Genomic DNA, 52,526 nt, shown 5'->3' on the forward strand with positions numbered 1-52,526 from the left:
CGGACGCTTCCTTTGTACTCACCCTCAGTAACACTTACTGGGGCTTTCCTCCGGGCTTTCGTTCTGTGTTCTTGCGTTTCCGACTCTATCAGAGTCAGTCCCGCTTGCTTTCCAGGTTCTTCGCTTTCGCGTTTTCCCTTTCCGGCGGTTCCAACCTTACCAGATCATTTCCGCGCCGTTTCTGGCTTGGATTTGAATTCGGTGGCCGATTGGAGGGCCTTTCCCTTTCGGGTGGATCAGACTTTATCAGGTCTCCCTGGGTCCTCATTCCCACCCTCTCGCAAGACCCGTCCGGGCACACGTGTGTGCCGGGGTGCCGTGCGAGGTGGAGACGCAAACGTACTGGAGCGGGGCCCCCGGATGCAAATCCGGTTGCCCCGCTCCAGTGACGTCGCTACGGCGAGGCTCAGACCTCGACGACGACCGGGAGGATCATCGGGCGGCGGCGGTAGCCGTCCGAGACCCACTTGCCCATCGTCCGGCGGATAAGCTGCTGGATCTGGTGCGGCTCCGCGACGCCGTCGGCGGCGGCGCGGGCGATGGCTTCCTTGATCTTCGGGATGACCGAGCCGAAGGCCGAGTCCTCGATGCCGGAGCCGCGGGCCTGGATGTTCGGGCCGGTGACCACCTTGCCCGTGGTGCTGTCCACCACGACGTACACCGAGATGATGCCCTCCTCGCCGAGGATCCGGCGGTCCTTCAGGTGGACCTCGGTGACGTCGCCGACCGAGAGGCCGTCCACGTACACGTAGCCGGCCTGGACCTTGCCGGAGATCCGGGCCTTGCCGTCGATCAGGTCGACGACCACGCCGTCCTCGGCGATGACGATGCGGTCCTTCGGGACGCCCGTCAGGGCACCGAGCTCGGCGTTGGCACGCAGGTGGCGCCATTCGCCGTGGACCGGCATCAGGTTCCGCGGCTTGCAGATGTTGTAGAAGTACAGCAGCTCGCCCGCGGAGGCGTGGCCGGAAACGTGCACCTTGGCGTTGCCCTTGTGCACGACGTTGGCGCCCCAGCGGGTCAGGCCGTTGATCACGCGGTAGACCGCGTTCTCGTTGCCCGGGATCAGGGACGACGCCAGGATCACGGTGTCGCCCGGGACGATCCGGATCTGGTGGTCCCGGTTCGCCATGCGGGACAGGGCCGCCATCGGCTCGCCCTGGGAGCCCGTGCAGACGAGGACGACCTCGTGGGCCGGCAGGTCGTCGAGGGTCTTGACGTCCACGACGAGGCCTGCGGGGACCCTCAGGTAGCCCAGGTCACGGGCGATGCCCATGTTGCGGACCATCGAGCGGCCGACGAAGGCGACCCTGCGGCCGTACTCGTGGGCGGCGTCGAGGATCTGCTGGATGCGGTGCACGTGGCTGGCGAAGCTGGCCACGATGATCCGGCTGTGGGCGTTGGCGAACACCGTGCGCAGGACGTTCGAGATCTCGCGCTCGGGCGGTACGAAGCCCGGGACCTCGGCGTTCGTCGAGTCGGAGAGGAGGAGGTCGATGCCCTCCTCGCTCAGACGCGCGAAGGCGTGCAGGTCGGTGAGGCGGTTGTCCAGCGGCAGCTGGTCCATCTTGAAGTCGCCGGTGGCCACGACCAGGCCGGCGGGGGTCCGGATGGCCACGGCCAGGGCGTCCGGGATGGAGTGGTTGACGGCGATGAACTCGCAGTCGAAGGGGCCGAGGTTCTCGCGCTCGCCTTCCTTCACCTCAAGGGTGTAGGGGCGAATACGGTGCTCCTGGAGCTTCGCCTCGATGAGGGCCAGCGTCAGCTTGGAGCCGATCAGCGGGATGTCCGGCTTCTCGCGGAGGAGGTACGGGACGGCGCCGATGTGGTCCTCGTGGCCGTGCGTGAGGACGATGCCCTCGATGTCGTCGAGCCGGTCCCTGATGGACGTGAAGTCCGGCAGGATCAGGTCGATGCCCGGCTGCTCCTCCTCGGGGAAGAGAACGCCGCAGTCGACGATCAGCAGGCGGCCGTCGAACTCGAAGACGGTCATGTTGCGGCCGATCTCGCCGAGACCACCCAGGGGGGTGACCCGGAGGCCGCCCTTGGGGAGCTTCGGCGGCGGGCCGAGTTCAGGATGCGGATGGCTCAAAAGTGTCTCCTCACCACGCACGCCACGTACCCCTAAGGCACGTGGCGCGCATGTCATTCGTGCACTTGCTTTTGTCTGTTCTGTTCTTATTTTCGTGCTTATTCGGTTGTGAAGTCTGTTGTCAGAGCTGTACCCCGCCTGCCGCAAGATCGATCTTGAGCTGCGCCGCCTCTTCGGCGGTCAGCTCGATCAGCGGGAGCCGGAGCGGGCCCGCGGGCAGGCCCTGAAGGTTCAGGGCGCCCTTGGTGGTGATCACGCCCTGCGTGCGGAACATGCCGGTGAAGACGGGGAGAAGCTTCTGGTGGATCTCGGTGGCCTTCTGGACGTCGCCGCCCAGGTGCGCCTCGAGCATCGCCCGGAGCTCGGGGGTGACCAGGTGGCCGACCACGGAGACGAAGCCGACCGCGCCGACCGAGAGGAGCGGCAGGTTCAGCATGTCGTCGCCGGAGTACCAGGCCAGGCCGCTCCGCGCGATGGCCCAGCTGGCGCGGCCGAGGTCGCCCTTGGCGTCCTTGTTGGCCACGATACGGGGATGCTCGGCCAGGCGTACCAGGGTTTCGGTGTTGATCGGGACACCACTGCGGCCGGGGATGTCGTAGAGCATGACCGGCAGCTCGGTGGCGTCGGCGATGGCCGTGAAGTGCCGGTAGAGGCCTTCCTGCGGCGGCTTGCTGTAGTACGGGGTCACCGCGAGCAGGCCGTGGGCGCCGGTGCGCTCCGCCTGGCGGGCGAGTTCGAGGGTGTGGCGGGTGTCGTTGGTGCCGATGCCGGCGACCACGTGGGCGCGGTCCCCGACCGCTTCGAGTACGGCTCGTACGAGGTCGTTTTTCTCCGCGTCGGTGGTGGTCGGCGACTCACCGGTGGTGCCGTTGATGATCAGGCCGTCGTTGCCTGCGTCCACCAAGTGGACGGCGAGCTGCTGCGCGCCGTCGAGGTCGAGTGCGCCATCCGCCGTAAACGGCGTGATCATGGCGGTGAGGACCCGCCCGAAGGGGGTCTGCGGAGTCGAGATCGGAGCCATGGGTAACACGCTACTCGCTGCCACGCTCGCAGTGTCCCCTCGGGGGGACGTCTGGGGGGGTACCTCCCAGCGGTAGCTGGGGGGAGAGTGTTGGATCCCGGCACTGCCTGCTCGGGGGTTCAAGCAGTGCCGGGTCCGTTTGATCAGCCTAGATGAACTTTACGAAACGCCGCAATACGGACACTTGGGACTTACTTCAGTACATGTGTACGCCGCAGGTGTATCGAGCCCTACGGGGCAACGCGGCCGTTGCCGTTGAAGGCGGCGTAGGTCAGCGGCATGAGCCGCGCCCAGTGCTGCTCCATCTTCTCGCCGACCATCTCGATCTCCCGCTGCGGGAAGGACGGCACCGCCGCGAGCTCGTGCTGCGTACGCAGGCCCAGGAAGTGCATCAGCGAGCGCGCGTTGCAGGTGGCGTACATCGAGGAGAAAAGGCCGACCGGCAGGACCGAACGGGCAACCTCGCGGGCCACGCCTGCCGCCAGCATCTCCTGGTAGGCCTCGTAGGCCTGACGGTACGAGTCCTCCATGACCCGGCCCGTCAGTTCCTGCTGCGCCGCGGTGCCCTCGACGAAGACGTACTTGCCCGGGCGGCCCTCCTGGACGAGCTTGCGCTCGGCGTCCGGGACGTAGAAGACCGGCTCGAGCTCCCTGTAGCGGCCGGATTCCTCGTTGTAGGACCAGCCGACACGGTGCCGCATGAACTCGCGGAACACGAAGATCGGGGCGCTGATGAAGAACGTCATCGAGTTGTGCTCGAAGGGGCTGCCGTGGCGGTCCCGCATCAGGTAGTTGATGAGTCCCTTGGAGCGCTCCGGGTCCTTCTGCAGCTCCTCCAGGGACTGCTCGCCCGCCGTGGAGACGCGGGCGGCCCACAGCACGTCGGAGTCGGCGGCGGAGTGCTTCACCAGCTCCACCGTGACATCACTGCGGAAGCTGGGTTTCAGGGCTGAAGCGGCGGTCTCGCTCACCGGGGTCCTTCCAAACGTGCTTGAGATGGCGCGCCCACTCTACGACGCCGTGCCCGGGCCGCCTCGCAAGCGCAAGCGGCCGCTCTGTCACCCGGACAGCTGACACTCCGCCATAAATTTGGTTAATGTCCCGAAATCCGGCACCGATGGGGCAGTTCATACGTCCTTACCCATGCAACCCATGGCCCCGATCGTGAGGAGAGTCGCCCCCATGTTCCGCCGGCGCGAACCCGTCCCGTTTGCCTTCGTCGCCGAGGCCGACCGCTTCCGCAGCAATGTCACTCCGCCGCCGCGCGAGAGTCTGGGCAAGACCCAGATCGCCGCCCGTAGTCTGGTCGGGCTGACCGTGGCCACCGGGCTGGTCGGATCACTGCTCTTCGGTATGCCCGCACTTCAGCCCAGCCACGCGCCGCAGAAGTCCGAGGCGGCCGTGGCGCGGTAGCCTCACGGGCACAGCCCAACCGAACGTGCATGTGAGTGAGGTCCAGCCGTGCCCCTGCCCTTCCTGACGGCCGACGGCGTATTCGAAGCGCATGAAGACGATGCCCTCGCACACGTCGACCACGACCACTGGCGGCGGCCCTACCGGCCGGGCCCCTGGCGAGTGGCCGGTGCCGCGCTGCTGCTCCTGCTGGCCGCCTTCATGCTGCTCTCCACGATGATCGTCGCGTTCGCGGGCGCCTGGGCCGGGGCCGGCTTCTGCCTGGCCGCCGCGCTCGCCGTGATCGGGTCGGCGGTGCGCCTGCTGCTCGTCGGCGTCTGGGTGAGCCGGACGGGGCTGCGCCGGGTGGCGTTCTTCGGGACGCGCTCGATCGCCTGGAGCGAGATCGACCAGGTTCGCACGGTGCAGCAGCCGGTGCGCTGGCTCGGGCTGCCGAGGACCGTGCAGGGCCAGGCGCTGACGGTCGCCGGGCGCGACGGCGCGGAGCTGCCGGTGCTGCTGACCGACCACAACGCCGATTTCCTGTCGCGGACCGAGGCGTTCGACCGGGCCGCCGGCGCGGTCGAGGCCTGGGCCGACGAGTACCGGGCCGTGCCCGCCTGACAAACGTGCCCGCCTGACAGACGTATCGAGCACGGGAAGCCCGTACGGGGATCAGACCTGTACGGGCTTTCCGTCGTGCAGGGCGATCGCCCGCTGCATGGCCTTGCGGGCCCGCGGAGTGTCGCGGGCGTCGTGGTAGGCGACGGCGAGGCGGAACCAGCTGCGCCAGTCCCCCGGGGCGTCCTCGGTCTCGGCCTTGCGGCGCGCGAAGACCTCGTCGGCGGAGTCCCGCAGGATCCGTCCGTACTGGTCCCGTTCCAGCTCGTCCACGGGCAGTGCGCCCTCGGCCTCCAGCTCGGTCGCCAGCTGGTTGGCCCTGTTGACGAACTGGGTGTTCTTCCAGAGGAACCAGACGCCGATGACCGGCAGGATCAGCACGGCCACCCCGAAGGTGACGGTGAGCCAGGTGCCGTGCCGGATCAGCATCAGGCCCCGGCTGCCGACCAGGACGAAGTAGACCACCAGGACGGCGGCCGTGAGGAAGTACGTGATCTTCGCGCGCATGGGTACTACTGCCTGCTCATCAGCCGAGGTCGAGGAAGTGTTCCAGGCCGAAGGTGAGGCCCGGGGTCCGCACCACGCGGCGCGCGCCGAGCAGGATGCCCGGCATGAAGCTGCTGTGGTGCAGGGAGTCGTGACGGATGGTCAGGGTCTCGCCCTCGCCGCCGAGCAGTACCTCCTGGTGGGCCAGCAGGCCGCGCAGGCGGATGGCGTGCACCGGGACGCCGTCGACATTGGCGCCGCGGGCGCCGTCGAGGGCGGTGACGGTGGCGTCGGGCTGCGGGGCGCAGCCGGCCTCGGCGCGGGCGGCCGCGATGAGCTGCGCCGTACGGGTCGCCGTGCCGGAGGGGGCGTCGACCTTGTGGGGGTGGTGCAGCTCGACGACCTCGACGGAGTCGAAGTAGCGGGCGGCCTGGGCGGCGAACTTCATGGTGAGGACGGCGCCGATGGAGAAGTTCGGGGCGATGAGCACACCGGTTTCCGGGGAGCCGGCGAGCCAGGTGTTCAGCTGCGCGAGGCGGTCCTCGGTCCAGCCGGTGGTGCCGACCACTGCGTGGATGCCGTGGCGGATGAGGAAGTCCAGGTTCCCCATCACCGAGGCGGGGGTGGTCAGCTCGATCGCGACCTGGGCGCCGGCCTCGGCCAGCGTCTCCAGCTTGTCACCGCGGCCGAGGGCCGCCACCAGCTCCATGTCTTCGGCGGCCTCGATGGCCTTGACCGCCTCGGAGCCGATGCGGCCCTGGGCTCCGAGGACCGCCACGCGCAGCTTGCTCATGTTTACGTCCTTAAATGCGTACAGACTTGACGGCGTACGGGATCAGGCGACCACTTCGTCGAGGCGGGCGGCCTGCTTCTCCTTCAGCGGGCCGATCACCGCGAGCGACGGCCGGTGTGCCAGTACATCCTGGGCGACCGCGCGGACGTCGTCCGGGGTCACGGCGGCGATTCGGGCCAGCATGTCGTCGACCGACATCTGGTCGCCCCAGCACAGCTCGCTCTTGCCGATGCGGTTCATGATCGCGCCGGTGTCTTCGAGGCCGAGGACGGTGGAGCCGGAGAGCTGGCCGACGGCCCGCCTGATCTCCTCGTCGGTGAGCCCGTCGGAGGCGACCTTGTCGAGCTCGTCGCGGCAGATCCGGAGCACGTCGTGGACCTGGCTGGGGCGGCAGCCGGCGTAGACGCCGAAGAGGCCGGTGTCGGCGAAGCCCGAGGTGTACGAGTACACGCTGTAGGCCAGGCCGCGCTTCTCCCGGACCTCCTGGAACAGGCGGGAGGACATGCCGCCGCCGAGGGCGGTGTTCAGTACGCCGAGCGCCCAGCGGCGCTCGTCGGTACGGGCCAGGCCGGGCATGCCGAGGACCACGTGGGCCTGCTCGGTCTTGCGGTTGACCAGGTCGACCTTGCCGGCGGTGCGCAGGCGCTTGGTGCCGGTGCGCGGGCCGATCGGCTCGGCGTCGGTGCGCCCGAGGGCTCCGGCCTTCTCGAAGGCGGCGCGGACCTGGCGTACGACCTTGTTGTGGTCGACGTTGCCCGCGGCGGCCACGACGAGGTGGGTCGGGTCGTAGTGCTTCTTGTAGAAGCGGCGGATCCGGTCGGCGCCGAGGGCGTTGATCGTGTCGACGGTGCCGAGGACGGGACGGCCCAGGGGGCTGTCACCGAACATGGTCTGCGCGAACAGGTCGTGCACGCAGTCGCCCGGGTCGTCCTCGGTCATCGCGATCTCTTCGAGGATGACGCCGCGCTCGGCGTCGACGTCCTCCTGGCGGATCAGCGAGCCGGTGAGCATGTCGCAGACCACGTCGATGGCCAGCGGCAGGTCGGTGTCGAGCACGCGCGCGTAGTAGCAGGTGTACTCCTTCGCCGTGAAGGCGTTCATCTCGCCGCCGACCGCGTCGATGGCGGAGGAGATGTCGAGGGCACTGCGCTTGTCGGTGCCCTTGAAGAGGAGGTGCTCCAGGTAGTGCGTGGCGCCGTTCAGCGTGGGCGTCTCGTCGCGGGAGCCCACGTTCGCCCAGATGCCGAAGGTGGCGGAGCGGACGGAGGGCAGCGTCTCGGTGACGACGCGCAGTCCGCCGGGGAGGACCGTGCGCCGGACGGTGCCGATGCCGTTCTGCCCCTTGAGGAGGGTTTGGGTACGGGCGACGGCCCGCCCCTCCGAAGAGGGGCGGGCCGTCACACGGGAACTACGCGACGTCACTTGTCGGAGTCGTCCTTGTCAGCGTCGGCGTCGGCCGTCTCGCCCTCGATCACGGGGATCAGGGAGAGCTTGCCGCGGGAGTCGATCTCGCCGATCTCGACCTGCACCTTGGTGCCGACCGCGAGCACGTCCTCGACGTTCTCCACGCGCTTGCCACCGGCGAGCTTGCGGATCTGCGAGATGTGCAGCAGGCCGTCCTTGCCGGGCATGAGGGAGACGAAGGCACCGAAGGTGGTGGTCTTGACGACCGTACCCAGGTAGCGCTCGCCGACCTCCGGCATGGTCGGGTTGGCGATCTGGTTGATCGTGGTGCGGGCGGCCTCGGCGGCCGGGCCGTCGGAGGCACCGATGTAGATGGTGCCGTCGTCCTCGATCGTGATCTCGGCGCCGGTGTCCTCCTGGATCTGGTTGATCATCTTGCCCTTGGGGCCGATGACCTCACCGATCTTGTCCACCGGGATCTTGACGGTGATGATCCGCGGGGCGAACGGGGACATGGCGTCCGGCGTGTCGATCGCTTCCATCATCACGTCGAGGATGTGGAGGCGGGCGTCGCGGGCCTGCTTGAGGGCCGCGGCCAGGACGGAGGCCGGGATGCCGTCGAGCTTGGTGTCCAGCTGGAGCGCGGTGACGAACTCCTTGGTGCCGGCGACCTTGAAGTCCATGTCGCCGAAGGCGTCCTCCGCACCGAGGATGTCGGTGAGGGCGACGTAGTGGGTCTTGCCGTCGATCTCCTGGGAGATCAGGCCCATGGCGATACCGGCGACGGGGGCCTTGAGGGGCACACCGGCGTTCAGCAGCGACATGGTGGAGGCGCAGACCGAGCCCATCGACGTCGAACCGTTGGAGCCGAGGGCCTCGGACACCTGGCGGATCGCGTAGGGGAACTCCTCGCGGGTCGGGAGGACCGGCACGATCGCGCGCTCGGCGAGCGCGCCGTGGCCGATCTCGCGGCGCTTCGGCGAACCGACGCGGCCGGTCTCGCCGACGGAGTACGGCGGGAAGTTGTAGTTGTGCATGTAGCGCTTGCGGGTCACCGGGGAGAGGGTGTCCAGCTGCTGCTCCATACGGAGCATGTTCAGGGTGGTGACGCCCAGGATCTGGGTCTCGCCACGCTCGAACAGCGCCGAGCCGTGCACGCGCGGGATGGCCTCGACCTCGGCGGCGAGGGTACGGATGTCCGTGATCCCGCGGCCGTCGATGCGGACCTTGTCCTTGATGACGCGCTCGCGCACCAGGGCCTTGGTCAGGCTGCGGTAGGCGGCGGAGATCTCCTTCTCGCGGCCTTCGAAGGCCGGGAGGAGCTTCTCGGCGGCGATCTCCTTGACGCGGTCCAGCTCGGCCTCGCGGTCCTGCTTGCCCGCGATGGTCAGCGCCTGGGTGAGGTCGCCCTTGACGGCGGCCGCGAGGGCCTCGTACACGTCGTCCTGGTAGTCCAGGAAGACCGGGAACTCGCCCTCGGGCTTGGCGGCCTTGGCGGCCAGGTCGGCCTGGGCCTTGCAGAGGGCCTTGATGAACGGCTTCGAGGCGTCAAGACCCGCGGCGACGATCTCCTCGGTCGGCGCCTCGGCGCCGTCCTTGACGAGGGCGATGGTCTTCTCGGTGGCCTCGGCCTCGACCATCATGATCGCGACGTCGCCGTCCTCCAGGACGCGGCCCGCGACGACCATGTCGAAGACGGCGTCCTCGAGCTCGGTGTGCGTCGGGAAGGCGACCCACTGGCCGCGGATCAGCGCGACGCGGACGCCGCCGATCGGGCCGGAGAAGGGCAGACCGGCCAGCTGGGTGGACGCGGACGCGGCGTTGATCGCGACGACGTCGTACAGGTGGTCGGGGTTGAGCGCCATGATCGTGGCGACGACCTGGATCTCGTTGCGCAGGCCCTTCTTGAACGACGGGCGCAGCGGGCGGTCGATCAGGCGGCAGGTGAGGACCGCGTCCTCGGAGGGCCGGCCCTCGCGGCGGAAGAAGGAGCCGGGGATCTTGCCGGCCGCGTACTGCCGCTCCTCGACATCCACCGTCAGGGGGAAGAAGTCGAGCTGGTCCTTGGGCTTCTTCGACGCGGTGGTGGCGGACAGCACCATCGTGTCGTCGTCCAGGTAGGCAACGGCGGAGCCGGCGGCCTGGCGGGCCAGGCGGCCCGTCTCGAAGCGGATGGTGCGGGTACCGAAGGAACCGTTGTCAATGACGGCCTCGGCGTAGTGGGTCTCGTTCTCCACTAGCGTTTTCTCCATTTTCGTCGTCTCCGTCCGCCACCCGTGTGGTGATGGACGGTTTTGGAGAAGCGCTCCTGGCGTGCGGGCCGGTCTTCGATCGAAGCACCCGGTTCGTGGCCCGTGCGGGGCCTTCCGGATGCCACTACCGAGGACCGGCGGCGTGGGAGGGCGCTCCTCCTCTTCAGTTGTGCGCTGTACTCAGACTACAAAGCGTCCGGTACGTCGCGCACGTACAGCAAAGGGAGCGGCCCCCTCAGTGTGGGAACCGCTCCCTTCACAGCGTCTTTACTTGGCGCCGGCCGCACCGCGGCGGATGCCGAGGCGCTCGACCAGCGTACGGAAGCGCTGGATGTCCTTCTTGGCCAGGTACTGCAGCAGGCGGCGACGCTGGCCGACCAGGATCAGCAGACCACGACGGGAGTGGTGGTCGTGCTTGTGGGTCTTGAGGTGCTCGGTCAGGTCCGAGATGCGGCGGGACAGCATCGCGACCTGGACCTCGGGGGAGCCGGTGTCGCCCTCCTTGGCACCAAACTCTGCGATGAGCTGCTTCTTCGTTGCGGCGTCGAGCGGCACGCGTACTCCTCGTAATAGGTCTTCGTAGCCACCGAGTGCCCCAGGTCGAATTCTCTGGGGATCTTCCGTAACTCGGGAGGCGGGGTCCGCTGAGCGCAGCCTCCAGAGGATCTCCGGGGGCGCGTACACAAACGGCCGTCACACAGCGTACCAGGCTGCCGCTCCGCCCCCGTCTCAGCTGGTGAGAGCGCGGGCCCTGGAGTAGACGTCGAGCACGGCCAGCGCCAGCGGGACCAGGCTGAGCAGTACCGCGGCCTCGGTGAGGTCGAGGAGCCTTCCCCAGAAGGGTGACAGGCCCTTGCGGGGGATGACAAGCGCAATACCGGTGAGGAGGGCCGCGCCGGCGGCGACCGCGGCCGACAGCCAGATGGTACGGAGGTCCAGGCCGCCGCGGTCGTGGTAGCGCATGAGCTCGAAGACCAGATCGGCCGGCGGGTGCAGGGCCAGGCCCAGGATCAGCAGGGAAATCGCGGCGAGGCCCGCGACCAGGGTGCACACCACCTGCGAGGTGTAGCGGAAGAGCCGGGCGCGCAGCAGCATGGCCAGGCCGGTGGTGAGGGCGAGCAGCCGGCCCCACGTGTTGTCGGAGAAGCCGAGGACGGCGGCGGAGCCGACGGCGACCGCGGCGCAGCCGCCCACCAGGCCGAGCAGCATCTCGTGGCCGCGGCGGGCCTGGGCGGCGATCAGCTCGGCGTCGAGGGGGGCGGCCGGGTCGTGCTGCTCGGAGCCGGAGGACGCCTCGCCGTACGGCTCGGTCTCGTAGCGGTCCGGGGTCTCGTAGTCCTCGGTGGAGCTGCGCGGGGCGGCGTAGCCGATGGGGAGCCGGGCGAAGCGGGCCGAGAGACCGGGGAGGAAGGCGACGAGTCCGATCGCGACGGGGGCGCAGACGGCGGCGGTGGCGGTCGCTGAGGCCTCGGTGGCGATGGCGGTGAAGGTGGCGAGGGTGCCGGTGGCCGCGAGGAAGGTGGCGGCGACGAAGGGGGCGTCGCCGCTGGGGGTGAGGGCGACCAGGGCGACGGAGGCGACCAGGACGCAGACGCAGCCGAGCAGGAACTGGAGCCGGCCGGGTCCGTGGCCGGCGGCCGGGGCGATGATTCCGGAGCCGGCGATGAGCAGGTGCGGCAGGGCGCCGAGGCCGAGGGCGACGGCGGACCCGCGGTCGCGGTAGACCCGGGCGCGGACGCCGGCGGCGGCGGTGAGGAGCACCCCGGCGGCCCCGGCGATGATGCCGGGCAGGCCGTGCATGTCGTGGCGGACCGGGTCGGCGTACCAGAGGACGAAGCCCAGCAGGACGAGCAGGACGGCGGCGCCGGCCAGGCCCGCGCCGCGCAGCATGTCGTCGCTCCAGCGGTGCCGGTCGCGGACGACGGCGGAGGCGACGGCGTCGGAGACGTCGTCGAACACGGCCGGCGGCAGGGACTCGGCGAAGGGGCGCAGGCTGAGCACCTCGCCGTCGAGGACCTGCTGGGCGGCGAGGCTGCGGGCGCCGTCGAGGACGGTGCCGGAGCGGCGGACCAGGTGGAAGCCGGTGGGGGCGCCCACGGGCATGGTCTGGCCGGTGAGGCGCAGCAGCTCGGGATAGACGTCGGCGACGGCGATGTCCTCGGGGAGGGCGACGTCGATCCGGCTGTCGGGGGCCACGACGGTGACCCTGCAGAAGCCCGTCGTTGCGGCCGTACTCACCTGTGTGACCCCCTGGTTGGCGACTGACTGGCGTGCCCGGTGCGGTGGTTCACGGCGCCGGATTCGCGGATGCGCATGCTGCGCGCGTCACCCTACCGGGAGTATGAGTGACAGTCGGCAAGTAGGATCACCACCCCCAGCTACCGCTGGGCGGTGCCCCCAGCGTAGGAGACCCCCTTCGCGCCCGGGACTTGGGGGCTCCGGTTGCCGTGTCCCGTCCGTGTCAAAGGGATTGATGCTCCGGTGAGCCAGATCGTCGTCAAACGCCCGCCGCGGTCCCTGCCGCCCGAAGTGCCTTCGGACGAGGTGAGGCTGGAGGCTCCGCCGGAACTGCCCCGGGGGCAGCAGGAGGGCATGCTGATGCAGCTCCTGCCGATGCTCGGCATGGGTTCGTCGGTCGTCTTCTTCTTCATGCCGGGTGCGGCGCCGTTCATGCGCATCATGGGTGTGCTGATGCTGGCCTCGACGGTGGGCATGGTGATCGCCCAGCTGGTGCGCTTCCGGCGCGGTACACAGGGGCAAATGGCCGATGTGCGCCGGGATTACCTCAAATACCTCGCGCAGACGCGCCGTCAGGTACGCCGGACCGGGCGCGCGCAGCGCGACGCGCAGCTGTATCTGCACCCGGCGCCGGAGCAGTTGTGGTCGGTGGTGGCCGAGGGCTCGCGGCTGTGGGAGCGGCGGGTCGGCGACGGTGACTTCGGGCAGGCCCGGGTGGGGCTGGGCGCTCAGCGGCTGGCGACGCCGCTGGTGGCGCCGGACACCGCGCCGGTGGACGAGCTGGAGCCGCTGACGGCGGGCGCGATGCAGCGGTTCCTGAAGGTGCATTCCTCGCTGGACGGGCTGCCGGTGGCGCTGTCGATCCGGGCGTTCTACCACGTGACGGTGTCCGGGGAGCCGGAGTCCGCGCGCGGGACGGCCCGGGCGCTCGTGGCGCAGCTGGCGACGCTCCACTCCCCCGAGGACCTGATGGTGGGCGTGGTGGCCGCGCCGGGCGCGGTGCCGTCGTGGGACTGGACGAAGTGGCTGCCGCACACGCAGGTCCCGGGTCAGGTGGACGGGGCCGGCACGAAGCGGCTGTTCGGCGATGACCTGGGCGAGCTGGAGGGGCTGCTGGCGTCCCGGCTGGAGGGGCGGCCGCGGTTCAGCCGCGAGGTGTCCCCGGTGCTGGACCAGCCGCACCTGGTCGTCGTACTGGACGGCGGGATGGTGCCCCCGGACTCGGTGTTCGCGGCGGCCGAGGGGCTGCAGGGCGTGACCATCGTCGAGGTGGTCGCGGGCGAGCTGGACGAGCCGCGCGGCGGGCTGTCGGTCGTGGTGCGGCCGGGCCGGCTGCGGCTGGAGTCGGGCGCAGGTGTCGCGTACGAGGGCGTACCGGACACGCTGTCGCTGCCGGCGGCGGAGGCGCTGGCCAGGCAGCTGGCGCCGCTGCGCACGGGCGGCGGCGACGATGACGAGCCGCTGCTGGCGAACCTGGACTTCACTGATCTGCTGAACCTGGGCGACGCGGCCTCGATCGACGTGGCCCGGACCTGGCGGCCGCGGTCGGCCGGCGAGCGGCTGCGCGTGCCGATCGGTGTCGGCGAGGACGGCTCCCCGGTCATGCTGGACCTCAAGGAGGCCGCGCAGGAGGGCATGGGACCGCACGGGCTGTGCGTGGGCGCGACGGGTTCCGGCAAGTCGGAGCTGCTGCGCACGCTGGTGCTGGGGCTGGCGGTCACGCACACCTCGGAGACGCTGAACTTCGTCCTCGCGGACTTCAAGGGCGGTGCGACCTTCACGGGCATGGGGCAGATGCCGCATGTCGCGGCCGTCATCACCAACCTGGCGGACGACCTCACACTCGTGGACCGCATGGGCGACTCGATCCGCGGTGAGCTCCAGCGACGGCAGGAGCTGCTGCGCTCGGCGGGCAACTACGCGAACATCCACGACTACGAGAAGGCGCGCGCGGCGGGTGCCCCGCTGGAGCCGCTGGCCTCGCTGGTGCTGGTCATCGACGAGTTCTCCGAGCTGCTGACCGCGAAGCCCGACTTCATCGACATGTTCATCCAGATCGGCCGCATCGGCCGGTCGCTGGGTGTGCATCTGCTGCTGGCCTCGCAGCGGCTGGAGGAGGGCAAGCTGCGCGGGCTGGACACGTATCTCTCGTACCGGATCGGTCTGCGGACCTTCTCGGCGGCGGAGTCGCGGACGGCGATCGGTGTGCCGGACGCCTACCACCTGCCGTCGGTGCCGGGTTCGGGCTATCTGAAGTTCGGCACCGACGAGATGACCCGCTTCAAGGCGGCGTACGTCTCGGGTACGTACCGCTCGGGCGGCCCGGATCTGTCGGTGGGCCTGTTCCCGGTGGAGCGGCGGCCCGCGCTGTTCACCGCTTCGCCGGTGCCGGTGGTGTACGCGGCTCCGGACCCGGCGTACCTGGCGGCGTCGCAGTCGCGGGAGGACGACGCGCTGGCCGACACGGTGCTGGACGTGATCGTGGGCCGGCTGGAGGGCCAGGGTGTGCCGGCGCACCAGGTGTGGCTGCCGCCGCTCGACCAGGCGCCTCCGCTGGACCAGTTGCTTCCGGCGCTGGCGCCTTCGGCGGAGCGCGGGCTGCACGCGGAGGGGTACACGCGGCCAGGCGGGCTGGTCGTACCGCTCGGCCTCATCGACAAGCCGTTCGAGCAGCGGCGCGAGGTGCTGTACCGGGACTTCGGGGGTGCGGCGGGCCACATGATGGTGGTCGGCGGTCCGCAGTCGGGCAAGTCGACGCTGATGCGGACGCTGATCTCCTCGTTCGCGCTGACGCACACCCCGCGCGAGGTGCAGTTCTACGGGCTGGACTTCGGCGGCGGCAGCCTGTCGTCGGTCGCCGAGCTCCCGCACGTGGGCGGGATCGCCTCGCGGCTGGACCCGGAGCGGGTGCGGCGCACGGTCGCGGAGGTGGGGGGCATCCTCAACCGGCGCGAGGAGTTCTTCCGCTCCAACAACATCGACTCCATCGGTACGTACCGGCGGCTGCGGGCGGCCGGTGAGCTGCCCGGTGAGCCGTGGGGCGACGTGTTCCTGGTGGTGGACGGCTGGGGCGGCTTCCGGGGCGAGTACGAGGGCCTGGAGCAGGTGGTCACGGACATCGCGGCCCGCGGGCTGGGCTACGGCATCCACGTGGTGATCACGGCGGCCCGGTACATGGAGGTGCGGGCCGCGCTCAAGGACCAGATGCTCAGCCGGCTGGAGCTGCGGCTCGGCGATGTCATGGACTCCGAGTTCGACCGCAAGGTCGCGGCGAACGTGCCGACCGGGATGCCGGGCCGCGGGCAGGTCGCGGAGAAGCTGCACTTCCTGGGTGCGCTCCCGCGGATCGACGGCTCGCACGAGGCTGCGGACCTGTCGCAGGCCACGGCCGCGTTCGTGGCGGCGGTGAAGTCGAACTGGGCGGGGGCCGCGGCTCCCGGGGTACGGCTGCTGCCGCGGCTGCTGCACGCCGACCAGCTGCCCAAGGGCGGGGAGTTCCCCGGCCGCGGGATCTCGATCGGCATCGACGAGACCGACCTGGAGCCGGTGTTCCTCGACTTCGAGACGGATCCGTTCCTGCTCGTCTTCGGCGAGAGCGAGTCCGGCAAGACGAACCTGCTGCGGCTGATCGCCCAGCGGATCGCGGAGCGGTACCGCCCGGACCAGGCGAAGCTCGTCGTGGGCGACTACCGGCGCGGCCTGCTCGGGGCGCTTCCGGAGGAGCACCTGCTGGAGTACGCGCCGATGTCGAGCTCGCTGCAGATGCACATGGAGGCGCTGGGCGGGGTGTTCGCCCGCCGGCAGCCGCCGGCCGACGTCACCCCGCAGCAGCTGCGCGACCGCAGCTGGTGGACGGGCCCGGACGTGTTCATCGTCATCGACGACTTCGACCTCGTGGCCACCAGCCAGGGCAACCCGCTGGCGCAGCTGGTGGAGTTCCTGCCGTTCGCCCGGGACACCGGCGTCCGCTTCATCATCGCGCGCAACTCGGCGGGGGCCTCGCGGTCGCTGTACGAGCCGTTCATGCAGCGGATCAAGGAGCTGGGGGCGCAGGGTCTGGTGCTGTCCGGAGACCCGTCCGAGGGCGATCTCGTCGGAAATGTCCGTCCGCGTCCGATGCCGCCGGGCCGGGCCTACTTCGCCTCGCGCAAGCGGGGGACGTCGCTGATCCAGCTGGGGCGGATGCCGGGGATGTGAGGAACTGAGATCAAGTCGTGATGCCAACCCGGGGAAACCCTCCCCTGGCGGGGTCGCAACACCGATAATCGGGAGCGAAGACCTCAGCAGCACCGCACCACACCGCGAGGAAAGGCCGCACATGGGCACTCAGCAGGAGAAGGACGAGCTGTACGCGCTCGACATCAGCGGCGTGGAGTGGGAGGGCCCGCCCGGCACCAGCCCGAGCGAGGAGCGGGTCGAGATCGCCAAGCTGCCCGGGGGCGCGGTGGCCATGCGGTCCTCGCTGGACCCGGACACCGTGCTGCGCTACACGGCCGCCGAGTGGGAGGCCTTCGTGCTCGGCGCCCGGGACGGGGAGTTCGACCTCCGCTAGCGGATCCGGATCCGGATCTGGATCCGCAGGCGCCGAGGCAGACGCGGATGCAGACGCTGATGGGGCGCGCCCGGTTCGGGCGCGCCCCATCAATGCGTTCGGACTCGGCGTACCGGGCTCAGAAGGCCTCGGTGAACAGGCGCGAGGCCTTCACGTCGGTGGCGCGGTAGTCGCCCTTGCCCTGCTCGATGAGCTGGGCGACCTTCTCCAGGGTCTGCTTCATGTGGTGGGCCCGGCCCTTGTAGTCGCGCTGGAGGCCGACGTACGCGGTGTGCGCCTCACCGTCCCAGGTGTCGGTGACGACCTTCAGCGCAGTGCCCATGGTCTCCAGATCCTTGATGATCTGGTCGGAGATCGCACGGATCCGGTCGGCCATCTGCTGGACAGTTTCATACCGGACCCGGGTGTGGCCGTCGTTACCAGACATGTTCTTCTCCTTCGCGCTGAGGTAGGGGTGACAGGCTTACGGCGCCGCGTCAGACGCCGTTGAGGCCCGAGGTGTTGCCCGGCGCGGTCATGGACTGGACGCTCTTGAACGCCTGACGGACCTCGTCGTCCTGGGCGTTGCTCAGGTTCTTGGTCTGCGACACCGCGTTGTGCAGGACCCCGAGCAGCTGACGGATCTTGTCGTGGTCCTCGTTCACCACCGTCTGCGCGGTGATGAAGCCGGAGGCACCCACACCGGTCCAGCCGGCGCTCACCGTCGCGATGATGTCGGCCAGCTCGCGGGACTGACGGGTCACAGCGTCAGCCGTGTCGGAAATCCTGTCCTTCGCCTTGACGATGGGATCGTCTGCAAGGCCGAAATTGTCATTCATCCGAAGCTCCTCACTTCTCAATTCACCGGCAGAACCGGTGGATTGCGTGGCGGAGCGGACGTTCCGTGGCATGGTATCGAGCCACGCGCACAACAGGAGTCCCCCTCCGCTTCACGCCATCCCCCGATCACAGTCGTGAAGTCTGCTGTCACTCTAGCCAGTTCGGCTGACAGGCCCAACACCGGACCCACCACTCGCCCTCGGGAACCGCGGCTGTTCACTGCAAACGGCGTCGGCGGCCGCGGGCATCCCGGACCACGGTCGCGGTCCCGGCGATGACGGCGATGAGTACGGCGCCGATCCCGAGGGCGTACGTGCCGAACCGCTCCTCGCGCTCCTGGGCCGTCTCCGTCAAGTGCATCGCGGCCGCCTCCGGGGCAGCCGCCGGGGGCGGGCCGGGGTCCGGTACGGGGGCCTTCGGCGTTTCGCGGTCCTGCGTGACCGCGCGCACCGGGTCGACGACGCCCCAGCCGACATAGTCGTCCCGGCCCTTGACCGAGCGCTCGGCGGTGCCCTCGATCTGCCAGATGACCTGCTGCGGGGTCCACGTCGGGTGCTTGGCACGCAGCAGGGCGGCGAGCCCGGCCACGTACGGGGCGGAGAAGCTGGTGCCGTTGTCGATGCACTGCCCGAAGCCCGGGACGGTGGAGACCATGTCGACGCCGGGCGCCGCCACCCCGATGAAATCGCCGGGCTGGGAGAACGCGGCCCGCTCGTTGTTGCGGTCCGAGGAGGCCACGGCCAGCACACCGGGGAAGGCCGCCGGGTAGGTCTTGCGCTTCTCGCCGCTCAGCCCGTCGTTGCCCGCCGAGGCCACCACGACGACGCCCGCCTCGACGGCCTTGCGGACGGCCTGGCCGAGCTTGGAGTCCGCGCTCAGCGGTACGTCGGTGTCCTGCGAGATGTTGATGACCTTGGCGCCCTTGGACACGGCGTGGTCGACCGCCTGGCTCAGGGTGTCGGCGTTGCCCTTGCCCTGGCCGTCGTTCTGCCGGATGGGGATGATCGTGGCCTCCGGGGCCAGGCCGACGAAGCCGGTGCCCTGCTGGGGGCGGGCCGCGATCAGCCCGGCGACCTTGGTGCCGTGCCCGACCGTGTCGTTCGTGCCGTCGCCGCCCTTGGGGTCGACGAAGTCCTTGCCCGCGCCCGTGTCGAGCGCGCCGCTGAGCTGCGGGTTGGCCCGGTCCACCCCGGTGTCGATGACCGCGACGCGGACGCTTTCCCCCTTGGCGTCCTTGCCCTTGGTCTGCGCCCAGAGCGCGTCGAGCAGCAGCCGCTGGAGGGCCCAGGGGCGGTCCGCGATCTGCTTCTTCATGGGGAAGGTGCACTCCCCGGCGCCGGCCAGGCGCAGGGCGGGGGCGTGTACCGGCTCCGGGTGCGTACGGGCCCCGGGCTGCGGTGCGGCGCCGGTGGTGCCGGACATCGCGAGGAGGGCGAGGGCCGCGGTCAGGAGGGCGCCGCGCGGGTACGTGTGCTTCGTCGACTTCATCGGCTTCGTCGGCTGGGGCATCGGCGTACTCCTCACGAACCCTGCGGCTGACGGGCGGAGTTGGTGTCCAGGCGCGGGCCCTTGGACAGGAACTCCGACCATGCGATGGGGACCATGGCCGGCACCACGCCGCCGTAGCCGAGCCGGATCTGCGCCTGGCTGGCCTCGGGCCGGCCGTCCGTGGAACCGCCCTGGGCCTGCTGGTTGGGGGCGCCGATCTTCGACTGCTCGGCGTCGCTGTCGCCGTTGGCCTGTACGGCGTACCGCAGCCCGGTGTCGGTGACGAGGAACAGGGAGCCGCCGGCGGTGGTCTGCTTGCCCTGGACCTGGGTGTAGAGCAGGCCCGAGCCCGGGGTGACGTACGAACTCGTGCCGCTCGCGGCGATGTCGATGGGGAAGCCGGTGCCGGCCCAGGTGCTCAGCGTCTGGTTGCCCTGGCCGTCGACGGCGCGCAGGACGTTGCACACGGTGTCGCGGTCGCCGGGGCCCGATCCGGAGCCCGAGCCGGGCGCGGCCGACCCCGTGGGGGTGGCGTGGTTGATCTGGGCGGACTTCCGCTGCGGCCACTTGGCCTCGGCCTTGAAGGGGGTGGCCTCCGGGTTGAGGGACTGGAGGTCCACCTCGTGGGGCTTGCCGTTCATGTTGAGGACGTCGGTCGCGGGCGAGGAGATCAGCAGCCAGGCCACGAACTCGGAGACCGGCGCGACCTTGCCGGGCAGGACGACGTAGTGCTGTGTGCCGGAACCGGTCTGCGCCAGCAGCACCATGCCGACCTTGTTGTCGGCGGTGCCCAGGCCCTGGACGCGGGCGTCCGCACCGGCCTCGGCGGGCAGCTTCGGAAACTCCAGCGCGTCACCGGAGTTGAGGGTCGCCAGCCACTCCTCGGTGACCTGCTGCGGGACGGCGCCCGTGCCGACCAGGGCGTTGGTGATCTTCCCGGCGTCCGCCGAGCCCTCGGGGAACTTGTACTTCGTACCGGCCGCGTCGACGAGGTAGCGCTCCTTGGCCGCGCCCGTGCTCTGGACGTACAGCACCTGGGTGTCGCCGACCTTGCGGCCGTCGTCCATCAGGCCCGCCTCGCGGTCGGCGAGGACGAACGCGGCGGTCTGCACGCCCTTGCCGTTGCCGCCGGGCTGCTGGCAGACGGCCCAGCGCTTGGCCTTGCCGGCGTCCTCCTTGGCGGGCAGCCGGTCGGGCGCGTAGGGGATTCCGATGATGGGGCCGCGCGGCGGCTTGCCGGCGTCCAGCACCTTGTCCTCGACCTGGATGACCTTGAACTTCTGCGGGTCCAGGAGGAGTCGGGCGGAGGCGAGGTTCAGGACGGGGTGCAGACGGGTCTGGTCCTTGCCCTTCACCTTGGTCGACAGGACCACGTACCGGGTCGTCGACTGCTTGCCGACGATCACCGTGGTGCCGGGCTCGTCCCACCCCTTGGGAGCCTGCGGCTTGAACATGCCCCAGGCACCGAAACCGGCGAGCACGAGCGTCCCGACGATCACACTGGGCAGGACCGCGCGCAACGGCCTGGGCGCGCCCTCCTCGGTGCCCGTGGCGGACGGCTGAAGGAACGCGGCCACGGTGCGCCGCTTCGCAAAGGTGTACGCGTTGAGTTCATCGCGTCGTGATGCCATGACCGCCTGCTTCTCCCCGCACAGCCCGTTCGGTGACCGCGGTCCCCGGGCCTCGATTGTCGGACCGGGCACCTACTATGCCTCTTGACGGAGGGTAGGCAGGTCCCGGGTAGGGTGCGGTGGCCGCTCAGCGCCTTCCCGAGCGGGGTAATCGGGGTAATCAGGGCTTGTTGGGGTGGATCGGGGTCCGGGGCCGTGCGGCGGATGTCGCGCGGCGGCGGGGTTCCCGGGGTCCGCCCCTGGGGCCACCTCCCAGCGGTAGCTGGGGGAGAAAGGGAAGGTGCGCGAGTGATGGCCACCGCGACGGAGCCGCAGGCGGCCGCGGCCGCACCCGTACGCGGCGGAGTGACGCCGCATCCGAGGGCCGGAGCGGGCCGGTTCGGGCCGTTCCGATTGCAACAGCTCGTCCTGCTCCAGGTCGCCGCGGCCGCGCTGCTGGTGGCGTGGGTGATCGAACCGATGCTGCTGATTCCCGCCGGTGTGCTGGCGCTGGTCCTCGTGGTCCTCGCGGTCGTACGCCGGCATCAGCGCTCGCTGCCCGACTGGATCGGCAGCGTGCTCGCGCTGCGCGCCCGGCGCCGCCGCGCCGCGTCCTTCACCTTGCCCGCGGGCACCGAGCCGGGGCTGGCGCCGCTGGTCGAGGCGGATCCGGCGCTGCGGACGCGGACGTTCAGCGATCGCGAGCGGCGCCCGGTGGGGATGATCGGCGACGGGACCTTCCTGACGGCGGTCGTCCAGGTGGACATGGACGCCACCGCGCTGCGGCCCGACCGGTCGGCGCGGCCGCTGCCGCTCGCCGTCGTACGGGACGTCCTCGAAGTGGACGGCATCCGGCTGGAGTCGGCGCAGCTGGTGCAGCACACCCAGCCGGCGCCGGCCCCGCATCTCCCCGCCCAGTCGATGGCCACCCGCAACTACGCGCCGCTCCAGGCCCGGACGGGCACTCCGGCGGTGCGGCTCACCTGGATCGCCCTCAAGCTCGACCCGGAGCTGTGCCCGGACGCGGTCGCCGCGCGCGGCGGCGGACTCGCGGGGGCGCAGCGCTGTGTGGTGCGGGCGGCGGACCAGTTGGCGAGCCGGCTGGCAGGTGCCGGGTTCCGGGCCAGCGTCCTGACCGAGCAGGAGCTGACGGCCGCGCTGGCGACGTCCTCGTGCGCGAACCCGATGGCGATCACCCAGGCGGGGCGCTCGGCCAGCACGGGACGGCGTACGGAGGAGACCGCGCGGGCGTGGCGCTGCGACGACCGGCGGCACACCACGTACTGGATAAGCCGCTGGCCGCAGTTGGGCGGCGCGGGGGCGGCACTGCCGCAATTCGTGGCGCTGCTGACCTCGCTGCCCGCGCTGGCGACGACCTTCAGCCTGACCATGTCCCCGGCCGAGCGCCACGGCGTCACGCTGACCGGGCATGTACGGGTCTCCGGGCGCAGTGACGAGGAGCTGGTGGCCGCGCGCAGGGAACTGGAGCGGACGGCGCGGGGCGTGAAGACCGGGCTGGTGCGGCTCGACCGTGAACAGGTGCCGGGGCTGCTGGCCTCGCTGCCGCTGGGAGGGGCGCGATGAGGGTGGGGTACGGGCTGGTGGGTCCGCGGCGGGAGCGGCATGTGGTGCCCGCGGCGGATCTGGACGCGCTGGCACTGCCCGTCGGGGACGACGGGGTCGTCATCGGCGTGGACGCCGAGGGGCGGTCGGCGGTGCTCGGCATCAACCGGCCGACGCCGTACGAGGTGACGCTGATCGGCGGTCTGTGGACGGCGCAGGTGCTGGCGCTGCGGGCGGCGGCCACGGGTGCGCGGGTGGCGGTGGAGACCGGGCGCGGGCAGGTGTGGTCCGGGCTGGCCCAGGCGGCGGGCGGCGGACAGCCGTGCGTGACGCTGCACGACGTGGGCAGGGTGCCGCCGCAGGGTGCGTCGGCGGGCAGCCCGGTGCTGGTGATCCGCGACTGCGGGATGCGGCCGCCGCGCGGGCGCGTGGTGGCGGGCCCCTGGCAGTCGGTGCTCACGCTGCTGCCGTACTTGAGCCCGACGGCGCCGAGGCTGCTGCGGAACTCGGCGCTGGTGGGTGTGCAGCGGGTGTCCCCGGACGAGGCGGAGCAGATCGGCGGCCTGATGAACCTGCCGCGGCGGGCGGTGGATTCACTGCCGACGCTGGGCGACGGGGTGACGCTGTGGTGCACACCGCGGGACCGGCAGTTCGTGATGACCCAGGGGACGGACGCGGAGACGGGGCTGCTGGGGGCTGCGCGGCGGATCGACTGAGCCGGGTTGCGGGCGCGGGGTTGTGGGCCGGGGGGCCGTGGTGGGGGCTTGGTGGTGTCACCGGCGCGGGTGCGGGTGGGGGTTCCGGGGGGATGGCCCATCGGTCGCCGTTTGAGGCGGCGGTGGCCGGGGGCCGGGGTGGCCTGTAGGGAGGAGTTGACGGCCGCCTGGCCCTGGTGGGGGCGACCTCACGAAGTCGGGCTGTGGCGTCCCGCAGGGTGGGGCCCGCCCATGGGGGGCGGGTTTTGGTGGCGGGGCACGATTAGGCTGAGCGTGGCGCGGTGTCGAGGTAGGCGCCAGACCAGTGTTCGACAGACCAGGAGGACCAGTGAGCGGCGATCGGAACGAGAGGCGCGGCGGGACGTGGGACGTCCCGACGGACGATCAGTCCGACGCGGAGCCCGAGGTGACGGGCGAGTTCACCATCGACTACACCCCGCCGGCCTGGTACACGCAGGGCACGGCGGCGACACCGGTCCCGAGCCTTCCTGAGGGCAGCGGCTTCAAACCCCACCACCCGTCGGACGTGACCGCGCCCCCGACGATGCGGATCGCTCCGCCGGCGCCGCGTACCCCGGCCGACGAGGGAGCCGCGCCGGCCGCGTTCACCACGCCTGCCCCTGCCCCTGCCCCGGCTCCTTTCGGGACCCCGGCACCGTTCACGGCCCCGGCCTCGGCTCCGGCTCCGGCTCCGGCTCCGGCTCCGGCTCCGGCCGACGCTCCGCCCGCGCCGTTCCCGGTCCCGGCTCCGACTCCGACTCCGGCTCCGCTCGGGGCCACGCCTCCGGCGCCGGTCGCCGAGGCGGCCCTGCCGTTCCCGGCCCCGGCGCAGGCCCCCTTCGGGACCCCCGCACCGTTCACGACCCCGGCCGGGGAAGCGTCTGCACCGCTCCCGGCCCCCGCCGAGACTCCGGCACCGGCCCGGATTGAAGCCGCGCCGACGCCGTTCGCCGCCCCGGCGGAGACCGCGGCGCCCGCACCGTTCACCACCCCTGGGCCTGCCTCCGTCGGGGGGCACGCCACCGGCCCGGCCCCGGCCGGCGAAGCGCCTGCGCCTGCTCCCTTCGGGGGACACACCCCCAGCCCGGCCACGGCCAACGGGGAAGGCACGCCCGCTGGGTCCACCGCCCCGGCACCCACCCCGGCCACGGGCGACGCTCCGCCCGCGCCGTTCGCCGCCCCGGCCCCCGCCGAGACCTCGGCTCCCGCACCGGCTCCCGAGCCGTTCACCGCCCCCGCGCCTACCTCCTTCGGGGGGCACGCCCCCGACCCGGCCCCGGCCGACGACGCACCCGCGCCTGCACCTTTCGGGGGACACACCCCCAGCCCGGCCACAGCCGACGGGGAAGGCACGCCCGCCGCGTTCACCGCCCCGGCACCCACCCCGGCCACGGGCGACGCTCCGCCCGCGCCGTTCGCCGCCCCGGCCCCCGCCGAGACCTCGGCTCCCGCACCGGCTCCCGAGCCGTTCACCGCCCCCGCGCCTACCCCCTTCGGGGGGCACGCCCCCGACCCGGCCCCGGCCGACGACGCACCCGCGCCTGCACCTTCCGGGGGACACACCCCCAGCCCGGCCCCGGCCAACGGGGAAGGCGCGCCGGCCGCGACGGCTCCCTTCGGGGGGCCGGCTCCGGCCGATGGCGTGCCCGCGCCGGTAGACGCTCCGCCCGCCCCCTCCCCGTACGCGGCGCCCGCCCCGGCGGCCGAGGCTCCCGCGCCTGCCCCCTTCGGGGGGCCCGCGCCCGTCGGGCCGTACGCGGCTCCGGCGCCGGTGCCGGGCCCCGGTGGGGAGCAGCCGTTCGGGGGGGCCGGCCGCGAACTGCCGTCGCTGCCTCCCGTGTTCTCGGGCTCCGGGCCGCAGGGCGGGTACGGGTTCCCGCACCCCGGGCCCGTACAGCCACAGCCACAGCCGCAGCCGCAGGCCCCGTACGACCCCCGCGCCGGCGCGCAGTGGCCCACCGGGCAGCCGTCCCAGCCGCAGCCGCAGCCGCAGCCGCAGCAGTACGACCCCCACCACCCGGCCGGCCAGGCCACCGGTGGGGCTCCCCTCGGCTACACCGCCGCCGTCGAGCTGTCCTCCGACCGCCTCCTGCGCGCCAAGCAGAAGCCCAAGCCCCAGCGCTCCGGCTTCCGCTTCGGCGGAAAGGCCGCCGAGGCCGAGCGCCTGCGCAAGCTGGAGCTCATCCGCACCCCGGTGATGTCCTGCTACCGCATCGCCGTCATCAGCCTCAAGGGCGGCGTCGGCAAGACCACGACCACCACCGCCCTCGGCGCCACCCTCGCCACCGAGCGCCAGGACAAGATCCTGGCCATCGACGCGAACCCCGACGCCGGCACCCTCGGCCGCCGCGTCCGCCGCGAGACCGGGGCCACGATCCGGGACCTCGTCCAGGCGATCCCGTACCTGAACTCGTACATGGACATCCGGCGGTTCACCTCCCAGGCCCCCTCCGGCCTGGAGATCATCGCCAACGACGTGGACCCGGCCGTCTCCACGACGTTCAACGACGAGGACTACCGCCGCGTCATAGAGACGCTCGGCCGCCAGTACCCGATCATCCTCACCGACTCGGGCACCGGTCTCCTGTACTCCGCCATGCGTGGCGTCCTGGACCTCGCCGATCAGCTGATCATCATCTCGACGCCGTCCGTCGACGGCGCCAGCAGCGCGAGCACCACGCTCGACTGGCTCTCGGCCCACGGGTACGCCGACCTCGTCTCCCGCTCCCTCACCGTCATCTCGGGAGTCCGCGAGACCAGCAAAATGATCAAGATCGAAGACATCGTGCAGCACTTCGAGACCCGCTGCCGCGGCGTCGTCGTGGTCCCGTTCGACGAGCACCTCGCGACCGGCGCCGAGGTCGACCTCGACCTGATGCGGCCCAAGACGCGCGAGGCGTACTTCACCCTCTCCGCCCTCGTGGCCGAGGACTTCATCCGCGCGCAGCAGCAGGCTCCCCAGCACCACTGGGGCCAGCCTCAGCAGCACCAGCCCCAGCAGCCGCAGCCCCCGGCCGGGCAGCAGCAGCAGCAGCAGCCGCCGTACGGTCAGCCCCAGGGCCAGCCCCAGTACCAGCAGCCCCCTCAGCCGCAGCAACCGCAGCAGCCCCAGCCCTACGGACAGCCCTACCCGCAGCCCGGCCAGCCGTGGCAGCCCCAGCCCCAGCCCCCGCAGCCCGGCGAACCCCCGCGCGACCCCCGCCTCGGCTGACGCGAAGAGGGCCCGTACCGTCCCACCACGGGACAGTACGGGCCCTCACTCGTTCCAGCCGGTTCAGCGCTCCGCGTCGTACTCCTCGGTCAGCAGCCGCGCCCGCTTCACGTCGTCCGCGATCGCCTCCAGCAGCCCGTCCAGCGACTCGAACTTCGCCATCCCCCGCACGTACGCGAGGAAGTCGATGGTCACGTGCATGCCGTACAGCTCCAGCCCGACCCGGTCGATCGCGTACGCCTCCACGGTCCGCTCAGTGGCGTCGAACTGCAGGTTCGTCCCCACCGAGATCGCCGCCGGCATCCGCTCTCCGCCCGCCGTCAGCCAGCCCGCGTACACCCCGTCGGCCGGGATCGCGGTGTGCGGCGCCGTCTCGACGTTCGCCGTCGGGTAGCCGAGCTCGCGCCCGCGCTGCGCACCGCGCACCACGACGCCCTCGACCCGGTGCGGGCGGCCCAGGACCTCGGCCGCGCCCTCCACATCGCCCTCGGCGACGAGCTTGCGCGCCAGGGTCGAGGAGAACGGAACGCCGCCGCCCGCCTCGCCGCGCTCCACCAAGTCCACGACGTCGACCTCGTAGTCGTACGTGGCGCCCAGCTCGCGGAGGAAGTCGACATTCCCGGCGGCCCGGTGGCCGAAGCGGAAGTTCGGGCCCTCGATGACGGCGCGGGCGTGCAGCTTGTCCACGAGCACCTTCACGATGAAGTCGGCCGGGGACAGCTGCGAGAACTCCGCCGTGAACGGCAGGATCAGCAGCGCGTCCACACCCAGCCCGGCCATCAGTTCGGCGCGCCGGTCGTAGGGGGCCAGGATCGGCGGGTGGCTGCCGGGGCGCACGACCTCGCTGGGGTGCGGGCTGAAGGTGACGACGACGGACGGGACGCCGAGCGCGCGCGCCTTGGCCACGGCCCGCCCGATGATCAGCTGATGGCCCCGGTGCACGCCGTCGTACGAGCCGATGGTGACGACGCTGCGTCCCCAGTCCTGGGGGATGTCCTCCAAGCCACGCCAGCGCTGCACTGTGACCGCTCCTCGCCCGAACCCGTGTAGTCCCTGTACTGATTGCAGGTCTAAGACTGCCATGCTGCTGCCCGGTGCCCCGCATCGGCATCTGGCTCCGGGCCGCTCCATGTCAGGTCGCGGCCCGGGCCGGGTCCGGAGGGTGGGTCAGGTCACATCAGGACCGTGGCTCCGGTCACACCCCCGCGCCTCGCGACGGTAGGCAAACGAAGATCAGCAGGAAGAGCACGCGAGGCGAAAGCGCCCCCTTACGCTCCCCGCAGTCACTCCGAGCGCCTGCTCGGACGGGTGAATAACAGGCCCCGGGTGGATAGACACCTACCCGAGGGGGGTCGTGGAGCGGTGAGCCGCCGTCGATGTGCGCTCACCGCTCCACGTCAACAAAAGAACAGCCTCAGACGAAGACCGCCAGCGACTTCGCCTTGCCGCCCTTGCTCTCCACGAGCCCGAGCAGCTCGCCCTTCGGCCCGTAGACCGCGACCGTCCTGCCGGCCTCGTACTCGTCCGGCATCTCGATCCGCACGCCGTTGGCGAGCAGCGAGGCCCGCCGGGCGTCCAGGTCCCAGCGAGGGAAGGCCGCGGCGGCCGCCTCGCCGATCGGCATGACGGTCAGCTCCTCCTGGAGCTGGTCCAGCGTCCGCGCCCGGTCGAGCTTGTACGGCCCGACCCGCGTGCGCCGCAGCGCGGTCAGGTGCCCGCCGACGCCCAGGTCGGCGCCCAGGTCACGGGCCAGAGCGCGGATGTACGTACCGCTGGAGCAGACGACGGACACGACGAGGTCGATGACCTTGGTGCCGTCCTCGGCCTCCGCGTCCCGCATGTCGTAGACCTGGAACGAGGAGATCGTCACCGGCCGGGCCGGGATCTCGAAGTCTTCGCCGTCCCGCGCGCGCTTGTAGGAGCGCACACCGTTGATCTTGATGGCGCTGACCTTGGACGGGATCTGCATGATCTCGCCGGTCAGCTTGGCGATGCCCGCGTCCACCGCCTCGCGGGTCACCCGGGAGGCGTCCGTCGAGGAGGTGGTGTCGCCCTCGGCGTCGTCCGTCAGGGTGTTCTGCCCGAGACGGATCGTGCCGAGGTACTCCTTCTCCGTCAGCGCGAGGTGTCCGAGGAGCTTGGTCGCCTTCTCGACGCCCAGCACCAGGACACCCGTGGCCATCGGGTCGAGCGTGCCGGCGTGGCCCACGCGGCGGGTCTTGGCGATCCCGCGCATCTTGGCGACCACGTCGTGCGAAGTGAAGCCGGACGGCTTGTCGACGATGACAAGGCCGTCCGGCGTCTTCCCTGCGTTGGTGCTCATTCCGCGGCTGCGTCCTCGTCGTCGTCCTCGCCCGGCTTCTTGTACGGGTCGGCGTCACCGGCGTACTGCGCGCCGGAGGACACCTCTCGTACCTGGGCGTCGGAGGAGCGCGCCTTGTCGAGGAGGTCCTCGATGGTCTTGGCGGTCTCCGGGAGTGCGTCCGCCACGAAGGTCAGGGTGGGCGTGAACTTGGTTCCCGCCGCCCGGCCGACCGCGGAGCGCAGTACGCCCTTGGCGCTCTCCAGGCCCGCTGCCGCGCTGGCCCGGTCCTCGTCGTCGCCGTAGACCGTGTAGAAGACCGTGGCCTCCCGCAGGTCGCCGGTGACCCGGGTGTCGGTGATGGTCACGTGCGTACCGAGTCGGGGGTCCTTGACACCGCGCAGCAGCTTCTCTGCCACCACCTCCCGGATGAGGTCCGCCAGCTTCTTCGCCCGCGCATTGTCGGCCACTGGTCCGTCTCCTTCTTATGTCTTGCAGTCAGTCTTCATCACCGTGGAGCTGCCGTCGTGCCGACAGCAGCTCCACTTCCGGACGCGCCGCGACCAGCCGCTCACAGCGGTCCAGTACGTCCGACACGAACCCCGCGTCCCCACTCACCAGGGCGACCCCTATACGGGCCCTGCGGTGCAGGTCCTGGTCGCCCACCTCAGCCGCGCTCACGGAGAACTTGCGTTGGAGCTCGGCAACGATGGGCCGGACGACGGAGCGTTTCTCCTTCAGCGAATGAACGTCGCCGAGGAGCAGATCGAAGGACAGAGTCCCCACGTACATGCAGTTCCGGATATCCCGCCGGTGCGGGTTCGGTGGCCTGCCGGCCAACGCGCGGCAGGGTCACCAGAACCGTACACGCAACGGCCGGGGCCGATCGACGGATATTCCGCCGACCGGCCCCGGTGCTGCGAGTCCTACGACTCGACCTACGACACGGTGCGAACCGCCTCGCGCTTACGCGCGGGGCTTCTCGCGCATCTCGTACGTCGCGATGACGTCGTCGATCTTGATGTCGTTGTAGCTGCCGAGGTTGATACCGCCCTCGAAGCCTTCGCGAATCTCGGTGACGTCGTCCTTGAAGCGGCGCAGACCGGAGATGGTGAGGTTCTCGGCGATGACCTTGCCATCGCGCAGGAGCCGCGCCTTGGTGTTGCGCTTGACCTCGCCGGAGCGGATGAGAACACCGGCGATGTTGCCCAGCTTGGACGAGCGGAAGATCTCGCGGACCTCCGCCGTACCGAGCTCGACCTCTTCGTACTCCGGCTTGAGGAGACCCTTCAGGGCCGCCTCGATCTCCTCGATGGCCTGGTAGATCACCGAGTAGTAGCGGACGTCGACGCCCTCGCGGTCCGCCATCTGCGCGGCACGGCCGGCCGCACGGACGTTGTAACCGATGACGATGGCGTCGGAGCCCATCGCCAGCGAGATGTCGGACTCGGTGACCGCACCCACACCGCGGTGCAGGACGCGGATGTCGACCTCTTCACCGACGTCGAGCTGGAGCAGCGAGGACTCGAGAGCCTCGACCGCACCGGACGCGTCGCCCTTGATGATGAGGTTGAGTTCCTGGACCAGACCGGCCTTGAGGACCGAGTCGAGGTCTTCCAGGGACACCCGGCGGACGCGCTTGGCGAAGTTGGCGTTGCGCTCACGCGCAGCACGCTTCTCGGCGATCTGACGGGCCGTACGGTCCTCGTCGACGACGAGGAAGTTGTCGCCGGCGCCGGGGACGTTGGTGAGACCCAGGACCAGGACGGGGGTCGACGGACCCGCTTCCTCGACGTTGTTGCCCTTGTCGTCGAGCATGGCGCGCACTCGGCCGTAGGCGTCGCCCACGACCATCGTGTCGCCGACGCGGAGGGTACCGCGCTGGACGAGGACGGTGGCGACGGCACCGCGGCCGCGGTCGAGGTGGGACTCGATCGCAATACCCTGAGCGTCCTGCTCCGGGTTGGCGCGGAGGTCGAGCGAGGCGTCGGCGGTGAGGACGACGGCCTCGAGCAGGGAGTCGATGTGCAGACCCTGCTTGGCGGAGATGTCGACGAACATCGTGTCGCCGCCGTACTCCTCGGCGACCAGACCGAACTCGGTGAGCTGACCGCGCACCTTGACCGGGTCGGCACCCTCGACGTCGATCTTGTTGACCGCGACGACGATCGGGACGCCGGCGGCCTTGGCGTGGTTGAGCGCCTCGATCGTCTGCGGCATGACGCCGTCGTTGGCCGCGACCACGAGGATCGCGATGTCGGTCGACTTCGCACCACGGGCACGCATGGCGGTGAACGCCTCGTGACCCGGGGTGTCGATGAAGGTGATGCGACGCTCTTCTTCGTTGACCTCGGTGGAGACCTGGTACGCACCGATGTGCTGCGTGATGCCGCCGGCCTCGCCCGCAACGACGTTCGTCTTGCGGATGGCGTCGAGCAGTCGGGTCTTACCGTGGTCGACGTGACCCATGACGGTCACGACCGGCGGACGCGGCATGAGGTATTCCTCGCCGCCCTCGTCCTCGCCGAACTCGATGTCGAAGCCCTCGAGGAGCTCGCGGTCCTCTTCCTCCGGGCTGACGATCTGAACCGTGTAGTTCATCTCGCCGGCCAGCATCTCGAGCGTCTCGTCGGAGACGGACTGCGTGGCAGTGACCATCTCGCCGAGGTTCATCATCACGGCGACGAGCGACGCCGGGTTGGCGTTGATCTTCTCCGCGAAGTCGGTGAGGGAGGCACCGCGCGACAGGCGAACGGTCTCGCCCTGGCCGCGAGGCAGCATCACGCCGCCGACGGACGGGGCCTGCATGGCCTCGTACTCCTGGCGCCTCTGACGCTTGGACTTGCGACCACGACGGGCCGGACCGCCGGGACGGCCGAAGGCACCCTGCGTGCCACCACGGGCACCGGGACCACCGGGACGCCCGCCGAAGCCGGGACGACCGCCGCCGCCGGCACCAGCCGGACCGCCGCCGAAGCCGCCACCACCGGGACGCGGGCCGCCGAAGCCGCCGCCGCCACCGGGACGCGAGCCCGGACCGGCCGGACGACCGGCGAAGCCGCCGCCCGCGGGACGACCTGCGCCGCCACCGGGACGAGCGCCGCCCGCACCGGGACCACGGCCACCGGGGCCGCCGCCGGGACGGGGACCGGGACCACCGGCAGCGGGACGCTGCGGCATCATGCCCGGGTTCGGACGGTTACCGCCGGGAGCACCGCCAGGGCCGCCGGCACCAGGACGTGCGCCCTGCGGACGGGGCATGCCGCCCGGGGTCGGACGACCCGCACCGGGACCCTGCGGACGCGGAGCGCCACCGGGACCACCCTGCGGGCGGGGAGCACCCTGGCCGCCGCCGGCGCCGGGGGCACCGGGACGGGGAGCGCCGGCCGGACGGGGCGCCTGCGGGCGCGCCATGCCGGTGGAGCCACCAGAGGTGAACGGGTTGTTGCCCGGACGGGGACCCGCCGGACGGGCGCCCTGCGGACGCGGAGCCGCGCCACCGGGACGCTGCGCCTGGGCACCGGGGGCGGTGCCGGCCGGGCGCGGGGCGCCGGGACGAGCGCCGGCCTGGCCACCCTGACCACCCTGGGCCGCCGGACGCTGCTGCGCCGGACGGGGGCCGGGGGCCGCGGCGGCGGGACGCTCGGTGCGCGCCGGGGCGGCCGGAGCCGCCGGAGGCGCGGAGAACTCGGTCGCCACGGGAGCCGCCGGAGCGGGCTTCGGGGCGGCCGGAGCCTTGGGACCGGGACGCGGGCCGGAGGCGGCCGGAGTCACCGGGGCGCTGACGGCCGGAGCCTCGGCAGCGGCGGGCTTGGGAGCCACCGGTGCGCCGGGCTTCGGGGCAGCAGGACGTGCCGCGGCGGCCGGGGACGGCGCTGCGGGCTTTGCGGGCGCGGCCTTGCGGGGCGCGCCGGGCTTCGCAGCGGGCTTGCCGGCGTTGCCGCCGGGCCCCTGCAGTGCGTCAGTCAACTTGCGTACAACCGGCGCCTCGATCGTCGAGGACGCCGAACGGACGAATTCACCGAGTTCTTGGAGCTTGGCCATGACGACCTTGCTCTCGACCCCGAACTCCTTGGCGAGTTCGTATACCCGGACCTTAGCCACTTCGCTCCTTTTAGGTCCGGGTTACGCCGGACCGTTGCTACTTCATGGGCGTACTCATCGCGTACTCATCGAGTGCTCATCGCAATCTCGACCTACTTCCAACTCGCGAGGTACCTGACCGCACGGGGTATCCGTGCCGTTCTACGTCTTACGGTGTCGCCTCGGCCTGAACGGCCAGGACTGTGCGCAGTTCCGTCGTGTCGAGCGCTCCGGCGGACCGGAGGGCCCGGGGGAACGCCCGGCGGCGGACCGCCTGGTCGAGGCAGACCACGGCAGGGTGCACATATGCACCCCGGCCGGGCAGCGTACCGCGTGGATCGGGGACGCATTCGTCCTCGATCGCCACGATGCGCAGCAGATCGCTCTTGGCCGCTCGCTCCCGACACCCCACACAGGTTCGTTCGGGGCATGCGCGGGCTTGCGTCCGGCCAGACACGCCTAAGTCTACCTCCCCGCACCGACCTCACCCCTTCGGGCGAAAAATCGAACGGATGTTGTCGTGATCCTTACCGGATCCGGGCGGGGTCACCCGCCAGATCCGTGCATCGTGCATCCATGCGTCAGGGACCTCTGCCTCGGGATCCCTGTCTACCGGTCGGGAACCCCCGGCCGGTAGTGGTTTATTCCCGGTCCCGGTCCCGGTCCCGGTCCCGGTCCCTGTCCGCGTCCGCGTCCGGGGCCACCTCGGTGTCCGGGCGGATGTCGATGCGCCAGCCGGTGAGCCGCGCGGCGAGGCGGGCGTTCTGGCCCTCCTTGCCGATGGCCAGCGACAGCTGGTAGTCGGGCACGGTCACCCGGGCGGAGCGGGAGTCCCAGTCGACGACCTCGACCTTGCTCACCCGGGCGGGTGACAGCGCGTTCGCGACCATCTCCGCCGGGTCGTCCGACCAGTCGACGATGTCGATCTTCTCGCCGTGCAGCTCTGCCATCACGTTGCGCACGCGGGCGCCCATCGGGCCGATGCAGGCGCCCTTGGGGTTGAGGCCCGAGCGGTTGGACCGAACGGCGATCTTGGTGCGGTGACCGGCCTCACGGGCGATCGCACAGATCTCGACGCTGCCGTCGGCGATCTCCGGGACCTCCAGGGCGAACAGCTTCTTCACCAGGTTGGGGTGGGTGCGCGACAGGGTCACGGACGGACCGCGGACACCCTTCGCCACGCGCACCACGTACGTCTTCAGGCGCAGGCCGTGCGTGTACTCCTCGCCCGGCACCTGCTCCTGGACCGGCAGCATGGCTTCCATCTTGCCGATGTCCACGAGGACGTTCTTCGGGTCCTTGCCCTGCTGGACGACACCGGTGATGACGTCGCCCTCCCGCCCGGCGAACTCGCCGAAGGTCAGGTCGTCCTCGGCGTCGCGCAGACGCTGCAGGATCACCTGCTTGGCGGTCGTCGCGGCGATCCGGCCGAAGTCCGACGGGGTGTCGTCGAACTCCTTGGGCTCCTGGCCCTCTTCGAGATCCCTCGGGTCTTCCGTCGCCCACACGACCACGTGACCGTTGGTGCGGTCGAGCACGACGCGGGCGCGCCGGAAGCTGCCCTCCGTGCGGTGGTACGCGATGAGGAGGGCCGACTCGATCGCCTCGACGAGCAGGTCGAAGGAGATCTCCTTCTCCCGGACCAGACCCCGCAGGGCACTCATGTCGATGTCCACGGCTACGCCTCCTCTTCCTTCTTGTCCTTGCGGTTGAACTCGATCTCGACACGCGCCTTGGCGATGTCGGTGAAAGCAATACGGCGGGCGGTCGCCTTGCGGCCCTTCACACCCGGAACTTCGAGGTCCATGCCCTCGTCGTCGACGTCGAGAATGCGGGCGACCAGTTCCCCGGCACCCTTTTCACCCTCGGCGGCCAGCTGGAACTTCACGAGACGGCCGAGCGCCCGGACGTAGTGCCGGTGCTCGGTCAGCGGGCGGTCCGCGCCCGGGGAGCTCACTTCGAGGACGTACTCGTCCTCGCCCATCACGTCGGATTCGTCGAGCTTGTCGGAGATCTCACGGCTCAGCTCGGCACAGGTGTCCAGCTCCACGCCCTCGTCGGAGTCCACGATGATCCGCAGCATCCGGCGCTTGCCCGCCTTGGACATCTCGATCTCTTCGAGGTCCAGGCCCTTGGCGGCGACGAGCGGCTCCAGCAGTCCGCGCAGCCTGTCGCTCTGGGTGGTGCTCATCCGGGTGACTCCTCGGCCGCGTGTGCTGTTGTGGTTTCCGTCGTGTGTCAGGTCAAAGGGTATCCGGTCGCGGAGGGTGTTGCCGTCCGCGCTGCGGCCGGGGGCCCCGGGTACGGTGATCACACCCTGCCCCGCCATCACCCCTAGGACGTCGCCGTGCCCTGGACTCTGCCCGTGAGGCCCTCGCGAAGGAGCCTGCTCGCCGGTGCCGCCGGCGCGGCCGGTGCCGCGCTGCTAGCCGCGTGCTCCGACGGGGGCGGCGCGCCGGACGCGGACACCCCGGTTTCACTCGAACGGCGGATGCGCGAGACGGCTGTCCGTGACAGCGAGCGACTGCTGGAACGTTACGACGCCACCGCCGGCGCCCATCCGGCCCTGGCGCAGCGCCTCGCTCCGCTGCGCACCGCCGTCGCGGCGCACACGGCGGCGCTGGCCCCGGCGGACACCACGACGGGCAAGCCGTCCCGGTCTCCCGCTTCCGCTGCGTCGGCCGGTGCGCCCGTGCCGAGCGGCGAGCCGGTCCCGCCGAAGCCCGCCGAGGCGCTGACCGCCCTCGCGGACGCCGAGCGGAGCCTGTCCGAGGCGCGGACCATCGCCCTGGCCGGGGCGCCCGGCGAGCTGGCCCGGATGCTGGCCTCGGTGGCCGCCTGCGGCGCCGTACACGCCTACCTGCTGACCTTGACCCCGGGAGCCGCGTCGTGAAGCCCGAACCCTCCCCCGCCGGCCGCCCCCTGGAGGCTGCCCAGTCCGCCCTCGCCGCCGAGCACGCGGCGGTCTACGGCTACGGCGTGATCGGCGCCCGGACCTCCGCGGCCCGCTCGGCCGAGGCCCGTGAGGCGTACGGCGGCCACCTCGCGCGGCGTGACGCGCTGACCCGGACCGTGCGCGGACTGGGTGGCACACCGCGGCTGGCGGAGGCCGCGTACGCCATGCCGTTCGAGCTGATCGGGCCGGCCGACGCCGAGCGGCTGGCCGCCGTGATCGAGGACCGGGTGGCCGGCGCGTATTCCGATCTGGTGCGTGCGGCGGAGGGCCAGTTGCGCCGCGAGGCGGCTGACGCGTTGAGCGCCGCGGCCGTGCGCGCGGCACGCTGGCGTGGTGTCGGCGTAGCCTTCCCTGGGCTCACGGAACGTGCGGACGACGCGCGACGAGCCCAGCACAGCTGAAGGGACCACGCACGCATGGCTTTCGAACCGCCGCAGCGGCTTGTACGGGCGCTCGGCGAGATGCCGGAATCGGCGCAGGACGCGGAGTGGCTGAGGCAGTTGCCCCGGCTCGTCGAGGCGGCGCTGTCCCGGCGTGAGGTAGAGGCCCAGCGGGTCCAGGCCCCTGGTGGCCGGAGCAGCCTGGTCCTCCTCGTCCGGTACGCCGACGGGACCCCGGCCGCACTGAAACTGGCGCCTCCCGGTGCGCGCCCGGACCGGGAAATGGCCGCGCTGGCGCACTGGGGCGGCTTCGGGGCCGTCCGCGTTCTCGACACCCGCCACCACGAGGAGGACGGGGCGCTGCTGCTGGAGCGGCTGCACCCGGAGGTGTCCCTGCGGTCGCTGCCGGAGGCGAAGGCGCTGCTGGAGGCCTGTGGCACGCTGCGGCGGCTGTGGGTGGAGCCGGGCGCGGGGCACGGCTGGGAGACGGTGGCGGAACGCACCGGGCGCCAGGCGGAGGCCTTGCGCAAGGCCCCGCCGGAGGCCGAGGCACTGGCGTCGGCGGCGCTCGCGATCCGGGAGGAGCTGACGGCCGTTCCCGGTGAGGAACTGCTGCTGCACGGGAACTTCCGGCAGGGCAAGGTGCTGGCGGGCGAGCGGGCGCCGTGGCTGACGGTGGGCCCGGATCCGCTGGTCGGCGAGCGGGCGTACGACCTGGCGCGGCTGGTCCGGGACCGGTTGGAGGACCAGGTGGCCTCCTCGGCGGGCGCGGCGGGCGCGCGGCGGCGGGTGAACAAGCTGGCGGACGCCCTGGAGGTGGACCGGGACCGGCTGCGGGGCTGGACGCTGTTCCGGGCGGTGGAGTCCGGGAACCGGGCGCTGGCCGCCGGGCGCCGCCGGGACGCGGAGCTGCTGCTGGAGTTCGCGGCCTGGCTGTAGGGCATACCGTAGATACGAAGGTATGCCCTGGCCCGGCAGGAGGCCGTCATGGTCCAGGAACTGCTGACAGCGGTCATCGCGGGGGCCGTGGGAATCTCGGTTGCCGCGGGCGCCGCGGCACGGGTGGTACGGCAGTACGAGCGAGGCGTGGTCTTCCGCTTCGGCCGCCTGCGGGAGGGCATTCGCGGGCCGGGCTTCACCATGATCGTCCCGGGCGTCGACCGGCTGCGCAAGGTGAACATGCAGATCGTGACGATGCCGGTGCCCGCGCAGGAGGGCATCACGCGGGACAACGTCACGGTGCGGGTGGACGCGGTGGTGTACTTCAAGGTCGTCGACGCGGCGAACGCGATCATCGAGGTGGAGGACTACCGCTTCGCGGTGTCGCAGATGGCGCAGACCTCGCTGCGGTCGATCATCGGCAAGTCCGACCTGGACGATCTCCTCTCCAACCGGGAGCAGCTGAACCAGGGGCTGGAGCTGATGATCGACAGCCCGGCGGTGGGGTGGGGTGTTCAGATCGACCGGGTGGAGATCAAGGACGTCTCGCTGCCGGAGACGATGAAGCGGTCGATGGCCCGGCAGGCGGAGGCGGACCGCGAGCGGCGGGCGCGTGTCATCAACGCGGATGCGGAGCTCCAGGCGTCGAGGAAGCTGGCCCAGGCGGCGGAGGTCATGTCGGAGCAGCCGGCGGCGCTTCAGCTGCGCCTGCTGCAGACGGTGGTTGCGGTGGCGGCGGAGAAGAACTCCACCCTGGTCCTCCCCTTCCCGGTGGAACTCCTCCGCTTCCTCGAACGCGCCGCCCCGCCGACGGGCCCGCCACCAGCCGCGCCGCCCCCCACCCCGGGCACCGCCCCGACCCCGGACCGGGGCGCGGCGCCGGCCCTGACCCCGGACCCGGGCACGGGCACGGCCCCGGCGCTGACCCCGGAACCGGACCCGGACCCAGCCCAGGCCCAGGCCCAGGACCCGGACCCAGCCCAGGCTCAGGTCCCGGACCCGGACCCGGACGCGGAACCGGACCCGGACGCGGAACCGGACCCGGACGCGGACGCGGACTGGTTCGCACGGGACTCCGTCCCGCCCCGGTCCACCCCGGACGGGCCGCCCGCGGCGTAGACCCGCTGCGCGGGGCTTCTCCGGGGCGGTCAGGTCAGGCGGGACAGGGCCTCCGACAGGGGGAGTTCCTCTCGGGTGCCCGTGGGGCGGTGCTGGAGTTCGACCACCGACTCCGCCGAGCGGCGGCCCGCCACCAGGATCCACGGGACGCCGATCAGCTCTGCATCCGTGAGCTTGACCCCCGGGGACAGGCCCGGACGGTCGTCCAGGAGGACACGGAGCCCGGCCCCGGCCAGCGCGGCCGCCGCCTCCGACGCGAGCGCCAGCGGACCGGCCTTGCCCGCCGCCACCACGTGGACATCGGCCGGGGCCACCTCCGCCGGCCAGCACAGCCCCCGCTCATCGGCCGTCTGCTCGGCCAGCGCGGCCACCGCCCGCGAGACGCCGATCCCGTACGAACCCATCGTGACCCGGACCGGCTTGCCCTCCCTGCCGAGCACATCCAGCCCGAACGCGTCCGCGTACTTGCGCCCCAGCTGGAAGATGTGCCCGATCTCGATCGCGCGGCCCAGTACCAGCCCCGCCCCGCACGCCGGGCAGGGGTCCCCCGGCTCCACGACCACCACGTCCAGGTACTGGTCCACCTCGAAGTCCCGCCCGCACACCACGTTCCGCGCGTGGGTGTCGACGCGGTTGGCCCCCGTCACCCATGAAGTGCCGGGCGCCACACGGGGGTCGGCGATGTAGCGGACCTTGTCGAGGCCTTGCGGGCCCACGTAGCCGCGTACCAGATCGGGGCGGTCCACGAAGTCCTCCGCCGTCACCAACTCCACCACGGCCGGCGCGAGATGCTCCCCCAGCTTGCCGAGGTCCACCTCCCGGTCCCCCGGCACGCCGACGGCGACGATCTCGCCGTCCACCTTCACCAACAGGTTCTTCAGAGTCGCCGACGCCGCGACACCCAGGTGCGCCGCCAGGGTCTCGATCGTCGGGGTGTCCGGGGTGTCCACCTCTTCCAGCGCGGGGTGCTCCGCCCGCTCCCCCTCCACCGGACGCAGCGCGAACGTCACCGCCTCCGTGTTCGCCGCGTAGTCGCACGCCGGGCAGTCCACGAACGTGTCCTCCCCCGCCTCGGCCGGCGCCAGGAACTCCTCCGACGCCGAGCCGCCCATCGCGCCCGACACCGCCGAGACGATCCGGTGGTCCAGGCCGAGACGGGTGAAGATCCGCTGGTACGCCGCCCGGTGCAGCGCGTACGACTCCGCGAGGCCCTCGTCCGACACGTCGAAGGAGTACGAGTCCTTCATCTGGAACTCGCGGCCCCGCAGCACACCCGACCGCGGCCGCGCCTCGTCCCGGTACTTGGTCTGGATCTGGTACAGCATCACCGGCAGGTCCTTGTAGGACGTGCACTGGTCCTTCACCACCAGGGTGAAGATCTCCTCGTGCGTCGGGCCGAGCAGATAGTCCGCGCCCTTGCGGTCCTTGAGCCGGAACAGCAGGTCCCCGTACTCCGACCAGCGGCCGCTGACCTCGTACGGCTCCTTCGGCAGCAGCGCCGGCAGCAGCACCTCCTGCGCCCCGATCGCGTCCATCTCCTCGCGGACGATGCGCGAGACGTTGTCCAGGACCCGCTTGCCCAGCGGCAGCCAGGTCCACACCCCGGCCGAGCTGCGCCGGACGTAACCGGCGCGGACGAGCATCCGGTGGCTGAGGGTCTCGGCGTCCGCCGGGTCCTCGCGGAGGGTCTTGGCCATGAGGCGGGACATGCTCTGCACGCGTTGCGTAGACATGCCCGGAGGTTACCGGGGCCGGTGCGGGCGCCGAAAACGAGATTTCAGCGCGGGGGCAGCGGCAGCGGGGCGCCCATGACGGCGTACGGGAGGCTCGCGCTCGGGAAGTGGACGCGGCGGGCGAGATCCGTGTAGCCGAGGGCCCGGTAGAGCCCGCGGGCCGGGCTGTCGGTGTCGATGGCGGAGAGGATCGAGCGCGGCTCGGCGGCGGCGTCGGTGAGCCGGGTGATGAGGGCGCGGCCGACGCCGTGGCCCTGGAAGCCGGGGTGGACGTGCAGCTCGGTGATCACGAAGGAGTCGTCGAGCCAGTGCTCGTGGCCGGCGGCCCGCAGATAGGGCTCGACGATCGTGGACCACCAGTGCGCCCGGTCGTTGGGCATCCCGTACACGAACCCGGCGAGCACCCCGTCCTCGGTGAACGCGCCGAGCGCGCGGGCTCCGCGGCAGGTCATGTGGCGCTGCACGATGTAGCGCCGGATGCCGACCTCCTCCTCGCTGAGCCCGAAGGCCACGGCCTGCACGCGCAGGGCCTCGTCCACACGGGCGGCGAGGTCGAAGGGGCCGATGCGGAGTCCGGCGGGCCGGTCGGGGTCCACCCCGGGCGTAGGCAGCATGCGGCGACCTTACTTCGCGGCCCCGGCGGGCCGGTATGCCGACGGGGTCGGACCGGGCCAAACCAGCCGCCGGGGCGGGGCTGTTGGCAGCCGGCCGGTCATGGGGCCGGACGGGAGCCGAACGGGAGCAGGACTAGAACAGGACTAGAACAGGATGCTCATGAACGCGCCGACCTCGCGGAAGCCCACCCGCCGGTACGCCGCCCGCGCGGCGGCGTTGAAGTCGTTGACGTAGAGGCTGACCACGGGCGCCACATCCCGCAGCGCGTACTCCACGACGGCGGCCATCCCGGTCTCGGAGTGACCGCGCCCGCGGAATTCGGGGTCCACCCACACCCCCTGGATCTGGCAGGCGCGGGAGGTCGCGGCGCCGATCTCCGCCTTGAAGACGACCTTGCCGTTCTCGACGCGGGCGAAGGAGCGGCCGGTGCCGACGAGTTCGGCGACCCGGGCCTGGTAGAGCAGGCCGCCGTCCCCGGCCATCGGCGAGATGCCGACCTCCTCGGTGAACATGGCCACGCAGGCGGGCATGATCAGCTCCATCTCGTCCTTGCGGATCCGGCGTACCAGCGGATCGGCCGGGACATCGGCGGACGGCTGCTCGGTGACCATGAGCGGCTGGCGGGAGCGGACGTCGCGGGCCGGGCCCCAGCTGGGCTCCAGGAGCTGCCACAGCAGCCGGGTGGCCTCGGCGGGGCCGACGATGGAGGAGCAGCGGCGGCCGGTGCGGCGGGCCCGGTCGGCGAAGGCGCGTACGGCGTCGGGGCCGGCGCAGACGGGGACCAGGTTGGCGCCCGCGTAGCAGAGGGACCGGAGCTCGCCGTCGGCGTACCAGCCCCACATCTCGCCGCCGAGGCGCCACGGGTCGAGTCCGGCGACCTGGACCCGGGAGGTGACGAAGGCGTTCTCCACCGGCTCGCGGCCGAGGACTTCGAGCGCGGCATCGAGATCACTGGGCTCAAGGACCCGGGTGGTGGTCTGCGTCAACACTGGGGCCTCACCATGCAAGTCTGCTGATCTCCGAACTGTACCCGCAGCAACCCGCGGCTGCCGTGTCCCACAGGTCACGGAAAAGCCCCGGGCCCGCCCGCGAGCTGCGGGAACGGGGCCGGGGCCGATGACCAGTGACGGGGTGGTGAGGGTCGGGATCAGACTCCGATGGCCACGGTGGGCTCGCCGGAGGTGATGCCGTCCTTCTCCATCTGCTCGGCGATCTTCATCGCCTCTTCGATGAGGGTCTCCACGATCTTCGACTCGGGGACGGTCTTGATGACCTCGCCCTTCACGAAGATCTGGCCCTTGCCATTGCCGGAGGCGACGCCGAGGTCGGCCTCACGGGCCTCGCCCGGGCCGTTCACGACGCAGCCCATGACCGCGACGCGCAGCGGGACCTCCATGCCCTCCAGGCCCGCCGTGACCTCCTCGGCCAGCTTGTACACGTCCACCTGGGCGCGGCCGCAGGACGGGCAGGAGACGATCTCCAGGCGGCGCGGCTTGAGGTTCAGGGACTCCAGGATCTGGATGCCGACCTTGATCTCCTCGACCGGCGGGGCGGAGAGGGAGACGCGGATGGTGTCGCCGATGCCCTCGGAGAGCAGCGCGCCGAAGGCGACGGCCGACTTGATCGTGCCCTGGAAGGCGGGGCCGGCCTCGGTGACGCCGAGGTGCAGCGGGTACTCGCACTGGGCGGCGAGCTGGCGGTAGGCGTTGACCATCACGACCGGGTCGTTGTGCTTGACCGAGATCTTGATGTCGCTGAAGCCGTGCTCCTCGAAGAGGGAGGCCTCCCACAGGGCGGACTCGACCAGCGCCTCGGGGGTGGCCTTGCCGTACTTCTTCAGCAGCCGGGCGTCGAGCGAGCCCGCGTTGACGCCGATCCGGATCGGGGTGCCCGCGTCCTTGGCGGCCCGCGCGATCTCCTTGACCTTGTCGTCGAACTGCTTGATATTGCCCGGGTTCACGCGGACGGCGGCGCAGCCGGCGTCGATCGCGGCGAACACGTACTTGGGCTGGAAGTGGATGTCCGCGATGACCGGGATCTGCGACTTCTTCGCGATGACGGCGAGGGCGTCGGCGTCGTCCTGCGTCGGGCAGGCCACGCGGACGATGTTGCAGCCGGAGGCGGTCAGCTCTGCGATCTGCTGGAGCGTGGCGCCGATGTCGGAGGTGCGGGTGGTGGTCATCGACTGCACCGAGACGGGCGCGTCGCCGCCGACGGCCACGGAGCCCACCTGGATCTTGCGGCTGACCCTGCGGTCGGCAAGCTTCGTCGGCACGGCCGGCATTCCGAGAGAGATGGCAGTCATCTGCTGTGCAACCCCAAGGTGTGGATCAAGGTCCCGAGATCGGCGGGCTCCAGGCTCCGAGATTACGCCAATCAGCGCGCGGCCCACGCATCAGCCGGGCCGTGACACCCGAACGTAGGGAGCCGGGCACGATGCGTGCCCGGCTCCCGTACACATGACCGCGGGTCATGCGCGCGACCTGTAACCCTGCGCTGCCCAGGCCGTCCTGATCGACGATCCAGGTGATCTGGATCAGCGATTCAGGTGATCTGGACCGGCGATTTAGGTGATCTTGATCGGGTTGACCACGTCCGCCACGAAGACCAGCGCCGTGAAGCAGACGAAGACCGCGGCGACCACGTACGCGGCGGGCATCAGCCTCGCCACGTCGAACGGGCCGGGGTCGGCACGGCGGAAGATCCGCGCCACCTTGCGCCGCACGGACTCCCACAGGGCGCCGGCGATATGCCCGCCGTCCAGCGGCAGCAGCGGCAGCATGTTGAACAGGAACAGGGAGAGGTTGAACCAGCCCAGGATGGTGAGCATGATCGCCCCGCGTTCCTCGCCGGGGATGTCGAGGGCCGCGATGTCACTGGTGATCCGGGCCGCGCCGACGATGCCCATCGGGGAGTCGGGCTGCCGCTCGGCGCCGTTGAAGACCGCGTCCCACAGCGGGGGGATCTTGCTCGGGAGCCTGACGAGCCCCTGCACACTGCCCTCGATGGTGTCGCCCACGCGGTCCACCGACTGGCTGAAGGACAGGGGTGCGATCACGGCCTTCGGGCCGAAGCCGAGCCAGCCGGCCGAGACGTACTCGCCCTTGACGTAACCGCCGTGGCCGTCCGTCTTGGCGACCCGGTTCTCGACCAGGTTCGCCTTGAGGTCCACCCGCTGCCCGTCCCGCAGGACGGTGACGGTGGCGGGGCCGATCGTGTCGCGGATCTTCTTCTGGAGCACGGCCCAGTCGTCGACCTCCGTGCCGTTGAAGGCCACGATCTTGTCGCCCGCCTCCAGGCCCGCCGCCTTGCCCGGGGCCACCGGGTCGCCGTCCTTGCAGACCTCGCGCTTCTCGCTCTGCTTGACCACACACTCCGAGACGCTCGCGACCTGGGTCGTCGTCTGCTCGACCCCGAAGGTCATCCAGACGCCGAAGAAGATCGCCAACGCCAGCACCAGGTTCATGAAGGGGCCGGCGAACATCACGATGACGCGCTTCCACGGCTTGCGCGTGTAGAAGAGCCGCGTCTCGTCCCCGGGCTGGAGCTCCTCGTACGCCGCCGAGCGCGCGTCCTCGATCATCGAGCGGAACGGGGAGGTCGAGCGGGCGGTGACCTTGCCGTCCTCACCGGGCGGGAACATCCCGATCATGCGGATGTAGCCGCCCATCGGGATCGCCTTGATCCCGTACTCCGTCTCGCCCTTCTTCCGTGACCAGATGGTCCGGCCGAAGCCGACCATGTACTGCGGCACGCGGATGCCGAAGAGCTTGGCCGTGGAGAGGTGGCCCAGCTCGTGCCAGGCGATGGAGATCAGCAGCCCGAAGACGAAGACGAGCACACCGACCAGATTCAGCACCAACGTCATGCGCCCGCCTCCACGGCGGCACGGGCCGCCATTTCCTGTGCCCGGGCCCTGGCCCAGGTCTCCGCTTCGAGGACGTCCGCGACGGTGAGGGAAGTTCCCGCGTCCGGCGTTCCGTGCTCATCGACCACGGCAGAGACCGTATCCATGATTGCTGTGAACGGCAGCCGACCGGCGAGGAACGCCTCTACGCACTCCTCGTTCGCCGCATTGAACACGGCGGGCGCGGTGCCGCCGAGCGTGCCGACGTGCCGGGCCAGGCCCACCGAGGGAAAGGCCTCGGTGTCCAGCGGGAAGAACTCCCAGGTGGACGCCTTGGTCCAGTCGAACGCGGGGGCCGCGTCCGGGATCCGCTCGGGCCAGCCGAGGCCGATCGCGATGGGCCCGCGCATGTCGGGCGGGGTGGCCTGGGCGAGCGTGGAGCCGTCCGAGAACTCCACCATCGAGTGCACGTAGGACTGAGGATGGACGACGACCTCGATGCGCTCGAAGGGGATGTCGTAGAGCAGGTGCGCCTCGATGACCTCCAGGCCCTTGTTGACCAGGGTCGCCGAGTTGATCGTGATCACCGGCCCCATGGCCCAGGTCGGGTGCGCGAGGGCGTCCTTGACGGTGACGTGCGCCAGCTCGGCGCGGGTCCGGCCGCGGAAGGGCCCGCCCGAGGCGGTGACGACGAGCTTGCGCACATCGGCCCGGGTGCCGGCGGCGAGCGCCTGGAAGAGGGCCGCGTGCTCGGAGTCCACCGGGATGATCTGGCCGGGCTTGGCGAGGGCCTTGACCAGCGGGCCGCCGACGATCAGCGACTCCTTGTTGGCCAGGGCCAGGGTCCGGCCGGCCCGCAGCGCGGCGAGGGTGGGCGCGAGGCCGATGGAACCCGTGATGCCGTTGAGGACCGTGTGGCACTCGGAGGCGGCGAGCTCGGTCGCCGCGTCGGGTCCGGCCAGGATCTCGGGCAGCGGCTCGGAGGGGCCGTACTGGGCGCTCAGCGCCTCTTTCAGGGCCGGTACGACGTCCTCGCGGGCGACGGCCACGGTGTTCACCCGCAGCAGCCGGGCCTGTTCGGCCAACAGCCCGACGCGCCCGCCGGCGGCGGACAGCGCGGTCACCCGGAACCGGTCCGGGTTACGGAGGGCGAGGTCGATGGCCTGGGTCCCGATGGACCCGGTGGACCCGAGGATGACGATGTCCCGCCGGCCGGCCGCGGGGTCGAAGAGGAGGTGCGGATCGGCGAGGGGGGCTGGGCGGTCGCTCATGCACCCATTGTTGCCGCAACTCAGAAGCCCTTGGACACTGAGTCCCCTTGAATGACGGCGGCGAGCAGCTCGGGGAGGGTTCCGACGAAGTCGGGGAGCGCGCGGGCGGTCCGCCACCAGGCGTCCGGGTCCTCGCCGAGGGCCTCGGCGAAGAGCCGGTCGGCCTCGGCGCGCGCGGCGAGCACGGCCGCGGGCCGGTCGTGCCGGTCGGGGTAGTCCACATCCCCGAGCCAGTGGTCCTCGTCCAGCGCCCAGGCGGCGGGCGCCTTGTGCCGGACCACGTCGGTGCCGGTGAGCACACCCTGGTCGAGGCAGGCCCGTACCCACCGGATGTCCTCGTCGCGGTCGCCCATGGCGTTGGGGACGGCCAGGCTCGCGAGGGCCAGCTCGCGCTGCACGCCTTCGACGACGGGCAGCGGGGAACCGGGCGCCAGGGCGTCGACGGCCTGCGCGAGGCCGGGAACGGGGGCGGGGGCCGAGGCGGCTTCCGGGGCGGTTTCCGGGGCGGTTTCCGCAGCCGCGGCCGTTTCCGAGGCCGTTTCCGAGGCGAGTTCCCCGGCGGCGTCCGGGGCGGTTTGCGGACCGAGTTCCACGGTGGCGTCCGGGGCGGTTTCCGCGGCAGGGGCCACGGCGGCGTCCGCACCGGTTTCCGCGGCAGAGGCAGCGGCAGCGGCGGGCTCCGGCACGGTCCCGGCGGCTATCGCGGCCGCCAGCTCCGGCAGGGTGCCGCGGAAGCCGGGCGCGTGGCGGTGCAGCTCGGCCCACAGCCGGGGGTCGTCGCCGAGGGCCGGGCGCAGCACCCGCGCCAGGGCGGAGCGCATCGCGGCCCACTCGGCGAGGTTCCAGGCGAACCGCCCGATGGCGTGCGCCTGCCCGAGCAGCAGGGTGCGGTGGGCCGGCGCCACGGCCGCCACGAGGTCGTCGAAGGTCAGGGTGCCACTGCGGACGGCGCGGACCGCGGGGCGGTGCCAGTGGGGTCCGTACGAGCGCTGCGCGCGCGTGTCAAGCAGGGCCCGGCACACCTGCCGGTCCAGCCCGCCCACCAGCAGCAGGGCCTCGACCGAGCCGGGCGGCAGGGGCGCGCGGGCATGCTCGCGCAGCAGTACGCCGGGGTCCAGCTCGTGCGGCAGGGCCAGCACGTCCAGCGGTACGCGCGGCCGGTGCCTGCCGTGCCTGCGCAGCAGGGCGATGAGCTCCGTGCTCGTCAGAGGAGGTTCCGGCTCGCGGCCCAGCTCCGCGCGGAGGGTGCCGAGCAGCTCGGGCGAGGGGCCGGGGCGGGCCGCGTACCGGGCGGGGCCGGGGAGGCCGGGCAGCGGCCGCCCGAGGACATGCGGGTTCCGGGCGACCGTGCGGCGGTCCTGGTCGGTGCCGTCGCGCAGCAGCAGCGTGACGACGGCGGCCGGAAGGAACTCGTCGCGGCACAGGAACCGGCGGGTGGCCGGGTCGAGGCGGCCGAGGAGGTCGGCGGCGACGTGGTCCGGTGCGTGGCGCAGCAACAGGGCCACGCACCAGGCCAGCCGTCGGCTTCTGCGGTCTTCCTCGGCCGTCGACATCGTTCGTTCCCGTTCGCCGTGCGTTCGTGCGCGTGCTCGATTTTCGCTGATGATCGCAGGTCAGCGAATGGGTCGGTGCACGTTTTTCCGTGAAGACGGTCCGGGGGTGGCGTCCGCGATCCAGGGGCCGTCGCCGGAGGGGTCGAGGACCCCCTCCTCCAGCCAGGTGTAGGTGCCGGTGAGGACTCCTTCGACGACCTTGCGGTCGAGTTCGTCGGTGTTGGACCAGAGCCGGCCGAAGAGCTCCTCGACGCGGATCCGGGACTGCCGGCAGAAGGCGTCGGCCAGCTGGTACGCCTCACGTCCGTGGTCGCCGGTGGCGCGCAGGTGCTCGGCGCGGACGCAGGCCGCGCTCATGGCGAAGAGTTCGGCGCCGATGTCGACGATCCGCCCGAGGAAGCCCTGTTTCGTTTCCATGCGGCCCTGCCAGCGGGACATGGCGTAGAAGGTCGAGCGGGCGAGTTTGCGGGCGCTGCGCTCGACGTACCGGAGGTGGGTGGCGAGGTCGGGGTGGCCACCGGGGTGGAACTCGCGGTAGGTACCCGGCAGCTGGCCGGGGCCGGTGGCCAGCTTGGGCAGCCAGCGGGCGTAGAACCCGGCGGCCCGGGCTCCTGCCCTGGCCTTGTCGCCGAGGTCCTTGTCGGGGTCGATGAGGTCGCCGGCCACGGACAGGTGGGCGTCGACGGCCTCGCGGGCGATGAGCAGGTGCATGATCTCCGTCGAGCCCTCGAAGATCCGGTTGATCCGCAGGTCGCGCAGCATCTGCTCGGCGGGGACGGCGCGCTCGCCGCGGGCGGCCAGGGACTCGGCGGTCTCGAAGCCGCGGCCGCCGCGGATCTGGACCAGCTCGTCGGCCATCAGGCAGGCCATCTCGGAGCCGTAGAGCTTGGCGAGGGCCGCCTCGATGCGGATGTCGTTGCGGTCCTCGTCGGCCATCTGCGAGGCCAGGTCCACCACCGCTTCGAGGGCGAAGGTGGTGGCGGCGATGAAGGCGATCTTGGCGCCGACGGCCTCGTGCCTCGCGACGGGCCGGCCCCACTGCTCGCGTACGCCGGACCACTCGCGGGCGATCTTCAGGCACCACTTGCCGGCGCCGACGCACATGGCGGGCAGCGACAGCCGTCCGGTGTTCAGCGTGGTCAGCGCGATCTTGAGGCCGGCCCCCTCGGCGCCGATGCGCTGGCCGGCGGAGACACGTACGCCGTGGAAGCGGGTGACGCCGTTCTCCAGGCCGCGCAGGCCCATGAAGGCGTTGCGGTGCTCGACGGTGATGCCCGGCGAGTCAGCTTCGACGACGAAGGCGGTGATCCCGCCGCGGTGGCCCTCGCTCTTGGGGACCCGGGCCATGACCACGAGCAGGTCGGCCACGACCCCGTTGGTGGTCCAGAGCTTCACCCCGTCGAGGATGTACGCGTCGTCCCCGTCCGGTACCGCCGTCGTGGCCAGCCGCGCCGGGTCGGAGCCGACGTCCGGTTCCGTGAGGAGGAAGGCGCTGATGGCGGTGGTGGCGCAGCGCGGCAGGTAGGCGTCCTTCTGCTCCTGCGTGCCGAACATCTTCAGCGGCTGCGGTACGCCGATCGACTGATGGGCGGAGAGCAGGGCCCCGATGGCCGGGCTGACCGAGCCCACGAGGGCGAGCGCCTTGTTGTAGTACACCTGGGTGAGGCCGAGGCCCCCGTACTTCGGGTCGATCTTCATCCCGAGGGCGCCGAGCTCTTTCAGCCCGCGCACGGTCTCGTCGGGGATCTTGGCTTCGCGTTCGATGCGGGCGCCGTCTATCCCGGTCTCGCAGAACTCCCGCAGGCGGGCCAGGAAGGCCTCGCCGCGCCGGACGTCTTCATCGGCGGGGAGCGGGTGGGGGTGGATCAGGTCGAGCCGGAACCGGCCGAGGAACAGTTCCTTGGCGAAGCTGGGCTTTCGCCAGTCCTGTTCCCGGGCCGCCTCCGCGACCTGCCGTGCCTCGCGCTCGGTCACCTTGGGCTGTGTTGCGGACATGCGGGGACTCACCTCGCCGCCGAAGTCGGATGACATGCCGGATTACCGGTCGGTGCTACCTGTGAGTCGTACCCGTTTCGCGGGCCGTGGAAAAGCGGGGGCGGGCCGGGTGGGGGAAAACGGGGTTGGGCCGGGGGAAAAGGGGGCCGGAGCCCCCGCACAGTGGACTCCTCACAGTGTCCGGCCGGATGTCGTGCTCGCCACGGGCGGATACGTGACTGTCCCGGCTGGCCTGGCCGCCCGCATGTGCCGCCGCCCGCTGGTCCTCCACGAGCAGACCGTGCGGCTGGGCCTGGCCAACCGGAAGCTCGCGAGCTCGGCGACGAGGATCGCGGTGTCGTCGGAGTCGTCGCTGCCGCTTCTGCCGGAGTCGGTTCGGGGCGCTGCGGTCGTCACCGGCAATCCGATCCGCCCCGAGGTGCTGACCGGACACGCGGACAAGGCGGTTGAGGCTCTGGCCCTGCATGGCTTCGACCGGCATCTGCCGACCGTGTACGTAACCGGCGGCGCGCAAGGCTCCCAGCAGATCAACGACGTCGTACGGGACGCACTGCCTTGGCTACTGGAGCGGGCGAACGTGATTCACCAGTGCGGGCCGGCCAACGTCGAAGGCCTGCGGCAGCGCGCGGCGGCTCTGCCTGTGGAGCTGTCGGGCCGGTACTACCTCGCCGGGTTCGTCGGCACGGAGCTCCCCGACGTGCTGGCGCTGGCCGACGTCGTGATCTCCCGGAGCGGCGCCGGGACGCTCGCCGAGCTGACCGCGCTGGGCAAGCCTGCGGTGTTCGTCCCGCTCGCTTCCTCGGCCGGGAACGAGCAGGCGCACAACGCGCGGCACCTGGCGAACGCCGGGGCCGCCGTTGCGCTGCTCGGTGAGGTGACCGCGGGGAGCCTGCGGGACGCGGTGGGCCCGCTCCAGCAGTTCCCTGCTGATGTGTACACCGAGGTGGGCGCGCATGTCGTAGCCGCGTGCCGCCGCGGCGGCGACCATCTCCGGCGTGGGCGGGCTGGCCGAGCCACTTGTCCCGAGTGCCGGCCGACCTCACCTCGACCGCGTCCCCGCCGAGCTGGGCGAGGATGACGGCGGCGAGGGGGAGCGGCAGTGGTTGCCGAGGCAGACCGTCAGGAGACGTCGCGGCCGGGCCGTCATCCGACGGCCTCCGTCTCGGTGACGGCCTTCACGACCTCGGAGGCGACGTGCTCGACGTCGGCCTCCGTCAGGTGCTGGTGGAACGGCAGGGTCGTGATCTGGCGGCCTACTCGCTCGGTCCCCGGCAGGGACCGGTGCCACGGGGCGAAGGCCGGTTGCAGGTGGTTCGGCGGGTAGTGCGTGCCGACGCCGACACCCCGGTCCCGGAGCGTCCGGAACACCTGGTCGCGGTCCGCGTGGACGAGGACCGCGCACAGGTGCGGCACGGAGCGCTCCGCGTCGACGTCCACGAGGGTGACGCCCTCGATGCCCTGCAGAGCGGTCGCGTACGCCCGCCACAGCGCCTTGCGCTTGGCCTCGGCCTCCGGGAACCCGCCGAGTTGAGCGCAGCCGATCGCCGCGTTGAGCGACGACATCTGTACCCGCATCCCGAAGCCTTCGACGGTGTAGCCGGTCGCTTCCGCGGCCAGGCCGCCGACTCGACAATCACTCGCTATCAAAAGGCCCTGCCTTCACGCCCCGGCCCGTGAAGATCACCCACCGGGACCGCCGAACTGCGGCTTCTCAAGCCCCGCCAGCTCATCACCTTCACCTGCCTCACCCACCTACTTCGCCTTCGCCACCTGACCGTCCCCCTCCAGGGGGCCTGTGAATCAGGAAGGAGCGATGGAAGTCACCCTGCGGGAATGATAGGTAGCGGGTATCATTTACTCATGTTGTATTCGACTCCCCGCCTCGGCTCCGACGATCACCTGGTGCTGGAACAGATCGACGGACTCCGTGAGCGCCTGCGTGATGCGGTGCAGCAGGCCCCCATGAAGTGGACGCTCGATCTGCGCAAGGCGCTGACCGCCAGCGCGATCGCCGCGTCGAACACGATCGAGGGCTATCAGGTCGACGCGAAGGATGTCGCCGACCTGATGGACGGCGAGCGCGAAGTCGAGGCCAGCGACGAGAACAAGGCGGAGACCCTCGCCTACCAGCAGGCGATGACGTACATCCAGTCCCTCCACGACGTCACCGACTTCCGGTACAGCAAGGAACTCCTGAACGCGCTGCACTGGATGCTGCAGGGCCACCACCACCCGCTGCGGACAGCCGGCCAGTGGCGCAAGACCTCCATCCGCATCACCGCCCCGGGCGACGAGCTCGCCACCGACTACGACGGCCCCGACCAAGAACTCGTACCCGGCCTCATGGCGGAGCTGGTGGGCTGGCTCAACGACGGCGACCTCGAAGAACACGTCCTGATCCGGGCCGCGATGGCACACCTGAACCTGGTGAAGATCCACCCGTGGTCGGACGGCAACGGCCGGATGTCCCGCTCGCTGCAGACCCTGCTGATCGCCCGAGGCGGGGTGCTGGCTCCGGAGTTCTCCTCGATCGAGGAATGGCTGGGTATGCCCGGCAACACATGGGAGTACTACAAGGTGCTCCGCGAGGTCGGCGGACCGGTCTACTCGCCCGAGCGTGACACCCTGCCGTGGATCAAGTTCAGCCTCCTCGCCTACCACCAGCAAGCCCAGCGTGTGCAGCACCGGGTCAACCGCTCGAACGACTGCTGGATGCAGCTCATGGACCACGCCCAGGCTCACGGCATCAGCGAGCGGCAGGTCACCGCCCTCCACGAGGTGGCGATGGTGGGCCGGGTCAGGCGCTCACGCTACGAGCGGGCCGAGGCCATCAACACCCAGCAGGCCACTCGGGACCTCCAAGCCCTGACCAAGGCCGGAGTACTGACCGCGGTCGGACAGACCAAGGGCCGCCACTACACCGCCGGCCCCCAGTTCCCGCAGAACGTCCTGGCCACCGCCCGCAGGCCGCACACCATCTCCAACCCCTACACCGCGTAGCCGAACCCAGGACTGCCGACAACCCGTATCTGCGTGTGGCGGCCCGGAACCGAACTCGGTTCCGGGCCGCCACACGCACGGAATCATGCACCTGCGCGCAGTCGATGATCCCCGCGCTCGGCTGTGGATCCCGGCCCTCTTTCACGCGGACCTTCTCCCGCAGCCGGTCGTGGAATTCACCGATCAGCCCGGCCTGTCGCCACCTGCGGAAGAAGGCGTAGACCCGGTCCCAGGCGGGGAAGTCGACCGGCATCGCCCGCCACTTGATGCCGTTGTCCACCAGGTAACGCACCGCGTCGAGCATCCAATGCCACGAAGTTAAGAGCTCGGCGGCGGTGTCAAGGCTTCGGGGAGGGTGATCTTGTAGGTGTTAGGTGCCGTGCGGATGAGGCGGCCATTGCGTGCCCAGTAGCAGAGTTGCGCGGTGAGGCTACTGAGGGGACGCCCTGCGACGGCGAGGCCGAGGTGCTGTGCG

The 52,526-nt window shown here is 71.2% G+C and carries 42 protein-coding genes and 2 pseudogenes; 13 read left to right on the forward strand and 31 right to left on the reverse strand.

The genetic code is table 11. The features are described from left to right. Nucleotides 1–406: 406 nt before the first annotated feature. The 3 genes from J7I97_RS31150 to thyX form a co-directional block, all read right to left on the reverse strand. Nucleotides 407–2,092 carry a ribonuclease J gene (locus tag J7I97_RS31150; protein ID WP_214941638.1) on the reverse strand — a complete coding sequence of 562 codons (1,686 nt, stop codon included), beginning with the start codon at nt 2,090–2,092 and terminating at the stop codon, nt 407–409. 121 nt (nt 2,093–2,213) lie between these two features. Continuing rightward, entirely contained in the window at nt 2,214–3,113 is a 900-nt protein-coding gene (gene dapA / locus J7I97_RS31155; protein WP_214941641.1) for a 4-hydroxy-tetrahydrodipicolinate synthase, read from the reverse strand. Between the two features lie 230 nt (nt 3,114–3,343). Then, complete coding sequence (gene thyX / locus J7I97_RS31160; RefSeq protein ID WP_214941644.1) at nt 3,344–4,084, reverse strand: FAD-dependent thymidylate synthase; 741 nt, start codon at nt 4,082–4,084, stop codon at nt 3,344–3,346. Nucleotides 4,085–4,295: 211 nt separating this feature from the next. On the opposite strand from thyX, the gene J7I97_RS31165 reads away from it, so the two are divergent. Both J7I97_RS31165 and J7I97_RS31170 read left to right on the forward strand, forming a co-directional pair. Continuing rightward, nucleotides 4,296–4,526 carry a hypothetical protein gene (locus tag J7I97_RS31165; protein ID WP_214941649.1) on the forward strand — a complete coding sequence of 77 codons (231 nt, stop codon included), beginning with the start codon at nt 4,296–4,298 and terminating at the stop codon, nt 4,524–4,526. 48 nt (nt 4,527–4,574) lie between these two features. Then, on the forward strand, nt 4,575–5,129 hold the full coding sequence (locus tag J7I97_RS31170) for a PH domain-containing protein (RefSeq protein ID WP_214941652.1): 555 nt from the start codon (nt 4,575–4,577) through the stop codon (nt 5,127–5,129). 51 nt (nt 5,130–5,180) lie between these two features. On the opposite strand, the gene J7I97_RS31175 is transcribed toward J7I97_RS31170, so the two are convergent. The 6 genes from J7I97_RS31175 to eccD all read right to left on the reverse strand — a co-directional run bounded on the left by J7I97_RS31175 (nt 5,181) and on the right by eccD (nt 12,299). Beyond that, nucleotides 5,181–5,633: a hypothetical protein gene (locus tag J7I97_RS31175; protein ID WP_214941655.1), complete on the reverse strand. Its 453-nt coding sequence runs from the start codon at nt 5,631–5,633 to the stop codon at nt 5,181–5,183. A gap of 19 nt (nt 5,634–5,652) precedes the next feature. Further along, nucleotides 5,653–6,405, reverse strand: a complete 753-nt coding sequence (gene dapB, locus J7I97_RS31180) for a 4-hydroxy-tetrahydrodipicolinate reductase (protein ID WP_214941658.1) — start codon at nt 6,403–6,405, stop codon at nt 5,653–5,655. Nucleotides 6,406–6,447: 42 nt separating this feature from the next. Further along, nucleotides 6,448–7,827: a pitrilysin family protein gene (locus J7I97_RS31185; RefSeq protein ID WP_214941661.1), complete on the reverse strand. Its 1,380-nt coding sequence runs from the start codon at nt 7,825–7,827 to the stop codon at nt 6,448–6,450. After that, nucleotides 7,824–10,046 carry a polyribonucleotide nucleotidyltransferase gene (locus tag J7I97_RS31190; protein ID WP_214941749.1) on the reverse strand — a complete coding sequence of 741 codons (2,223 nt, stop codon included), beginning with the start codon at nt 10,044–10,046 and terminating at the stop codon, nt 7,824–7,826. Before J7I97_RS31190 ends, J7I97_RS31185 begins: the two co-directional genes overlap by 4 nt. Before the next feature lie 282 nt (nt 10,047–10,328). Then, nucleotides 10,329–10,616: a 30S ribosomal protein S15 gene (rpsO, locus tag J7I97_RS31195; protein WP_008737721.1), complete on the reverse strand. Its 288-nt coding sequence runs from the start codon at nt 10,614–10,616 to the stop codon at nt 10,329–10,331. Between the two features lie 174 nt (nt 10,617–10,790). Then, nucleotides 10,791–12,299: a type VII secretion integral membrane protein EccD gene (eccD, locus tag J7I97_RS31200; protein WP_214941664.1), complete on the reverse strand. Its 1,509-nt coding sequence runs from the start codon at nt 12,297–12,299 to the stop codon at nt 10,791–10,793. Nucleotides 12,300–12,542: 243 nt separating this feature from the next. Here eccD and eccCa point away from each other — a divergent pair, with 243 nt between their 5' ends. Then, entirely contained in the window at nt 12,543–16,496 is a 3,954-nt protein-coding gene (eccCa, locus tag J7I97_RS31205; RefSeq protein ID WP_214941667.1) for a type VII secretion protein EccCa, read from the forward strand. 121 nt (nt 16,497–16,617) lie between these two features. Further along, entirely contained in the window at nt 16,618–16,851 is a 234-nt protein-coding gene (locus J7I97_RS31210; RefSeq protein WP_214941670.1) for a DUF397 domain-containing protein, read from the forward strand. Between the two features lie 118 nt (nt 16,852–16,969). On the opposite strand, the gene J7I97_RS31215 is transcribed toward J7I97_RS31210, so the two are convergent. From J7I97_RS31215 to eccB, 4 genes are all read right to left on the reverse strand, one after another. Beyond that, nucleotides 16,970–17,278, reverse strand: coding sequence for a WXG100 family type VII secretion target (locus tag J7I97_RS31215; RefSeq protein ID WP_214941673.1), 309 nt, complete (start codon nt 17,276–17,278; stop codon nt 16,970–16,972). Between the two features lie 49 nt (nt 17,279–17,327). Further along, nucleotides 17,328–17,669, reverse strand: coding sequence for a WXG100 family type VII secretion target (locus J7I97_RS31220; RefSeq protein ID WP_214941677.1), 342 nt, complete (start codon nt 17,667–17,669; stop codon nt 17,328–17,330). Nucleotides 17,670–17,886: 217 nt separating this feature from the next. Further along, entirely contained in the window at nt 17,887–19,179 is a 1,293-nt protein-coding gene (gene mycP, locus J7I97_RS31225) for a type VII secretion-associated serine protease mycosin (RefSeq protein WP_251049237.1), read from the reverse strand. Between the two features lie 11 nt (nt 19,180–19,190). Beyond that, nucleotides 19,191–20,789, reverse strand: a complete 1,599-nt coding sequence (gene eccB, locus J7I97_RS31230) for a type VII secretion protein EccB (protein WP_214941680.1) — start codon at nt 20,787–20,789, stop codon at nt 19,191–19,193. Between the two features lie 291 nt (nt 20,790–21,080). On the opposite strand from eccB, the gene eccE reads away from it, so the two are divergent. The 3 genes from eccE to J7I97_RS40070 all read left to right on the forward strand — a co-directional run bounded on the left by eccE (nt 21,081) and on the right by J7I97_RS40070 (nt 26,258). Then, the gene (gene eccE, locus J7I97_RS31235) at nt 21,081–22,352 is read left to right on the forward strand and encodes a type VII secretion protein EccE (RefSeq protein WP_214941683.1); all 1,272 of its coding nucleotides are present in this window, start codon (nt 21,081–21,083) and stop codon (nt 22,350–22,352) included. Next, a complete protein-coding gene (locus J7I97_RS31240; RefSeq protein WP_214941685.1) occupies nt 22,349–23,047 on the forward strand; it encodes a hypothetical protein in 699 nt (232 codons plus the stop codon). The genes eccE and J7I97_RS31240 overlap by 4 nt, the downstream gene beginning before the upstream one ends. 328 nt (nt 23,048–23,375) lie before the next feature. After that, nucleotides 23,376–26,258, forward strand: coding sequence for an SCO5717 family growth-regulating ATPase (locus J7I97_RS40070; protein ID WP_214941688.1), 2,883 nt, complete (start codon nt 23,376–23,378; stop codon nt 26,256–26,258). 63 nt (nt 26,259–26,321) lie between these two features. Here the strand turns inward: J7I97_RS40070 and J7I97_RS31250 are convergent, their stop codons facing one another. From J7I97_RS31250 to rimP, 8 genes are all read right to left on the reverse strand, one after another. After that, nucleotides 26,322–27,278: a bifunctional riboflavin kinase/FAD synthetase gene (locus J7I97_RS31250; RefSeq protein WP_214941691.1), complete on the reverse strand. Its 957-nt coding sequence runs from the start codon at nt 27,276–27,278 to the stop codon at nt 26,322–26,324. A gap of 394 nt (nt 27,279–27,672) precedes the next feature. Continuing rightward, nucleotides 27,673–28,581, reverse strand: coding sequence for a tRNA pseudouridine(55) synthase TruB (gene truB, locus J7I97_RS31255; protein WP_214941695.1), 909 nt, complete (start codon nt 28,579–28,581; stop codon nt 27,673–27,675). Beyond that, on the reverse strand, nt 28,578–29,030 hold the full coding sequence (rbfA, locus tag J7I97_RS31260; RefSeq protein WP_214941698.1) for a 30S ribosome-binding factor RbfA: 453 nt from the start codon (nt 29,028–29,030) through the stop codon (nt 28,578–28,580). The genes truB and rbfA overlap by 4 nt, the downstream gene beginning before the upstream one ends. 28 nt (nt 29,031–29,058) lie before the next feature. After that, nucleotides 29,059–29,352 (reverse strand): DUF503 domain-containing protein, encoded by a 294-nt coding sequence (locus tag J7I97_RS31265; protein WP_214941701.1) that lies wholly within the window; start codon nt 29,350–29,352, stop codon nt 29,059–29,061. Nucleotides 29,353–29,526: 174 nt separating this feature from the next. After that, on the reverse strand, nt 29,527–32,664 hold the full coding sequence (gene infB, locus J7I97_RS31270; protein WP_214941704.1) for a translation initiation factor IF-2: 3,138 nt from the start codon (nt 32,662–32,664) through the stop codon (nt 29,527–29,529). Nucleotides 32,665–32,812: 148 nt separating this feature from the next. Further along, the gene (locus J7I97_RS31275; RefSeq protein ID WP_214941707.1) at nt 32,813–33,100 is read right to left on the reverse strand and encodes a YlxR family protein; all 288 of its coding nucleotides are present in this window, start codon (nt 33,098–33,100) and stop codon (nt 32,813–32,815) included. 184 nt (nt 33,101–33,284) lie between these two features. Beyond that, nucleotides 33,285–34,319, reverse strand: a complete 1,035-nt coding sequence (gene nusA / locus J7I97_RS31280) for a transcription termination factor NusA (protein WP_214941709.1) — start codon at nt 34,317–34,319, stop codon at nt 33,285–33,287. Between the two features lie 2 nt (nt 34,320–34,321). Beyond that, the gene (gene rimP / locus J7I97_RS31285) at nt 34,322–34,834 is read right to left on the reverse strand and encodes a ribosome maturation factor RimP (protein ID WP_214941711.1); all 513 of its coding nucleotides are present in this window, start codon (nt 34,832–34,834) and stop codon (nt 34,322–34,324) included. 174 nt (nt 34,835–35,008) lie between these two features. Between rimP and J7I97_RS31290 the strand changes: the two genes are divergently transcribed. Genes J7I97_RS31290 through J7I97_RS31305 form a run of 4 tightly spaced genes read left to right on the forward strand, consistent with a single transcriptional unit; the run spans nt 35,009 to nt 38,037 of the window. Next, a complete protein-coding gene (locus J7I97_RS31290) occupies nt 35,009–35,536 on the forward strand; it encodes a hypothetical protein (RefSeq protein ID WP_308369198.1) in 528 nt (175 codons plus the stop codon). Further along, nucleotides 35,533–36,000 carry a ferritin-like domain-containing protein gene (locus J7I97_RS31295; protein ID WP_308369197.1) on the forward strand — a complete coding sequence of 156 codons (468 nt, stop codon included), beginning with the start codon at nt 35,533–35,535 and terminating at the stop codon, nt 35,998–36,000. Before J7I97_RS31290 ends, J7I97_RS31295 begins: the two co-directional genes overlap by 4 nt. 15 nt (nt 36,001–36,015) lie before the next feature. Next, complete coding sequence (locus J7I97_RS31300) at nt 36,016–36,918, forward strand: aminoglycoside phosphotransferase family protein (RefSeq protein WP_214941715.1); 903 nt, start codon at nt 36,016–36,018, stop codon at nt 36,916–36,918. A gap of 48 nt (nt 36,919–36,966) precedes the next feature. Next, complete coding sequence (locus J7I97_RS31305) at nt 36,967–38,037, forward strand: slipin family protein (RefSeq protein ID WP_214941718.1); 1,071 nt, start codon at nt 36,967–36,969, stop codon at nt 38,035–38,037. Nucleotides 38,038–38,066: 29 nt separating this feature from the next. Here the strand turns inward: J7I97_RS31305 and J7I97_RS31310 are convergent, their stop codons facing one another. The 8 genes from J7I97_RS31310 to J7I97_RS31345 form a co-directional block, all read right to left on the reverse strand. Next, complete coding sequence (locus J7I97_RS31310; protein WP_214941721.1) at nt 38,067–39,770, reverse strand: proline--tRNA ligase; 1,704 nt, start codon at nt 39,768–39,770, stop codon at nt 38,067–38,069. Nucleotides 39,771–39,814: 44 nt separating this feature from the next. Beyond that, complete coding sequence (locus J7I97_RS31315) at nt 39,815–40,384, reverse strand: GNAT family N-acetyltransferase (protein WP_214941724.1); 570 nt, start codon at nt 40,382–40,384, stop codon at nt 39,815–39,817. Between the two features lie 144 nt (nt 40,385–40,528). Further along, a complete protein-coding gene (locus J7I97_RS31320) occupies nt 40,529–41,374 on the reverse strand; it encodes a GNAT family N-acetyltransferase (protein ID WP_214941727.1) in 846 nt (281 codons plus the stop codon). 158 nt (nt 41,375–41,532) lie between these two features. Then, complete coding sequence (gene ispG / locus J7I97_RS31325; protein WP_214941728.1) at nt 41,533–42,690, reverse strand: flavodoxin-dependent (E)-4-hydroxy-3-methylbut-2-enyl-diphosphate synthase; 1,158 nt, start codon at nt 42,688–42,690, stop codon at nt 41,533–41,535. A 261-nt stretch (nt 42,691–42,951) separates the two neighbouring features. Then, nucleotides 42,952–44,253, reverse strand: coding sequence for an RIP metalloprotease (locus tag J7I97_RS31330; RefSeq protein WP_214941731.1), 1,302 nt, complete (start codon nt 44,251–44,253; stop codon nt 42,952–42,954). After that, complete coding sequence (gene dxr, locus J7I97_RS31335; RefSeq protein ID WP_214941734.1) at nt 44,250–45,503, reverse strand: 1-deoxy-D-xylulose-5-phosphate reductoisomerase; 1,254 nt, start codon at nt 45,501–45,503, stop codon at nt 44,250–44,252. The genes J7I97_RS31330 and dxr overlap by 4 nt, the downstream gene beginning before the upstream one ends. A 20-nt stretch (nt 45,504–45,523) precedes the next feature. Then, nucleotides 45,524–47,056 (reverse strand): hypothetical protein, encoded by a 1,533-nt coding sequence (locus J7I97_RS31340; RefSeq protein WP_214941738.1) that lies wholly within the window; start codon nt 47,054–47,056, stop codon nt 45,524–45,526. Between the two features lie 60 nt (nt 47,057–47,116). Next, entirely contained in the window at nt 47,117–49,051 is a 1,935-nt protein-coding gene (locus J7I97_RS31345; RefSeq protein ID WP_214941740.1) for an acyl-CoA dehydrogenase family protein, read from the reverse strand. A gap of 181 nt (nt 49,052–49,232) precedes the next feature. Between J7I97_RS31345 and J7I97_RS31350 the strand changes: the two are divergent. Then, nucleotides 49,233–50,129 (forward strand): annotated as a pseudogene (locus J7I97_RS31350) (glycosyltransferase); the annotation flags it as partial. Nucleotides 50,130–50,194: 65 nt separating this feature from the next. Here J7I97_RS31350 and J7I97_RS31355 read toward each other — a convergent pair. Next, complete coding sequence (locus J7I97_RS31355) at nt 50,195–50,698, reverse strand: DegT/DnrJ/EryC1/StrS family aminotransferase (RefSeq protein ID WP_214941743.1); 504 nt, start codon at nt 50,696–50,698, stop codon at nt 50,195–50,197. A 213-nt stretch (nt 50,699–50,911) separates the two neighbouring features. Here J7I97_RS31355 and J7I97_RS31360 point away from each other — a divergent pair, with 213 nt between their 5' ends. Then, nucleotides 50,912–52,051, forward strand: coding sequence for a Fic family protein (locus tag J7I97_RS31360; RefSeq protein WP_214941746.1), 1,140 nt, complete (start codon nt 50,912–50,914; stop codon nt 52,049–52,051). A gap of 232 nt (nt 52,052–52,283) precedes the next feature. On the opposite strand, the pseudogene J7I97_RS40485 reads toward J7I97_RS31360, so the two are convergent. Next, nucleotides 52,284–52,355 (reverse strand): annotated as a pseudogene (locus J7I97_RS40485) (hypothetical protein); the annotation flags it as partial. Nucleotides 52,356–52,526: the final 171 nt, after the last annotated feature.

The organism is Streptomyces sp. ISL-87 (assembly GCF_018614095.1).
Lineage (GTDB): Bacteria > Actinomycetota > Actinomycetes > Streptomycetales > Streptomycetaceae > Streptomyces.

Excerpts from the sequence above, each read along its gene's own strand:
- J7I97_RS31240 (WP_214941685.1), top strand. The coding sequence starts at position 22,349 with ATGAGGGTGGGGTACGGGCTGGTGGGTCCGCGGCGGGAGCGGCATGTG.
- J7I97_RS31220 (WP_214941677.1), bottom strand. The coding sequence starts at position 17,669 with ATGAATGACAATTTCGGCCTTGCAGACGATCCCATCGTCAAGGCGAAG.
- mycP (WP_251049237.1), bottom strand. The coding sequence starts at position 19,179 with ATGCCCCAGCCGACGAAGCCGATGAAGTCGACGAAGCACACGTACCCG.
- J7I97_RS31310 (WP_214941721.1), bottom strand. The coding sequence starts at position 39,770 with ATGTCTACGCAACGCGTGCAGAGCATGTCCCGCCTCATGGCCAAGACC.
- J7I97_RS31330 (WP_214941731.1), bottom strand. The coding sequence starts at position 44,253 with ATGACGTTGGTGCTGAATCTGGTCGGTGTGCTCGTCTTCGTCTTCGGG.
- J7I97_RS31215 (WP_214941673.1), bottom strand. The coding sequence starts at position 17,278 with ATGTCTGGTAACGACGGCCACACCCGGGTCCGGTATGAAACTGTCCAG.
- dxr (WP_214941734.1), bottom strand. The coding sequence starts at position 45,503 with ATGAGCGACCGCCCAGCCCCCCTCGCCGATCCGCACCTCCTCTTCGAC.
- dapA (WP_214941641.1), bottom strand. The coding sequence starts at position 3,113 with ATGGCTCCGATCTCGACTCCGCAGACCCCCTTCGGGCGGGTCCTCACC.
- J7I97_RS31305 (WP_214941718.1), top strand. The coding sequence starts at position 36,967 with ATGGTCCAGGAACTGCTGACAGCGGTCATCGCGGGGGCCGTGGGAATC.
- J7I97_RS31315 (WP_214941724.1), bottom strand. The coding sequence starts at position 40,384 with ATGCTGCCTACGCCCGGGGTGGACCCCGACCGGCCCGCCGGACTCCGC.
- eccE (WP_214941683.1), top strand. The coding sequence starts at position 21,081 with ATGGCCACCGCGACGGAGCCGCAGGCGGCCGCGGCCGCACCCGTACGC.
- J7I97_RS31210 (WP_214941670.1), top strand. The coding sequence starts at position 16,618 with ATGGGCACTCAGCAGGAGAAGGACGAGCTGTACGCGCTCGACATCAGC.
- dapB (WP_214941658.1), bottom strand. The coding sequence starts at position 6,405 with ATGAGCAAGCTGCGCGTGGCGGTCCTCGGAGCCCAGGGCCGCATCGGC.
- J7I97_RS31175 (WP_214941655.1), bottom strand. The coding sequence starts at position 5,633 with ATGCGCGCGAAGATCACGTACTTCCTCACGGCCGCCGTCCTGGTGGTC.
- J7I97_RS31360 (WP_214941746.1), top strand. The coding sequence starts at position 50,912 with ATGTTGTATTCGACTCCCCGCCTCGGCTCCGACGATCACCTGGTGCTG.
- J7I97_RS31345 (WP_214941740.1), bottom strand. The coding sequence starts at position 49,051 with ATGTCCGCAACACAGCCCAAGGTGACCGAGCGCGAGGCACGGCAGGTC.
- J7I97_RS31340 (WP_214941738.1), bottom strand. The coding sequence starts at position 47,056 with ATGTCGACGGCCGAGGAAGACCGCAGAAGCCGACGGCTGGCCTGGTGC.
- ispG (WP_214941728.1), bottom strand. The coding sequence starts at position 42,690 with ATGACTGCCATCTCTCTCGGAATGCCGGCCGTGCCGACGAAGCTTGCC.
- J7I97_RS31300 (WP_214941715.1), top strand. The coding sequence starts at position 36,016 with ATGGCTTTCGAACCGCCGCAGCGGCTTGTACGGGCGCTCGGCGAGATG.
- J7I97_RS31265 (WP_214941701.1), bottom strand. The coding sequence starts at position 29,352 with ATGTACGTGGGGACTCTGTCCTTCGATCTGCTCCTCGGCGACGTTCAT.
- eccB (WP_214941680.1), bottom strand. The coding sequence starts at position 20,789 with ATGGCATCACGACGCGATGAACTCAACGCGTACACCTTTGCGAAGCGG.
- rimP (WP_214941711.1), bottom strand. The coding sequence starts at position 34,834 with ATGAGCACCACCCAGAGCGACAGGCTGCGCGGACTGCTGGAGCCGCTC.
- truB (WP_214941695.1), bottom strand. The coding sequence starts at position 28,581 with ATGAGCACCAACGCAGGGAAGACGCCGGACGGCCTTGTCATCGTCGAC.
- J7I97_RS31165 (WP_214941649.1), top strand. The coding sequence starts at position 4,296 with ATGTTCCGCCGGCGCGAACCCGTCCCGTTTGCCTTCGTCGCCGAGGCC.